We start from the raw sequence: 57,671 nt of genomic DNA, 5'->3' as shown, positions 1-57,671 counted from the left end.
TCCCGGAGGCGTGGGAGAACCACGACTCCATGGACCCGGCCCGGCGCGCCTTCTACGGCTTCCACTCCACGATGATGGAGCCCTGGGACGGCCCCGCCTGCGTCACCTTCACCGACGGCACCCAGGTCGGCGCGGTGCTCGACCGCAACGGCCTGCGCCCCGGCCGCTACTGGGTCACCGACGACGGCCTCGTCGTCCTCGGCTCCGAGGTCGGCGTCCTCGACATCGACCCGGCCAAGGTCGTCCGCAAGGGCCGGCTGCAGCCCGGCAAGATGTTCCTCGTCGACACCGCCGAGCACCGCATCATCGAGGACGACGAGATCAAGGCGGCCCTCGCCGCCGAGAAGCCGTACGCCGAGTGGCTGGAGGCCGGCGAGATCGAGCTGGGCGACCTGCCCGAGCGCGAGCACATCGTCCACACCCACGCCTCGGTCACCCGCCGCCAGCAGACCTTCGGCTACACCGAGGAGGAGCTGCGCGTCATCCTCGCCCCGATGGCCCGCACCGGCGCCGAGCCGATCGGCTCGATGGGTACGGACAGCCCGATCGCCGCTCTGTCCGAGCGCCCGCGGCTGCTCTTCGACTACTTCACCCAGCTGTTCGCGCAGGTCACCAACCCGCCGCTGGACGCGATCCGCGAGGAGCTGGTCACCTCCCTGCGCTCGTCGCTGGGCCCGGAGGGCAACCTGCTCGACCCGACGGCCGCCTCCTGCCGCTCGGTCACCCTGCCCTTCCCGGTGATCGACAACGACGAGCTGGCCAAGCTCATCCACATCAACGCCGACGGCGACATGCCCGGCTTCAAGGCCGCGACCCTCTCCGGCCTGTACCGGGTCTCCGGCGGCGGTGAGGCGCTCGCCGCGCGCATCGCGGAGATCTGCGCCGAGGCCGACGCGGCGATCGAGAACGGCGCCCGGCTGATCGTCCTGTCGGACCGCCACTCGGACGCCGAGCACGCGCCGATCCCGTCGCTGCTGCTCACCGCGGCCGTCCACCACCACCTCATCCGCACCAAGCAGCGCACCCACGTGGGCCTGCTGGTCGAGGCCGGTGACGTCCGCGAGGTCCACCACGTCGCCCTGCTCATCGGCTATGGCGCCGCCGCCGTCAACCCGTACCTGGCGATGGAGTCGGTCGAGGACCTGCTGCGCGCCGGCACCTTCCTGAACGGCCTGGAGCCGGAGAAGGCCATCAAGAACCTGATCTACGCCCTCGGCAAGGGCGTCCTGAAGGTCATGTCGAAGATGGGCATCTCCACCGTCGCCTCCTACCGCGGAGCCCAGGTCTTCGAGGCCGTCGGCCTGGACGAGGCCTTCGTCGAGAAGTACTTCAACGGCACCACGACCAAGATCGGCGGCGTCGGCATCGACGTCATCGCCAAGGAGGTCGCCGCCCGCCACGCCAAGGCCTACCCGGCCTCCGGCATCGCCCCGGCGCACCGCGCGCTGGAGATCGGCGGCGAGTACCAGTGGCGCCGCGAGGGCGAGCCCCACCTGTTCGACCCGGAGACGGTCTTCCGCCTGCAGCACTCCACCCGCTCGGGCCGGTACGACATCTTCAAGAAGTACACGTCCCGCGTGAACGAGCAGTCCGAGCGCCTGATGACCCTGCGCGGACTGTTCGGCTTCAAGTCCGGCCGGCAGCCGATCTCCATCGACGAGGTCGAGCCGGTGAGCGAGATCGTCAAGCGGTTCTCGACGGGCGCCATGTCGTACGGCTCCATCTCCAAGGAGGCGCACGAGACCCTCGCCATCGCCATGAACCAGCTGGGCGGCAAGTCCAACACCGGTGAGGGCGGCGAGGACCCGGAGCGCCTGTACGACCCGGCGCGCCGCTCGGCGATCAAGCAGGTCGCCTCCGGCCGCTTCGGTGTCACCTCCGAGTACCTGGTCAACGCGGACGACATCCAGATCAAGATGGCCCAGGGCGCCAAGCCCGGCGAGGGCGGCCAGCTCCCCGGCCACAAGGTCTACCCCTGGGTCGCGAAGACCCGGCACAGCACCCCCGGTGTCGGCCTGATCTCCCCGCCGCCGCACCACGACATCTACTCCATCGAGGACCTGGCCCAGCTGATCCACGACCTCAAGAACGCGAACCCGCAGGCGCGGGTTCACGTCAAGCTGGTCTCCGAGGTCGGCGTCGGCACGGTCGCCGCGGGTGTCTCCAAGGCGCACGCGGACGTGGTCCTGATCTCCGGTCACGACGGCGGTACGGGTGCCTCCCCGCTGACCTCCCTGAAGCACGCCGGCGGTCCCTGGGAGCTCGGTCTCGCCGAGACCCAGCAGACCCTCCTGCTCAACGGACTGCGCGACCGCATCGTCGTGCAGACCGACGGCCAGCTGAAGACCGGCCGCGACGTGGTCATCGCCGCGCTGCTCGGCGCCGAGGAGTTCGGTTTCGCGACCGCGCCGCTCGTCGTCTCCGGCTGCGTGATGATGCGCGTCTGCCACCTGGACACCTGCCCGGTGGGCATCGCCACCCAGAACCCGGTCCTGCGCGAGCGCTTCGCCGGCAAGGCCGAGTACGTGGTGAACTTCTTCCAGTTCATCGCCGAGGAGGTCCGCGAGCTGCTGGCCGAGCTGGGCTTCCGCTCCATCGAGGAGGCCGTCGGCCACGCCGAGGCGCTGGACGTCGAGCGCGCGGTGGACCACTGGAAGGCGCAGGGCCTGGACCTGGAGCCGCTGTTCCACGTGCCCGACCTGCCCGAGGGCGCGGTGCGCCACCGGCTGATCGAGCAGGACCACGGCCTGGAGAAGGCGCTGGACAACGAGCTGATCAAGCTCGCCGCCGACGCCCTGGCCGCGAACGACGCGACCGAGGCCCAGCCGGTGCGCGCCCAGGTCGCCATCCGCAACATCAACCGCACGGTCGGCACCATGCTCGGCCACGAGGTGACGAAGAAGTTCGGCGGTGCGGGCCTGCCCGACGACACCATCGACATCACCTTCACCGGCTCCGCCGGCCAGTCCTTCGGCGCGTTCCTGCCGCGCGGTGTCACGCTCCGCCTGGAGGGCGACGCCAACGACTACGTCGGCAAGGGCCTGTCCGGCGGCCGGGTGATCGTGCGTCCCGACCGGGCCGCCGACCACCTCGCCGAGTACTCGACCATCGCGGGCAACACCATCGCCTACGGCGCCACCGGCGGCGAGCTGTTCCTGCGCGGCCGTAGCGGTGAGCGGTTCTGCGTCCGCAACTCCGGCGCGCTGGTCGTCTCCGAGGGCGTGGGCGACCACGGCTGCGAGTACATGACCGGCGGCCGCGCGGTGGTCCTCGGCCCGACCGGCCGCAACTTCGCGGCGGGCATGTCCGGCGGCATCGCCTACGTCATCGACCTCGACCGCGACAACGTCAACGCCGGCAACGCCGGGTCGGTCGAGGCGCTCGACGAGTCGGACGAGCAGTGGCTGCACGACGTGGTGCGCCGCCACGCCGAGGAGACCGGCTCCACGGTCGCCGAGAAGCTGCTCGCCGACTGGGACCGCGCCGCGGCACGGTTCAGCAAGATCATCCCCAGCACGTACAAGGCAGTGCTCGCCGCCAAGGACGCCGCCGAGCGAGCCGGTCTGTCCGAGACCGAGATCACCGAGAAGATGATGGAGGCGGCGATCAATGGCTGACCCGAAGGGCTTCCTGAACCACGGCCGTGAGGTCGCCAAGACCCGCCCCGTCGGTGAGCGCGTCAAGGACTGGAACGAGGTCTACGTCCCCGGCTCCCTGCTGCCGATCATCAGCAAGCAGGCCAGCCGGTGCATGGACTGCGGCATCCCGTTCTGCCACAACGGCTGTCCGCTGGGGAACCTGATCCCCGAGTGGAACGACTACGCCTACCGCGAGGACTGGGCCGCCGCCCAGGAGCGCCTGCACGCGACCAACAACTTCCCGGAGTTCACCGGTCGCCTCTGCCCGGCCCCCTGCGAGTCGGCGTGCGTGCTCGGCATCAACCAGCCGCCGGTCACCATCAAGAACGTCGAGGTCTCGATCATCGACAAGGCGTGGGAGACCGGGGACGTCGCCCCGCAGATCCCCGAGCGCCTGTCCGGCAAGACGGTCGCGGTCATCGGCTCGGGCCCCTCGGGTCTCGCCGCCGCCCAGCAGCTGACCCGGGCCGGCCACACGGTCGCCGTCTACGAGCGCGCGGACCGCATCGGAGGCCTCCTGCGGTACGGCATCCCCGAGTTCAAGATGGAGAAGCGGCACATCAACCGCCGTATCGAGCAGATGCGCGCGGAGGGCACCCGCTTCCGCACCGGCGTCGAGATCGGCCGCGACATCAACGCCCGCGACCTGAAGAAGCGGTACGACGCGATCGTGATCGCCGCCGGCGCCACGACCGCCCGTGACCTGCCGGTGCCGGGCCGCGAGCTCAAGGGCATCTACCAGGCCATGGAGTACCTGCCCCTGGCGAACAAGGTCCAGGAGGGTGACTACGTCACCGCGCCGATCTCGGCCGAGGGCAAGCACGTCGTCGTCATCGGCGGCGGTGACACCGGCGCGGACTGCGTGGGCACCGCCCACCGTCAGGGCGCGGCCTCCGTCACCCAGCTGGAGATCATGCCCCGCCCGAACGACGAGCGGCACCCGACCAACCAGCCCTGGCCGACCTTCCCGATCCTGTACAAGGTCACCTCGGCCCACGAGGAGGGCGGCGAGCGGATCTACTCCGCCTCCACCACCCACTTCGAGGGCGACGAGGACGGCAACGTGCAGTGGCTGCACCTCGCCGAGGTGGAGTTCGTGGACGGCAAGCTGACCTCCAAGCCGGGCACCGAGCGCAAGATCCCGGCCCAGCTGGTCACCCTCGCCATGGGCTTCACCGGCACCGACCGGGAGAACGGCCTGGTGGAGCAGTTCGGCCTGGACCTCGACGAACGCGGTAACATCGCCCGCGACGCCGACTTCCAGACCAACGTGCCGGGTGTGTTCGTCGCCGGTGACGCCGGCCGCGGCCAGTCCCTCATCGTGTGGGCGATCGCGGAGGGCCGCTCGGCCGCCCGCGGTGTCGACCGGTTCCTGACCGGAGCCAGCGACCTGCCGGCCCCGATCCGCCCGACCGACCGCGCCCTGGCGGTCTGACGGCACCCCGAAGAACGTCCCGTACAACGGCGTACGGAACACTGACGGCGCCTGCCCAACTGTCCCCGACCGGACGCCGGGCAGGCGTCGTTGCATGTCCGGCTCCGGGCGCTACTCGTACCAGACGCCCGCGAGCGGCCCGCGCTCGGCGACGGCCCGCACCCCGGACGGCAGGACGGCCCTGCCCAGATCACCGCGGACGTGCTGGTAGAGCGTGGGCACGGGCAGTCCGGCGGTCTGGATCCAGCCCCGGCCGTGCACATGGCCGGCCGCGATCAGTTCCTCCGCCTGCCCCGCCGGAGCCAGGTCCCTGCGGTACAGCTGGCTGATCGTCCGGTCGTCGTCGGCGAAGGCGAAGCGTGCCGCGTAGGCGTACCGGTCGTCGTTCAGCCAGACGTACAGCACCACGGGCTTGTCCAGGACCGCACGGAACCACCTGGCCGACCGGTCGGCCAGCTCCTCCACCGTTCCGGTGGCCTCCAGCGCCCAGTTCGACGGGCGGTCGGTCAGGGCGAACAGCTGGTTGTGCAGACGGTCTCCGCGGACCCGGTCGCCGTAGAAGTGCACGCCGATGTCGACGAGGTGGCGCGGGGCCTGAGGGTCACCGAAGTTCAGGCAGGCGACCAGCGAGTCCCAGGCGTCCGGCCGCAGGAGCTCGCCGCCGACGTGGGGCTCGGCCCAACCGGCGGTCCGCTCGCGCAGGGCGGCCGCGAAGGCGCGCTCGTCGTCGGTGTACTCGAACTCCTCGACGTCTTCCGCCTCGATGACGAACCACGGATGCTCGGGCATGGCCGGAAGCGTACGGTCGGCTCCGCGGGCCGGACACCTGGTTTTTCCCGCGCCCGCTCAGGCCGTCAGCGATGTCACCTTCATCCAGGTGAGCACCAGCAGCAGCGCCAGGACGGCCACGCACACCCCCGCCTGGACCAGCGTGCGCCGGCCGTCGCGGGGCGCGTACGCGTAGGCCAGCGTCACCACTCCGCCCGCGAGCAGGCCGCCGAGGTGGGCCTGCCAGGAGGTCAGCCACGCGGAGATCACCAGCCATGCCAGCAGCCCGCCCATGTACTGGTTGACCGCCTGCATGTCGTGGCCGAGGCGACGGCCCATCACGTAGTACGCCGCCCCCAGGCCGAAGATCGCGCCGGACGCGCCGACCGTGAACTGGGTGGGAGCGAGCAGCAGCACCAGCACCGAGCCGCCCAGCGCCGACAGCAGATACAGCGCGAGACAGCGGACCCGGCCCAGCTGTGCCTCGACCACCCGGCCGACGTTCCACAGCGCCAACATGTTGAACAGGATGTGCGTGATGCCGAACGTGCCCTCGCCGGGCGTCAGATGCAGGAAGGCGCCGGTCAGCAGCCGGTACCACTCGCCGTGCGCGACGCCCTGAGGGAGGTAGCCCGCGGGCACCGTGCCGAGCATGGCGAAGCGGTCCTCGACCGACGGCCGGGCCAGCTCGGCCAGGTAGGCGAGCACGTTGAGCGCGATGAGGACGTACGTCACCAGCGGTACCGCGCTGATCCGGCCGCCGAACGCCGTGCGCGCCTGCCGGACCGACCGCGCGCCCTCCTTCACGCACTCCACGCACTGGTGGCCGACGGCCGCCTCGCGCATGCAGTCCGGGCAGATGTAGCGGTCGCAACGGGTGCAGCGGACGTGGGACTCCACCTTGGGATGACGAAAGCAGGTGGTGACGGCGGACTCGGCGGTCACGGCCGGCTCCTTGGAGGAAGGTCGGGACGGGGTGAGCCGGTGGGGACGGCGGCGAACAAAATAGCGAACTGGTGTGACCGGAGCGACAACAGGGGCCGGTGATCACATAAGCTTCCCGGAAATCCGAGGGGGGACCATGGCCGCGATCAGTCTCGGCAAGGTGGCGGAGACCGCGCCCGCGCTCGTCGGCGCCTACAGGTCGGCCGGGGTCTCGCTCGCCAAGCACGGCCTGGACGGCCTGCGCGCCGCCGTCTACCTGGTGATCGACCACTCCGGCTCGATGAAGCCGTACTACGCGGACGGCAGCGTGCAGGCGCTCGCCGACCGGGTGCTGGGCCTGTCCGCGCACCTGGACGACGACGGCCGGGTGCCGGTGGTGTTCTTCTCCACGGACGTCGACGCGGTCACCGGCATCGCCCTCGACGACCACGAGGGCAGCGTCGAGCGGATCGTGGCCGGGCTCGGTCACATGGGCAGGACCAGTTATCACCTGGCCATGGACGCCGTCATCGACCACTACCTGGACAGCGGCGCCACCGACCCCGCCCTGGTCGTCTTCCAGACCGACGGCGGCCCGGTCAGCAAGCCCGCCGCCGAGCGCTATCTGTGCAAGGCGGCGCGGCTCCCGCTGTTCTGGCAGTTCGTCGGCTTCGGCGACCCGGGCAGCCGGCAGTTCGAGTTCCTGCGGAAGCTGGACGAGCTGGCCGTGCCGGACAAGCGGATCGTGGACAACGCCGGGTTCTTCCACGCCGGCGAGGACCCGCGCCGCGTCTCGGACGCCGAGCTGTACGACCGGCTCGTCGGCGAGTTCCAGAAGTGGCTGGCCGCCGCGCGCGCCGCGGGCGTCGTACGGAGTCCCTAACAACCGTTTGAAACAATGGGGTCGTGCCGACCAAGAAGAAGCCCCAGGTGACCGTGGCGGCGGCCCGGCGCGGTGAACTCCTCGGCATCGCCGCCGAGGTCTTCGCCGAGCACGGCTACAACGCCACCACCGTCCGCAGGATCGCCGACCACGCCGGGATGCTCGCGGGCAGCCTGTACTACCACTTCGACTCCAAGGAGTCGATGCTCGAGGAGATCCTGCGGACCTTCCTCGACGAGCTGTGGGACGGCTACGACACCGTCCTCGCCTCCCGACTCGGGCCTCGCGAGACGCTTCAGGCGCTGGTCACCGAGTCCTTCCGGGAGATCGACCGGCACCGCGCGGCCGTCGCGATCTACCAGAAGGAGAGCAGGCAGCTCGTCGCCCAGGAGCGGTTCGCGTTCCTCGCCGAGTCGCAGGTGCGGTTCGAGAAGGCCTGGCTCGGCACGCTGGAACGCGGGGTCGCCGAGCATGTCTTCCGCGCCGACCTCGACGTCCGCCTCACCTACCGGTTCGTGCGCGACACCGTGTGGGTCGCCGCCTCCTGGTACCGGCCCGGCGGCGGGCACAGCCCCGAGGAGATCGCCCGCCAGTACCTGTCGATGGTGCTGGACGGGATCGCCGTACGCGACTAGAACCGCCTGCGTTCAGCCGGTCAGGCGGGCCGCGGCGGCGCGCTGGCGCTCGCTCATGACGGACAGGAAGCGGATGACGGTCCGCAGCTCGTCCGTGCTGAACTCCTCGCAGGCCTCGACGATGTCCCGCGCCCAGTCCTCGAAGAACCCCGCCAGCTCGGCGAGTTTCTCCTCGTTCAGTTCGACCAGCACCCGGCGCTTGTCGGTCGGGTGCTTGACCCTGCGGACGAAGTCCTTGGCCTCCAGCCGGTCGAGCAGTCCGGTGACGGAGGCGGGCGCGAGTCCGGTCAGCTCGGCGAGGTCCTTCGCGGTGAGCGGGCCGTGCCGCTGGAGGAGGTCGAGCGTCTTCTCCTCCGTGGCGTTCAGCCCCTGCTTGGCGGCGACGGCCGAGTGGAACATGACCGTGACCCCGCTGTGGACCCGGCCGACGTCCATGAGCTGCTGCAACGTCTCGGAGCGCGCCGTCTCGTCCGGTTTCTCCTCTGCCTGTGCCATATCCCCAGGCTAGCAAAAATTTCGTTCGGTCGAACTAACGACTTGCGGGCGCGGCGGTATCGGTGCAACTATTTCGTTAGGTCGAACGAAATAAATCTTCCGAGTAGCCGAGGAGACCGCCATGTCCGCAACGCTCGCCGAACCCGCCCCCACAACGGCGGAACCCCATCCGCGCCGCTGGGCGGCCGCCGTCGTGATGATGATCGCGGCGCTCATGGACCTGCTGGACGGCACGATCGTCAACGTGGCCGTGCCGTCGGTCAGCCGGGACCTGCACGCCTCGGCCAGCGACCTGCAGTGGCTCGTCTCCGCCTATCTGCTGGGCTTCGCCGCCGCCCTGATCGTCTCCGGCCACCTCGGGGACCGCATCGGCCGCCGCCCGCTCTTCCTCGCCGGCACCGCCGGCTTCGGGCTGGCCAGTCTGGCCTGCGGAATCGCCCAGTCGCCGGGACAGCTGATCGCCGCACGGGCGGTCCAGGGCGTCCTCGCCGCCGTGCTGGTGCCGCAGGTGATCGGCTCGTTCCGCACCCTCTTCCAGGGCAAGGAACGCGGCGCCGCCTTCGGGATGTACGGCGCCGTCGCCGGCTTCGCCTCCGCCGTCGGGCTGCTGCTCGGCGGGGTGCTCACCGACGCCGACCTGTTCGGCTGGGGCTGGCGCTCGGTGTTCCTGGTGAACGTGCCGGTGGCCGTGGCGACCTTCGTCGGCGGACTGCTGCTGGTGCCGGCCACGCGTGATCGGTCGGCGGGCCGGCCGGACGTCCTGGGCAGCCTGCTGCTCGCCGGCGGGCTGGTCGCCATCGTGCTGCCGCTGGTGCAGGGCCGGGAGAACGGCTGGCCGCTGTGGGGCTGGGTCTGCCTCGGGGCGGGTGTGGTGGCGGTCGTGGGGCTCGGCGTGTACGAGGCGCGGCGCCACCGGCCCGGCACCGTGCCGCTGCTGCCGGCCCGCGCCTTCCGGCTCCCCGCGTTCTCCCTGGGCGTGCTCGTCCAACTGCTGTTCTCCGTCGGCATGCAGGGCTTCTTCCTGGTCTTCGCGGTCTGGCTGCAGGCCGGTGAGCGGTACACGCCGATGCAGGCCGGGCTGGTGACGGTCGCCTTCTCGGCCGGCGGTCTCCTCACCGCACCCGCCGCGGACGGGCTCGCCGTACGGTACGGGCGGCTGGTCCTCGGTGCCGGGGCGCTGCTGATGGCGGGCGGCTTCGGCTGGGTCGGAGCGGTGGTCGACGGCGCGCCGGCCGCGCACACCGGGGCGTGGCCGATGGTGCCGGGGCTGCTGATCGCCGGGGCCGGGCTCGGGTTCCTGGTGGTGCCGCTGGTGAACGTGGTGCTGTCGGCGGTGCCGGGGGAGTTGGCCGGTGGGGCGTCCGGGATCTTCTCGACGGCTCAGCAGTTCGGGGGAGCGCTGGGGGCCGCCGTGGTCGGCACGGTGTTCTTCGGGCGGGTGTCCACGGGGATGACCGGGGCGTTGGGTGCTGCGATGCCGTGGGTGACCGGGGCGTTCGTGGTGTGCGCGGGGTTGTGCGCGGCGCTTCCCCGGCGGGCGGTGTCCGAGGACCTCGGCTGACACACCGGGCCACCTGGGGGCTCCGGCCCCCAGCGTGGTGCCGTGAACCTAGGTGTCGCACTCCAGCACCGTCCGGCACAGACCGCACCGCGCCCGTACCCGCCCCTTCACCGGGATCCGGATCCGCTGGTGGCAGGTAGGGCAGGGGAAGGACACACGGAGATGGCCGGAAGGGTCGGGGCTGAAGGCGTAGGGGCCGGCCGGCTGGACACCGGGCGCGTGCCGGCGGTCGTGGGCGTACCGCCGGCGCCCCGCCCAGCCGGCCCCGGTCAGCGGCGGCTGCTGCTCGTCCCGGCGGGCCAGGGCCATCCCCTTGCCGTACGCGTCGTAGGCCTGCGGGCTGGTGAACCACACCGAGGGGTCCTCGTGGAAGAGCAGCGCCCGCTTGGCCAGGACGTACCCGAACTCCTCCGGGGTGAGGTAGCCGAGCTTCTGCGAGGAGACCGCGTCCTCCCGGAAGGCGTCCAGCAGCAGCCAGCCCGCGCCCAGATACGTCGTCACCGTGTCCGTGAGGATTTCGTTCTCCGCCGTGGTGGGGAAGGAGAGGTCCAGGCGGTGGAGGTACACGTGCGCCACCTCGTGGGCGAGTGCCGCGCCGATGTCCCGGCGGTGGGCGCGGAAACGGTCGTTCAGCTCCACGAAGTACTCGGGTCCCGCCGCCAGTTCGACGTTCGCCGCGTGGGTCATCTCCCGGAAGCCGACGATCAGCCGCGCGTCCGGCAGCCGGAAGTGCCGCACGATTTCGCGGGCCACCCGCTGCGCGCCCAGATGCAGGTCGTCGGTGTCGCAGAAGGCCACGTCGGCCGGGGCCAGGCTGGTCGAAAACGTCTGGACGGTGGTCCAGGACAACCGCTTGTACAGCGCCGTGACGGCGGCCCGCACCGTCTCCAGGTGCGGACTACCGTGCTGGACCGGTCCGCCGTTCGCCACGTCCGCACCCCCAAAGACGCCGGAACTCCTCTCCACTGTAGGCGCGGCGGGCGGCCGGTCACACGGGAAGGAGACGGGGCGCGGGGCGGTCCGGGGTGGTTTCCTGCAGCTCCAGCACCCACACCTCGTTCTCGCCCTCCCGCAGCACCGGGCCGGGCACGTACAGGGACCGCTGGGGGCCCACCGACCAGTAGCGGCCCAGGTTGAAGCCGTTGATCCAGACGAACCCGCGCGTCCAGCCGGGCAGCTCCAGCCGGGCGTCCCCGGCCCCGTGCAGCGCGACAGTGCCCCGGTACAGCCCGGAAGCGCCCTCCTGAGGCAGCGCGCCGAACCGCACCGCGTCCACGCCGTCGTCGAACGCGCACAGATCCAGCCCACGCGCGCGTACCCCGTGCAGATACTGCCGCTCGTGCAGGATGCCGCCGGTGATCCCCTTGGCCTCGCCGAACCGCGGACCGTAGTTCACCCGCCCGAGGGACTCCACCCACACCTCCACGCGCGCGGGGCCCGCGACGGGCTCCTTCAGCCGCGGCTCCTCCTCGGTGAGCACCCCGGCCCGCTCCCCGTCGACGTACACCACAGCGAGGTCCCGCAGCCCGCGCAGGGTCAGCGGGTACGGCCGCCGGGGGCCGGGCACGTCCACCTCGTAGCGCACCAGACCCCGGGTGACGTGCAGTTCCTCGAAGGCGGGCGGCAGGGGGGCGACTCTCTCCTCGCCGCCCAGCGACTCCAGGACGTCTCCCAAGGGCGCCCGGACGTCCAGCGTCACCTCCGCCGGGCGGCCCAACGGGTCGGGCACCGGCGGCAGTTCGGGCAGCGGCCCCGAGTGGTACGCGGCCAGCACCTCGCGGAAGCGCCAGAACTTCTCGGTCGGGCGACCGTACTCGTCCACCGGGGCGTCGTAGTCGTAGGACGTCACGTCCGGCTCCAGCGGGCCCTCGTGCAGCTCGCCGCCGCCCCGGTTGGCACCCGCCCAGCCGCCGAAACTCGTGCCGCCGTGCGCCATGTAGAGGTTCACCGACGCCCCGCACTCCAGGATCTCCCGCAGCGCGCCGGCGGCCTCTGCCGGGTCCCGTACGACGTGCTCGCCGGCCCAGTGGTCGAACCAGCCGCACCAGAACTCCATGCACATCAGCGGGCCGTCGGGGCGGTGGCGGCGCAGCGTCTCGAAGGCCACGCGCGCGTGGGAGCCGAAATTCACCGTGGCGAGCACCCCGGGCAGCGAACCGCCGGTCAGCATGTGGTCCTCGGGGCCGTCCGAGGTGAACAGCGGGACCGTCACCCCCTCGGCGCGCAGCAGAGCGGCCAGGTGCTCCAGATGGCCGGTGTCGCTGCCGTAGCTGCCGTACTCGTTCTCCACCTGCACCAGGATCACCGGGCCGCCGCGGTCGATCTGCCGGGGCACGACCTCGTGCATCAGGCGGTGGAACCAGCGCTCCACATGGGACAGGTACCGCTCGTCACGCGTGCGCACGCGCGTGCCCGGCTCGCCCGTCACCCAGGGCGGCAGCCCGCCGTTCTCCCACTCGGCACAGATGTAGGGGCCCGGCCGGACGATCGCCCACAGACCGGCCTCACGGGCCGCGTCCAGGAACCGGCCGAGCGCCTGCACGTCCCGGTGTCCGCCCGGGACCGGCCGGTGCAGGTTCCAGGGCACGTACGTCTCCACGCAGTTCAGGCCCATCGCCCGCAGCATCGCCAGCCGGTGCCGCCAGTGCCCCTCGTGCACCCGGAAGTAGTGCAGCGCCCCGGACAGCAGCCGTACCGGCCGCCCGTCCAGCAGGAAGTCCGATTCCCCCACCGTGAACTCGCTCATGCGCCCCAGCCTCACCCCTTCCGGCGGTCCACACCATGGACGAAGATCGTCGCTGCTTGGACAAAACGTGGGGACGGAAGTCCGCCGTGCAGCACGCCCGGGAGGAGCGCCGATGTACCAGACCTGGATGCGGTTCTTCAGCCCCGGCCCCGCCCACCACCGCCTCGGCCTGGTCTGCCTCGGCGTCGGCCTCCAGTACGGCGCCCTGCCCACGGTCGGCCCGCGCACCCTCGACCACCACGTGGCCGTCGTGATCAGCGCGGGCCGAGGCTGGTACCGGGGCGCCGACGGCCGCCGTACGACCGTCACCGCGCCCGCGCTGCTCTGGCTCACCCCCGGCGTGCCCCACCACTACGCGCCCGATCCCGGCACCGGCTGGGACGAGGGCTTCGTGGACTTCGCCGGGCCCGCCACGGCGACGTACACCGAGCTCGGCTACATCGAACCCGAGCGGCCCGTCGTCCCGCTCTCCGAGGCCTCCGGGCCCCGCGCCGTCGTCGCCCGCATCGCCCGCGCCGCCCGCCGCGGCAACCCGCTGCTGGAGGTCGAGACGGGCGCCGCCGTGCACGAGCTCCTCGTCGCGCTGCGCCGGGCCCGCGCCGACCTCGCGCCGGACGGCGACCAAGTGCTCCAGGCGCTCGCACGGGACGCCTGCACGCCGATGAGCGTCGCCGACCACGCGCGCGTGCACGGCATGACCCCCGCCGAGTTGCGCGGCGCCGTACGCCGGGCCGCCGGCTGCAGCCCCAAGGACTACCTGCTCGGGATCCGCCTCGGCCGCGCCAAGGAACTCCTCGCGGCCACCGAGCTGCCCGTCGCCGCCGTCGCCCGCCGCGTCGGGTACGACGACCCCGCCTACTTCTCCCGGCTGTTCACCCGCCGGGTGGGCCTCGCCCCGGTCCGCTTCCGCGCCCAGCAGGGCCGCAGCGTGCCCGGCGGCTGGAGCGACCGCGTACCGGAGCCGGACGATCCGCCGATGATCCACTCTCCGGACAGCCCGGAGGACGGGCCCGCAGAACCCATAGGGTGACGTGCATGACCACCAGCAACACCGGAAGCGGTGCCGTGGACCCCGAGGTCCGTCAGGAACTGGAGCGCCTGCGCGACAGCATCGACAACATCGACGCGGCCGTCGTCCACCTGCTCGCCGAGCGGTTCAAGGCCACCCAACAGGTGGGCCGGCTCAAGGCGGTGCACCAGCTGCCGCCCGCCGACCCGACGCGCGAGGCCCGCCAGATCGCGCGGCTGCGCCGCCTCGCCGAGAACGCCAAACTCGACCCGGCCTTCGCCGAGAAGTTCCTGAACTTCATCATCGCCGAGGTCATCCGGCACCACGAGCGCATCGCCGAGGACACCGCCAACGGACAAGAGACGGACGACTGAACGCGGTGAACCCGGCCGGTGCCGGCCGCTGCCTGGCCGACAGCGGCGACGGAGCCGACGGGGGTGGTCGGGCGCGGCGGGGGCGGCGGGGGTCGGGATGGGCAGGCGCCGGTGGTGGGGGCGGGGAGCGGGGTCGCAGTAGGCGGCGTCTTGGGTGGGCGCGGATGGTCGAGGGCCGGAGCGGGGCGGGCGCCCTGGGTGGGCCCCGAAGGTCGGGGGCCGGACTTGCACGGGCGTCGTGCGCGGGTGCGGAGGGTCGGGGGCCGGACCCGAGGACGGCCGCCGGTGGCGGGCTCGGGCGGTGGAGGATCGTACGGGAAGGCCGGTCGGGAGTGGCCGTGGGTCGTCCGGGCGGACGGGCACGGTCGAGAGTGGGCGGGGACCCTGCACGGGAACCGCTGCCCTCGACATCGACGGGCGGCGGCCCTCCGAGCTCGTCGGACGCGAAGGGCCGGGAGGGGGTCACGCGGCCGTGGGTGGCCGGGAGCGGGTCACACCGTCCAGGAGCTGTCGGTAGCGGCCGAGAGTGGGCTGGAGCGGACATTCGCCCAGGAGCTACCCGGAGCTACCCGGAGCTGCCCGGAGCGGCCAGGAACGAGCCCGGAGTGGGCGGGAGTGGTCCGTAGCGCGCAGAAACAAGCCCGGTCCGGCCGAGTGCAGTCGATGGAGGGACGGACGGAGGCAGCCGGACCACGGGCAGGGGGCGGGGCAGCGAGTCGGACATATTTCGTGAAGCCGTCCACCCCCTGTGCGCTGTCAGTGCGATCAGGCAGCATGGCCTGCATGTCCGTACTCACGCGCGACGAAGCGCAGCTCCGAGCACAGTTCCTCGACGTCCACCGCTACACGGTCGAACTGGACCTCACGACCGGGGACGAGACCTTCGACTCCCGCACCGTGATCCGGTTCACCGTGCGGTCCGCCGGGGACACGTTCGTGGAGCTGAAGCCCGCCGAGTTGCGCGCCGTCACGCTCGACGGGGAGCCCCTGGACCCCGAGTCGCTGGACGACGGCCGGCTGCCGCTGAAGAACCTCTCCGCCGGGGAGCACGAGCTGCGCGTGGACGCCGCCATGCGCTACTCCCGCACCGGCGAGGGCATGCACCGCTTCACCGACCCGAGCGACGGTGAGACGTACGTCTACACGCAGATGTTCATGGACGACGTCCAGCGCGTCTTCGCCGCCTTCGACCAGCCCGACCTGAAGGCCGTCTTCGAGGTGTCCGTCCGGGCACCGGAGGGCTGGACCGTGCTCGCCAACGGCATCACCGAGCGGCGCGCGGACGGCGTCTGGCAGGCCGCACCCACCCCGCTGATCTCCACCTACCTGGTGGCCGTAGCCGCCGGCCCCTGGCACTCGGTGCGCACCGAGCACCGCGGACTGCCCTTCGGCATCCACTGCCGCCGCTCCCTCGCCCCCCACCTGGAGGCCGACGCCGAGGAGATCCTCGACGTCACGCGCGCGTGCTTCGACCGCTACCACGAGAAGTTCGCGGAGCCGTACCCCTTCGACTCCTACGACCAGGCGTTCGTCCCCGAGTTCAACGCCGGCGCCATGGAGAACCCGGGCCTGGTCACCTTCCGCGACGACTTCGTCTACCGCTCCGCCGTCACCGACGCCGAGCGGGAGACCCGCGCCATGGTCATCGCGCACGAGATGGCCCACATGTGGTTCGGCGACCTCGTCACCCTCAAGTGGTGGGACGACATCTGGCTGAACGAGTCCTTCGCCGAGTACATGGGTTACCAGACCACCGCCGAGGCCACCCGCTTCACCGGCACCTGGACCGAGTTCGGTGTCACCCGCAAGGCCTGGGGCTACGACGCCGACCAGCGGCCCACCACCCACCCCGTCGCCCCCGAGAAGGTCGACGACACGGCCTCCGCACTGCTCAACTTCGACGGCATCTCCTACGCCAAGGGCGCCTCCGCCCTGCGCCAACTGGCCGCCTGGCTCGGCGAGAAGGACTTCCTCGCCGGCATCAACACCCACTTCGCCCGCCACAGGTTCGGCAACGCCACCCTCGCCGACTTCATCGACTCCCTCGCCTCCGCCACCGACCGCGACGTGCCCGCCTGGGCCGACAGCTGGCTGCGCACCACCGGCGTGGACACCCTCACCCCCCGCGTCACCTCCGCCGACGGCACCTGCACCCTGACCGTCGACCGCGCGGGCAGCCGCCCGCACCGCCTCACCGTCGGCCTGTACGACCACGACGTCGCCGACGAAGGCCGGCTGGTGCTGCGCGAGCGCCTCGACCTCGACGTCCCGCAGAGCACCCCGCAGCCCATCGGCAAGCGCCCCGCGCTGCTCGTGCCCAACGACGGCGACCTCACCTACGCCAAGGTCCGCTTCGACGCCGAGTCCTTCGAGACGGTCCGCGCCGGCCTGTCGCGACTCCCCGACCCGCTCACCCGCGCGGTCGTCTGGAACGCCCTGAGGGACGCCGTGCGCGACGGTGAACTCGCGCCCGCCGCCTACCTGGAGACGGCCCGCGCCCACCTCCCGCGCGAGACGGACCTCGCCCTGGTCCAGGGCGTCCTCGCCTTCGCCTCCGGCCAGATCGCCGACCAGTACCTGACGCCCGAGGACCGGCCGGCCGCCCTGTCGGCCCTCACCGCCCTCTGCCGCGACCTGCTGCGACGCACCGAGGACGGCGACCACCCCGGCCTGCGCCTGATCGCCGTGCGGCACCTGATCGGCGTGGCCGCCCACCCGGACACCATCGCCGCCTGGCTCGCCGACGGCACGGTCCCCGGCGGACCGGAACTCGACCCCGAGCTGCGCTGGCGCATCCTCGGCCGGCTCGCCGTCCTCGGCGCCACCGACGAGGCCGCCATCGCCGCCGAGCTGGAGCGCGACCCGAGCGCCACCGGCCAGGAGGGCGCCGCCCGCTGCCGCGCCGCCCTGCCCGACCCGGAGGCCAAGCGGACGGCCTGGGAGGCGATGTTCGCCGGCGACGACCTGTCCAACTACCTCTTCACGGCCACGGCCCAGGGCTTCTGGCAGCCCGAACAGGCCGATCTGACACGGGAGTACGTGCCGCGCTTCTACCAGGACGCCGTCGCCGTCGGAGCCCGGCGCGGACCCGCCATAGCGGTCGCCGCCGGCCGCTGGGCCTTCCCGGCCCATGCCGTCGACACCGAGAACCTGCGGCTCGGCGAGGCGTGTCTGCGCGACGCCGACCCCACCCCGGCGCTGCGCCGCACCCTCGCCGACCGCCTCGACGACCTGGCCCGCGCCCTGCGGGTGCGCGGCGGGCAGGAGGAGCCGGTGACACAGGGAGCACGGGCGGAGTAGGTCCGTCGGCCTAGGGCGCGGCTGGTCCCTGCCGACGATGCGGCGGCCCGGACGGTCTTCCTAGGGTCGAGCTGTCAGGAACGATCAGCCGAGCCTTGGGAGGCACCCCCCATGATCGTAGTGACCGGCGCGACCGGCAATGTCGGCCGCGCCCTCGTGGACCGGCTCCTCGCGGCGGGCCGGCCCGTGCGGGCGCTCACCCGCGACCCGCAGCGGGCCGCCCTGCCCGAGGGCGCCGAGGTGGTCCGGTTCCAACCGGACGACCCGGCCGCCCTGTTCGATGGTGCGACGGCTCTGTACCTCTACGCCCAGGCCGGCTCGCCCGCACTGCTGGAGGCGGCCCGCGCCCACGGGGTGCGGCACGTCGTGCTGCTCTCCAGCGGCATCATCCAGGAGGGCGCCGACGAGACCCACCCCATCCACGTCATGCACGCCACCGTGGAACAGCAGATCCGCGACAGCGGGCTCGACTGGACCTTCCTGCGCCCGAACGCCTTCGCCACCAACGCCCTGCAGTGGGCGCCGCAGATCCGCGCCGGGAACACCGTCCGCGGGGTCTTCGCGAACGGGCTGTCCGCGCCGATCCACGAGGACGACATCGCGGCCGTCGCCGAGCGCGTCCTGCTGGACGGCGGACACGAGGGCGTGGCGCACCGGCTGACCGGCCCCGAGGCGACCACCAACGCCGAGCAGGTCGCGGCGGTCGGCGCGGCCGTCGGCAGGGAGCTGACGTTCGTGGAGACCGACCCCCGCGAGGCGGGCCCGGAGCTGTTCCCGCACGTCCCGCCGCACATGCTGGAACGGCTGCTGCGCACCTTCGAGGAGACGGTCGGCGTGCCGCCGGAGATCACCGACACCGTGCAGAAGGTCACCGGCACCCCGGCCCGCACCTTCGCCCGGTGGGCGCGGGACCACGCGGACGACTTCGGCGGAAAGGCCTGAGCGCTCCGCTTCCGCCGTACCCACTTTCGGGTTCCGATCGTTGGGCTTTCGGGACACACGGGGCTCTTCCCGTACAAGGTGGAAGCCCAAGGGTCCGTAAAAGACGGCATCCAGGGGTCGTTCCGCGAGTGGAGGGTCAGCCGATGAGCGGTGAGGAACCTCTGTGCACGCCGCCCCTCGCCTCGGGCCCCAACGGCCCCGCCGCCCTGCGCCCCCTGCTCGGCACCGTCCTCGACGCGCTCGCGGCCGGTGCGTGGGCGCGCGGGGGGCCGTTGCCCGGCGGGGGACCGGAGGCCGTCGCCGCGCGCGTCGCCGACGTGCTCGGCGACGCGCTTCCCGACCAGGGCGACCCTGACGCCCTGCGCGCCCTCGTGCACGCCCTGGCCGAGGGCGCCGCCGACCCCGCCGACCCGCTGTGCGCGGCCCATCTGCACTGTCCGCCGCTCGCCGTGGCCACCGCCGCCGACCTCGCCGTGAGCGTCCTCAACCCCTCCCTGGACTCCTGGGACCAGGCCCCGGCGGCCTCCGCCCTGGAGGCCGCTGTCACCCGCGCCCTGGCCCGCGCCGCCGGTCTCGCCGACGCCCTCGTCACCACCGGCGGCACCGAGTCCAACCAGCTCGCCCTGCTCCTCGCCCGCGAGGCGTACGGCGGCAGCGTGCGGCTGGTGTGCGGGGCCAACGCCCACCACTCGCTGCCGCGCGCCGCCTGGCTGCTCGGCCTGCCCGACCCGGTCGTCGTCCCGGCGGCGGGCGGCACCCTCGACCTCGCCGCCCTCGACGAGGCCCTCACCACGCTCTCCGGCCCGCTGCTGGTCGCCGCCACCGCCGGCACCACCGACGCCGGTCTCATCGACCCGCTGCCCGAGATCGCCGGCCTGTGCGCCGCGTACGGCGCCCGCCTGCACATCGACGCCGCCTACGGCGGAGGCCTCCTCTTCAGCGACCGGCACCGCGACAGGCTCGCCGGAATCCAGGCCGCCCACACCGTCACCCTCGACCTGCACAAGCTCGGCTGGCAGCCGGTCGCCGCCGGCCTCCTCGCCGTCGCCCGCCCCGGCGAACTCGCCGTGCTCCACCAGCGCGCCGACTACCTGAACGCCGGCGACGACACCGAGGCGGGGATCCCCGACCTGCTCGACCGCTCCCTGCGCACCACCCGCCGCCCCGACGTCCTCAAGATCGCGGTCACCCTGAAGACGCTCGGCCGCACCGGACTGGGCGCCCTGGTCGACCAGGTCTGCGCCCGGGCGGCCGAGTTCGCGGCGCTCGTCCGGGACCACCCCGGCTTCGAGCTGTACGACCAGCCCGCGATCAGCACCGTCCTGTTCCGGCCCACGGACGCCACCGACGACGCCGTGGCCGCCGTACGCCGCAGACTGCTGCACGAGGGCCGGGCCGTCCTCGGGCGCGCCCGGCTCGACGGCAGCCTCTGGCTCAAGGCCACCCTCCTCAACCCCCACACCCGGCCGGACCAGCTGGCCCAGCTCCTGAAACTCGCAGAAGAAGGCACCCCCGCATGACCAACCCCCCACGCCACGAGCCCACCTCCCCCCGCGACCTGGTCGGCATCGGCATCGGCCCCTGCAACCTCTCCCTGGCCGCCCTCGCCCATCCGCTCGCCGAACTCGACGCCGTCTTCTACGAACAGCGCCCCGGCTTCGACTGGCACCCCGGCCTGCTCATCGAGGGCGCGACCATCCAAGTGCCGTTCCTGGCGGACCTGGTGACCCTCGCCGACCCCACCAGCCCCTGGAGCTTCCTGAACTACCTCAGGACCCGCGAACGGCTCTTCCCCTTCTACTTCGCCGAGCGCTTCCACATCCAGCGCGCCGAGTACGACGCCTACTGCCGCTGGGTCGCCCAGAGCCTGCCCGGGCTGCGCTTCCGCCACCAGGTCGACGCGGTCCGCTGGAACCCCGAACGGGACGTGTTCGAGGTCGACTTCACCCAGCTCGACGCCGAGGGCGAGGCCGAGGCGCTGGGCCGTACCTACACCCGCAACGTCGTCCTGGGCGTCGGCACCGAGCCCCATGTACCCGATCCGCTCCAGCCCCTGGTGGACGCCCCGGGCGTGCCGGTCGTGCACGCAGCCGACTACCTGGAGCACCGTTCCGGCATCCTCGCCGCCGAGCACGTCACCGTCGTCGGCTCCGGACAGTCCGGTGCCGAGGTCTTCCTCGACCTGCTGCGCCACCGCCCCGCCGGGCGGGAGAAGCTGCACTGGATCGGCCGCAGCGAGGCGTTCGCGCCGATGGAGTACTCCAAGCTGGGCCTGGAGCACTTCACCCCCGACTACACCCGCTACTTCCACGCCCTCGCCGAGCCCGTACGGGACCGGCTGGTCGCCGCGCAGTGGCAGCTGCACAAGGGCATCGACGCCGGCACCCTCGCCGCCATCCACGACGAGCTGTACCGGCGCACCCTGCACGGCGGCTGGCCCGACGCCGTCCTCACCCCGGGCGTCCGGGTCCGCACCGCCGGCCGGATCGCCACCACCAAGGTTGAGCTGCACCTGGAAAACCTCCAGCAGGACAGCCGCTCCCGGCTGACGACCGACGCGGTCGTCCTCGCCACCGGCTACCGCGACCGCCCGCTCGGCCGCGTCCTCGCCGGACTCGACCCCTATCTGCGCCGCGACAGCGGCGAACGCCTGCGCATCGACGAGGAGTTCCGGCTCGTCCTCGACCCGTCCGTGACCGGCTCGGTGTACGTCCAGAACGCCGAGCTGCACACCCATGGCGTGGGGGCACCCGACCTCGGGCTCGCCGCCTGGCGCAGCGCCACCATCCTCAACTCGCTCACCGGCAAGGAGTCGTACCCGCAGCCCTCACGAACCGCTTTCACCACATTCGGACTTGAGGCATCCCTGCACCACGGGCACCGCATGCCGCAGGCCCGCCAGGCACGGCACCTCACGCCACTGGTCGACGGCACATGATCCCGAAGGGGAATTCGCTCATCGGAGCGAGTGACCGCACAATTCAACACTTGTCAATAACCCTTTACGCAAAGGTTGTTGAGTGGTCATGTGGGGCCGATTCTCTACCCGCGGGTAAGGCCTAGGCTCGACATATGCGCCGAGCAAAGATCGTCTGTACTCTGGGGCCCGCCACCGACTCGTACGACCAGATCAAGGCACTGGTCGACGCCGGAATGGACGTGGCCCGGTTCAATCTCAGCCACGGCACCCACGCCGAACACGAGGAGCGCTACCGGCGAGTGCGCAAGGCGGCCGACGAAACGGGCCGCAGCGTCGGAATTCTCGCCGACCTTCAAGGCCCGAAGATCCGGCTCGCCCGTTTCGGGGAAGGACCGGTACTCCTTGAACGCGGCGACACGTTCACCATCACCGTCGAGGAGGGCGTCGAGGGCGACCGCCACCGGTGCGGCACCACCTACGCCGGACTCGCCGCCGACGTCACCCCCGGTGAGCGCGTCCTCGTCGACGACGGCAAGGTCTGCCTGGAGGTCACCGCCGTCGACGGCCCGCGCGTCCGCACCCGCGTGGTCGAGGGCGGCGTGATCTCCGACCACAAGGGCCTCAACCTCCCCGGCGTCGCCGTCTCCGTCCCCGCCCTCTCCGGGAAGGACGAGGAGGACCTGCGCTGGGCGCTGCGCACCGGCTTCGACGTCATCGCGCTCTCCTTCGTCCGCAGCGGCGACGACGCCAGGGGCGTGCACCGGATCATGGCCGAGGAGGGCCGCCGCCTCCCGCTGATCGCCAAGGTCGAGAAGCCGCAGGCCGTGGCGAACCTCGACGACATCGTGGCCGCCTTCGACGGGATCATGGTCGCGCGCGGCGACCTGGGCGTGGAGATGCCCCTGGAGCAGGTGCCGATCGTGCAGAAGCGCGCGATCAAGCTCGCCAAGCGCAACGCCAAGCCGGTCATCGTCGCCACCCAGATGCTCGACTCGATGGTCGACAACGCCCGGCCGACCCGCGCCGAGGCCTCCGACGTGGCCAACGCGGTCCTCGACGGCACGGACGCGGTGATGCTCTCCGGCGAGACCAGCGTCGGCAAGTATCCGGTCGAGACCGTGCGCACCATGGCGAAGATCGTCGCGGCGGCCGAGGAGGACATGCTGGCCAAGGGCCTGCCGCCGCTGACCGAGCGCAACAAGCCGCGCACCCAGGGCGGAGCGGTCGCCCGTGCGGCGGCGGAGATGGGCGACTTCCTGGGCGCCAGGTTCCTGGTGGCGTTCACCCAGTCGGGAGACACCGCCCGCCGCCTGTCCCGCTACCGCTCCCCGATCCCTCTCCTGGCCTTCACCCCCGAGCCGGCCACCCGCTCCCAGCTGAGCCTCACCTGGGGAGCCGAGACCTTCCTCGGCCCGCACGTCGACTCCACCGACGCCATGGTCGACCAGGTGGACGAGCTGCTGCTGAAGTACGGCCGCTGCGAGAAGGGCGACATCGTGGTGATCACGGCCGGCTCCCCGCCCGGGGTCTCCGGCTCGACCAACATGGTCCGCGTCCACCACATCGGCGAGGACGACAGCCCGAAGGCATGAGACGGCGGCCCGAAGGCATGGGACGGCGGCCCGAAGGCATGGGAAGAGGGCGCTGAAGACACCGGAACAGAGCGCTGAAGGTGTGAAAAAGGGCCCCTCACCTGAGGGGCCTTTCAGGGACGCTGACCTTGGAATCCAAGGAAAAGTGCCCCGGGTCGGACTCGAACCGACACTGTACGGGTTTTGAATCCGTTGCCTGCTGCCAATTGGGCTACCGGGGCTCGCAGAATCCAAGGTTTCCCCCGACCCTCCGCGCGTCCACCATACCGTAGCTAGGTAGGCTCTTGTCAGCAGTACCCCTGCCTGGAACGAGGAGCCCCCGTGACCGCCGAGTCGCCCCAGCCCGTAGACGCGCCCGACGACGACAAGTCGCACGTGCCTCCGCTGACGACCCGTGTCGTCATCGCCGAGGACGAGGCCCTGATCCGGCTCGACCTGAAAGAGATGCTGGAGGAGGAGGGGTACACCGTCGTCGGCGAGGCCGGGGACGGCGAGCAGGCCGTCGAGCTGGCCCGCGAGCACCGGCCGGACCTGGTGATCATGGACGTGAAGATGCCCAAGCTGGACGGCATCTCCGCGGCCGAGAAGATCGCCGAGGAGTCCATCGCGCCGGTGCTGATGCTCACCGCCTTCTCGCAGCGCGACCTCGTCGAGCGCGCCCGGGACGCCGGTGCCATGGCGTACCTGGTCAAGCCGTTCAGCAAGAGCGATGTGGTCCCGGCCATCGAGATGGCCGTCTCCCGCTTCACCGAGCTGAAGCAGCTGGAGCAGGAGGTCGCCGACCTCTCCCAGCGCCTGGAGACCCGCAAGCTGGTCGACCGCGCGAAGTCCGTCCTCCAGACCGAGTACGGCCTGACCGAGCCGGCCGCGTTCCGGTGGATCCAGAAGACCTCCATGGACCGCCGTATGTCGATGCAGCAGGTCGCCGAGGCGGTCATCGCGGACAACGAGGAGAAGAAGGCCGCGAAGAAGAGCTGACCCCTGTGACAAAGGCCCGCGCCCCGGAGAAGGGGGCGCGGGCCCTGTCGTCGAACGGGTCAGTCCTCGCCCAGGTACGCCTTGCGGACCGACTCGTCGTGCAGCAGGTCCTGACCCGTGCCCGACAGGACGATGTTGCCGACCTCCATGACGTGGCCCTGGTCGGCGAGCGAGAGCGCCGCCTGGGCGTTCTGCTCGACCAGCAGGATCGTCGTGCCCTGGGACTTCAGCTCGGCGATCGTCGACATGATCTTCTGCATCATGATCGGCGACAGGCCCATCGACGGCTCGTCCAGCATCAGCAGCTTCGGCCGGGACATCAGCGCCCTGCCCATCGCCAGCATCTGCTGCTCACCGCCGGAGAGGGTGCCCGCGGCCTGCTTGCGCCGCTCGCCCAGGATGGGGAACAGGTCGTAGGCGCGCTGGATGTCCTTCTCGATGCCCTCCTTGTCCTTGCGGAGGAAGGCGCCGAGCTGGAGGTTCTCGGCGATGGTCAGGCGCGGGAAGATGTGCCGGCCCTCGGGGGAGTGGGCGAGGCCGAGCGCGACGATCTTGTGCGCCGGCACGCCCGTGAGCGGCTTGCCGTCGAAGGCGATCCTTCCCGACGTGGGCTTGAGCAGGCCCGACAGGGTGCGCAGCGTGGTCGTCTTGCCGGCGCCGTTGGTGCCGATGAGGGTGACGACCTGGCCGGCCTCGACACTGAACGAGATGCCCTTGACGGCCTCGATCTTGCCGTAGGCGACCCTGAGGTCCTCGACCTCCAGCAGTGCGGTCACTGGGCCTCTCCCTTGGTGGTGCCGGTGCTCTCCGCGTCGGCCGACTCCGCCTCCGAGTCGGCTTCGGCTGTCTCGTCCGCCGCGGCTTCGGCCTCGTCCGCCGCGGCTTCGGCGGCCTCGACCTCCGCGACCTCCGCCGCCCCCGGGTCGCCCTCGAAGGGCTCACCCAGATAGGCGGCGACGACACGCTCGTCGGCCTGTACGACGTCGGAGGTGCCCTCGACGAGCTTCTCGCCCTGCACGAGCACGGCGACCCGGTCGCACAGGTTGAAGATGAAGCGCATGTCGTGCTCGATGACGAGGACGGCGATGCCCTTGTCCCGGATGGCGAAGACCAGTTCCTCGGTGGACCGGGTCTCCTGCGGGTTCATGCCGGCCGTCGGCTCGTCGAGCAGCAGCAGGCCCGGCTCGCTCGCCAGTGCCCGCGCGATCTCCAGCTTGCGCTGCTCGCCGTAGGGCAGGTTGCGCGCGAGGTGCTCGCGCTTGGCGGCGAGGCCGACGAACTCCAGGAGTTCCATGGCCTTCGCCTCGGACTCCTTCTCGGCCTTGCGGAACCCGGGGCCGCGCAGCAGCGCCGACCACAGGCCCTCCTTGGTCCGCGTGTGGCGGCCCACGAGGACGTTCTCCAGGACGGTCATGTTGGCGAACAGCCGGATGTTCTGGAAGGTACGGGCGATGCCCGCCTGCGTCACCAGGTGCGGCTTGGGCGGCAGCACCTTGCCCTGGTAGGCGACCGTGCCCTCGGTGGGGACGTACAGGCCGGTGAGGCAGTTGAAGAAGGTGGTCTTGCCGGCGCCGTTCGGGCCGATGAGGCCGACGATCTCGCCGCTGTTGACCGTGAAGTCGACGGACCGGACGGCGGTCAGGCCGCCGAATCGCATCGTGACGTCACGGGCTTCGAGTACAGGTGTCGTCATGGTTCCTTACGCCCCTGCCTTGCTGGCGGCCGGTTCGTCGGTCAGCGTCTTCTGCGCCGGTACGTCGAGCTGGCCGGTCTCGTGGAACTCCAGCTGGCGGCGGCGGTTGGCGATGATGCCCTCCGGCCGGAAGCGCATCAGCAGGATCAGCGCGAGGCCGAAGGCGAACAGCTCGTAGTTCTGCAGGAACTGGAGCTTCTCCGGGACCAGGTAGAGCACGCTCGCGCCGAGCAGCGGGCCGCTGACGGTGCCCATGCCGCCGAGGACGACGGCGGCCAGGAGGAAGGCCGAGTTGGGCGGGGCGGCGCCGGCGAACTGGTACGGCTGCGGGTTGACGCTGTAGTTGACGTGCGCCATCACGGTGCCGGCGAGGCCGGCGAGGGAGGCGCCGAGCGCGAAGGCGATGAGCTTGACCCGGAAGCCGTTGATGCCCATGGCGGTGGCGGCGGTCTCGTCCTCGCGGATGGCGATCCACGAGCGGCCGATGCGGGAGTCGGCGGCGCGGGTGAAGACGAGGACGACGATCGCCGTGATGAGGAGCATCAGGAAGAGGTAGTTGGCGAAGCGGCCGAGCGTGAATCCGCCGACGTCGTGGGCGTCTCCCAGGTTGAACCCGAAGATCTTGATGTCGGGGATCTGGGTGATGCCGTTCGGGCCGCGGGTGACGTTCGGTCCGGAGTCGCCGTCCAGGCTGTTGACGGTGATGCGGAAGATCTCTCCGAAGCCGAGCGTGACGATGGCCAGGTAGTCGCCGCGCAGGCGCAGCGTGGGGCCGCCGATCAGGACGCCGAAGACCAGCGAGGCGGCCATGCCGGTGAGGGCGGCGGCCCAGAAGGGGAAGTGGACGCCGTAGGGGGAGTACTCGGAGCCGGAGACCAGCGCGGCGGCGTAGGCGCCGACGCCGAGGAAGGCGACGTAACCGAGGTCGAGCAGACCGGTGAGGCCGACGACGATGTTCAGGCCGAGGGCGACGGTGGCGAAGATGAGGATGTTCACGCCGATGTTGGCGTTGTGGTCGTCGCTCTGGGTGAAGGGGAAGATCACGGCGGCGACGAAGGCCAGGGTGGTGGCGAAGCCCTTGTGCCGGGCGGACATCGTCGCGAACCGGTCGAGGAGGCCGGCGTGGACCAGGCCCCAGGCGCCGAAGACGAGGACGAGCAGGAACCCGATGAAGGTCTCGCTGTCGTCGTCGTTGATGCCGATGCCGTAGGTGAAGACCACCAGGGCGAGAGCGGTGGCGACGGTGACGGCGGCACGCTCGGCCAGCGGCGAGAGCGCGCCGGGACGGGGCTGGTCGGGCTTGGTGAGGTAGCCGCGCAGGCCCGTACCGGGGTTCGGGTGGGGCAGCGCGAGGGCGCCGACGACGGACAGCGCGGAGGCCGCCATCGCCACGAAGGCGCCGGGGTCCAGGTTCACCAGGCCGCCGAGGTCGACGGCGATGGCGATGCCGGTGAACCAGCAGACGGCGAACGCCGAGAGCGTGATCAGCAGGACCGGGGAGGTGGCCCTGCCCGGGTTCAGCCAGTTCAGCCCTCGTACGTTCCACAGGGTGAGCCCGTACAGCAGGGTGAGGGCGCCGGCCACGAGGGCGATGACCTGCAGGCCCGCCGGGTAGCCGTAGATCGTCAGGTCACCGGGGAAGTCGGGGGTCCAGGTCCAGCTGAGGAACGTGCTGGCGATGGTGCCGATCGCGCCGAGCGCGATGAGCGGGCGGGCCGCGGCCGGCGGGAGCGGGACGGGCCCGCGCCCGGCCGGTTCCGGGGACTGGGCGGTGGTCTCGGTGGTGGTGTCGGTCATGCTGCTCACGCCCTGTCCGCGACGCGTTCGCCGAGCAGGCCCTGTGGCCTGAAGAGGAGTACGAGAATGAGGAGGACGAAGGCCCACACGGGAGCCCAGCTGCCGCCGCCGAGCTGGTGCATGCCGGGAATGTCGGCGATGTAGGCGGTGGCCATGGCCTCGGCCAGACCCAGGACGAGGCCGCCGAGCATGGCGCCGTAGATGTTGCCGATGCCGCCGAGGACGGCCGCGGTGAACGCCTTCAGACCGGCGAGGAAGCCCATGTCGTAGGAGACCGAGCCGTACTTGAGGCCGTAGGAGACACCGGCGACGGCCGCGAAGAAGCCGCCGATGGCGAAGGCGATGACGATGATGCGGTTGGTGTCGATGCCCATCAGCTGGGCGGTGTCCGGGTCCTGGGCGGTGGCCTGCATGGCGCGGCCGGTGCGGGAGAGCCGGACGAAGAAGGCGAGGACCGCCATGCACACCGGGGCGGCGATGATCAGGAAGACGTCACCGCTCTGCACGGTCACGGAGCCGATGTGCAGCGGGCCGAACGGCAACTGCGGGAAGACGCGGGCGGACTTGGCGTCGCCGTCGACGTGGTACCAGTTGAAGACCGCCTGCTGCAGCGCGAGCGACAGGCCGATCGCGGTGATCAGCGGGGCGAGGCGTGGCGCGCCGCGCAGTGGACGGTAGGCGAAACGCTCGGCGCCGACGGCGATGAGCACGGCGACCAGTGCACCGCCGATCAGCATCGCCGGCAGGGCTATCCACATGGATATGCCGTCCGGCAGGACGAGGTAGACCGTGAGGGCGCCGAAGCCTCCGGTCATGAAGATCTCGCCGTGGGCGAAGTTGATGAGCTGGACGATGCCGTACACCATCGTGTATCCGATGGCGATCAGCCCGTACATCGAGCCGAGGAACAGCCCGTTGGCCAGCTGCTGCGGCAGGGTGTTCACCGCATGGCCTCCATGTGGTGGGGAGAGTCAAGGGGGCGGTAGAAGGCGGGCCGCGCGGTGACGGTGGTCTGCGCCGCGCGGCCCTGGTGAGGCGATGTGTTTCGGTGGCTTACTTCGGGCTGGCCGTTCCGCTCTTGACGGACTTCCACTCACCGTTCTTGACCTGGTAGACGGTCAGCTGCTTGTTCGTGGTGTCGCCGTACTGGTCGAACGAGATCTTGCCGGAGATGCCGTCGAAGGAGGTCTTCTGGACGGCGTCGACGATCTGGGCGCGGGCGTCGGACGGAAGCTTGCCGTCCTTCACGACCTGGCCGACGGCCTTGATGATTGCGGTGGCGGCGTCGTAGGCGTAGGAGCCGTAGGTGCCGTAGTCACCGGGGTACTTCTTGGCCTTGTAGGTGTCGACGAAGGTCTTGGCGGCGGGCAGGGTGTCGACCGGGACGCCGATGGAGGTGACCAGGTCGCCCTCGGCGGCCTTGCCGGCGGTCTTGATGTAGGTCGGGGTGAACATGCCGTCACCGCCGAACAGCGGGATCTTGGCGCCGGCGTCCTTGAGCTGCTTGGTCAGCACCTCGGACTCGTCGTACTGGCCGCCGTAGTAGAGCAGGTCGGCACCCGAGTTCTTGATCTTGGTGACCAGGGTGGAGAAGTCACGGTCGCCGGTGTTGACGTGGTCGGTGCCGATGACCTTGCCGCCCTGCTTGGTGAACTGCTCCGTGAAGATCTTGGAGAGGCCCGCGCCGTAGGTCTGCTTGTCGTCGACGACGAACGCCTTCTTCGCGTGGATGCCGTTGTAGGCGTAGTCCGCCGCGTAGGCGCCCTGCAGCTCGTCGGTGGTGGCGGTGCGGAAGTAGGTCTTGAACGGGCGGGACTTGTTGGTCTGCCAGTTCTTGCCCTGGGTGAGCTCGGGGTTGGTGTTGGACGGGGAGATCTCCACCAGGTTGGCGGTGGCGAAGACCTGCTGCATCTGCGTGGCCACACCGGAGTTGAGCGGGCCGACGACGCCGAGCACGGTCTTGTCGGAGACGAGCTGGGTGGCGTTCTGCTGGCCGGTGGCGGGGATCGCCTTGTCGTCCAGCGGTTTGATCTTGAAGGTGACGCCCGGGACCGTCTTGTTCTTGTTGGCGTCGTCGACGGCGATCTGGGCGCCGTACTGAATACCCAGACCGGTCGCGGAGTTCTGGCCGGTCAGCGGAGCATCGACGCCGATCGTGACGGTCACGTTGCCACTGTCGCCGCCCTTGCTGTCGTTGTTCCGGGAGCCGCAAGCGGTGAGAGTCAGAGCTCCGGTGGTCAGCACGGAGGTAAGAATCACCAGAGAACGCTGTCGCACTATCGATCCTTTCCGCAGGCACGTTCCGCCCCTTGAGGGTGCGAAGCTGCCGCGCCGGTACCGAACTCCCTATGGAGCGGTGACTGGCGGTGACTCTAAGCGTGTGTGAGGAACGTGGAGGAGTGCTTGACCAAGGCTGTGACGCTCTTGTTATGACACGAGGTAATGCAGAGCGGTACTGCGTGGGGGGAAAGCAGGAATTCAGCCCGATTCACCCTGTCCGCATTCTGAGAACCTGCAGGCCTTGCCATAATCGGTTCAGGCGTCTCGGGGGTTTTGGTGATTACCTCACGCCGTTGCTGCAGGCGACTTCCGTGGTCCCGGATGATGTTGCGCATCCAGGGCCGCGGTGATGAAAATATGAATGCCTATTGCATGCATATTACGCAGGGTTACGCGCAGGAAAAGGAAGTTGAGGGGCTGGAGGGCGAGGCTTCGGAGCTTCTTCGCGTCCCATGCCGGGAGCGGCCGGGAGCGGCCGGGAGCGGCCGGGAGCGGCCGGGGGTGGCCGGGGGTGGCCGGGGCGTGCCGTGTGACGGGCGGTCGGGCGCGGTGCGTGCGCCATGGGCGGTGTGTGCCCGTTGGCCCGTCAATTCAGCGGCGGCACCGGTCGGTTGTCATTCCGCACTCGAGGTTCGCGCCCGGCGAAGGGGCCGCCGCAAGGAGCAGCCCCTTCGCGGTCGCTGTCAGGCGCCGGTGCCCTGGACGCGCCTGGCGTCGGCCTCGTTCACGTCCCGCAGCAGACAGGTCAGCCGGGCGCTGCACACCCGGCGGCCCTGCTCGTCGCTGATCACGATCTCGTACGTCGCCGTCGAACGGCCCCGGTGCATCGGGGTGGCCACACCGGTCACCAGGCCCGAGCGGACCGCGCGGTGGTGGGTGCAGTTCAGGTCCACGCCGACCGCGATCTTCGAGCTGCCGCCGTGCAGCATGGAGCCGATCGAGCCGAGCGTCTCCGCCAGAACGGCGGAGGCGCCTCCGTGCAGCAGGCCGTACGGCTGGGTGTTGCCCTCCACCGGCATGGTCCCGACGACCTTCTCCGCCGAGGCCTCCAGGATCTGCACCCCCATGCGGGTGCCGAGGTGTCCGGCCGAGAAGAGGGCGGGCAGGTCGACACCGAGCGCCGCGTACTCGTCGATGACTTCCTGCGGGAATTTCACCTGCTGCTGCTCGCCCATGGGCCCGGCTCCTTCGTCGTACACCTGAATGTGGTGGCTGAGCAAACGCTCAGTCGGTCGCCGATTGTTCCAGACGGCCCTCTGTCTGCCCGGTGTGACCTTCGAGACGTACGACCACGGACTTGCTGGCCGGGGTGTTGCTGGTGTCGGCGGTCGCGTCGAGCGGGACCAGGACGTTCGTCTCCGGGTAGTACGCCGCCGCGCATCCCCGGGTCGTCGGGTAGAGCACGACCCGGAAGCCGGGTGCCCGCCGCTCCACGCCGTCCTTCCACTCGCTCACCAGGTCGACGTACGACCCCTCGGCGAACCCGAGCGCCCGCGCGTCCCCGGGATTCACGAGCACCACCCGGCGGCCGCCCGTGATGCCCCGGTAGCGGTCGTCCAGGCCGTAGATCGTGGTGTTGTACTGGTCGTGCGAGCGCAGGGTCTGCAACAGCAGCCGGCCCTCGGGCAGTTCGGGGTACTCCACGGGCGCCGCCGTGAAGTTCGCCTTGCCGGTGGCGGTCGGGAAGCGGCGCTCGTCGCGCGGGGCGTGCGGCAGCGTGAAGCCGCCGGGGCGGGCCACGCGCGCGTTGAAGTCCTCGAAACCGGGGACCACACGCGCGATGCGGTCACGGATCGTCGCGTAGTCCTTCTCGAACTCCTCCCACGGCACGACGCTGTCCGCGCCGAGCACGCGGCGGGCCAGGCCGCAGATGATCGCGGGCTCCGACCTCAGCCGCGGGCTCGCCGGTGCCAGCCGCCCGCGCGAGGCGTGCACCATGCCCATCGAGTCCTCGACGGTCACGAACTGCTCGCCGCTCGCCTGCAGATCCCGCTCGGTGCGGCCCAGCGTGGGCAGGATCAGCGCCCGCGCGCCCGTGACGACGTGCGAGCGGTTGAGCTTGGTCGACACGTGCACCGTCAGCCGCGCCCGCCGCATCGCGGCCTCGGTGACCTCGGTGTCGGGGGAGGCGGAGACGAAGTTGCCGCCCATGGCGAAGAAGACCTTCGCCTCGCCGTCGCGCAGCGCGCGGATGGCCCGTACGACGTCGAAGCCGTGCTCGCGCGGTGGCGCGAACCCGAACTCCTTTTCCAGCGCGTCGAGGAAGGCCGGAGCGGGCCGTTCGAAGATGCCCATGGTGCGGTCGCCCTGGACGTTGCTGTGCCCGCGCACCGGGCACACGCCCGCGCCGGGCCGGCCGATGTTGCCGCGCAGCAGCAGGAAGTTGACGACCTCGCGGATGGTCGGGACGGCGTGCTTGTGCTGGGTGAGGCCCATGGCCCAGCAGACGATGGTGCGCTTCGAGGCGAGCGCCATGCCGAGGGCCTGCTCGATCTCCGCGCGCGTGAGGCCCGTCGCCCTCAGGGTCTCGTCCCAGTCGGCGGCGCGGGCGGCCTCGGCGAACTCCTCGAATCCGTGGGTGTGTTCGCGGACGAACTCCTCGTCGACCGCGCCCTCCGTCTCCAGGACGAGTTTGTTGAGCAGCCGGAAGAGGGCCTGGTCGCCGCCGATGCGGATCTGCAGGAACAGGTCGGTGAGGGCGGCGCCCTTCAGCAGGCCCTGCGGCGTCTGCGGGTTCTTGAACCGCTCCAGGCCGGCCTCGGGCAGCGGATTGACGCTGATGATCCTCGCGCCGTTCGCCTTGGCCTTCTCCAGCGCGGAGAGCATGCGCGGATGGTTCGTCCCCGGGTTCTGCCCCGCGACGATGATCAGGTCCGCCTTGTGGAGGTCCTCCAGCAGGACGCTGCCCTTGCCGATGCCGATGGTCTCGCTGAGCGCCGAACCGGACGACTCGTGGCACATGTTCGAGCAGTCCGGCAGGTTGTTCGTGCCCAGCTCGCGCGCGAACAGCTGGTACAGGAACGCGGCCTCGTTGCTGGTGCGGCCCGAGGTGTAGAAGACCGCCTCGTCGGGGGAGGAGAGGGCGGTGATCTCCTCGGCGACGATGTCGAAGGCGCGGTCCCAGCCGACCGGTTCGTAGTGCGTGCCGCCTTCGGCGAGATACATGGGGTGCGTGAGCCGCCCCTGCTGCCCCAGCCAGTACCCGCTCCTCGTCGCCAGGTCGGCCACGGAGTGCGCGGCGAAGAACTCCGGGGTGACCCGGCGCAGGGTGGCCTCCTCGGCCACTGCCTTCGCGCCGTTCTCGCAGAACTCCGCCTTGTGCCGGTGGTCCGGCTCCGGCCAGGCGCAGCCCGGGCAGTCGAACCCGTCCTTCTGGTTCACCCGCAGCAACGTCAGCGCCGTGCGCCGCACGCCCATCTGCTGCTGGGCGATCCGCAGGGTGTGCCCGATGGCGGGCAGCCCCGCCGCGGCGTGCTTCGGCTCCGTGACCTGCGGCGCGTCCTGAACCGGATCACCCTTGGGCGGCTTCGTCGCCATCGCACGCTCCCCTTCGACTGCGTGTGAGAAGTACGGTGCCGATCCTCCCACGGGGCACCGACAACGACACCGCCCCCTTCTCCCGCCCGCCCTCCTGCCGCGAGCGCGACCACTCCCGGGCCGGCGGCAACACGCCGAGTGACGGGCCGGCAACCCTCGGCAGCCCGCCGGCGCACGCGGCCCGGAGTGTCAGTGGGGCGTGGCAGGATCGGGGGCGTGGCAGAGACAGCATCGAAGAAGACCGACAAGATCCCCGGCGGCACCCGTCCCCGGCTGATGCTCATGGACGGGCACTCGCTGGCCTACCGCGCGTTCTTCGCGCTGCCCGCGGAGAACTTCACGACCGCGACCGGCCAGCCGACGAACGCGATCTACGGCTTCGCGTCGATGCTGGCCAACACCCTGCGTGACGAGGCGCCCACGCACTTCGCGGTGGCCTTCGACGTCTCGCGCAAGACCTGGCGCTCCGAGCGGTTCACCGAGTACAAGGCGAACCGCTCCAAGACCCCGGACGAGTTCAAGGGGCAGGTCGAGCTGATCGGCGAGCTCCTCGACGCGATGCACGCCCCCCGCTTCGCCGTGGAGGGGTTCGAGGCGGACGACGTCATCGCCACCCTCGCCACCCAGGCCGAGGCCGAGGGCTTCGAGGTGCTGATCGTCACCGGCGACCGCGACTCCTTCCAGCTGGTGACCGACCACATCACCGTGCTCTACCCGACCAAGGGCGTCTCGGAGCTGACCCGGTTCACCCCGGAGAAGGTTTTCGAGAAGTACGGATTGACACCCGCCCAGTACCCGGACTTCGCGGCCCTGCGCGGCGACCCGTCCGACAACCTCCCCGGCATCCCCGGCGTCGGCGAGAAGACTGCGGCGAAGTGGATCAACCAGTTCGGCTCGTTCGCCGAGCTGGTCGAGCGCGTCGACGAGGTCAAGGGCAAGGCCGGGCAGAACCTCCGCGATCACCTGGAGTCGGTCAAGCTCAACCGCGTCCTCACCGAGCTGGAGCGCCAGGTCGAGCTGCCCAGGGCGGTCGCCGACCTGGAGCGGGCCGCGTACGACCGCAAGGCCGTCACGATGGTCCTGGACACCCTGGAGATCCGCAACCCGTCCCTGCGCGAGCGTCTCTTCGCCGTCGACCCCGGCGCCGAGGAGGCCGAGACCACGCCGATCACCACCGACGGCGTGGAGCTGGACGGCAAGATCCTGCGCACCGGCGAGCTGGCCCCCTGGCTCGCCGAGCACGGCGCCGAGACCCTGGGCATCGCCACCGTCGACACCTGGGCGCTGGGCACCGGCTCGGTCGCCGAGGTCGCCCTGGCCGCCGCCGGGGGAGCGGCCGCCTGGTTCGACCCGGCCGAGCTGGACGAGGCCGACGAGAACGCGTTCGCGGCCTGGCTGGCCGACGCCGGCCGCCCCAAGGTGTTCCACAGCGCCAAGGGCGCCATGCGCGTCTTCGCCGAGCACGGCTGGTCCGTCGAGGGCGTGTCCATGGACACCGCGCTCGCCGCCTACCTCGTCAAGCCCGGCCGCCGCTCCTTCGACCTGGACGCCCTCTCCCTGGAGTACCTGCACCGCGAGCTGGCGCCCGCCGCCGCGGCCGACGGCCAGCTGGCCTTCGGCGCCGACGAGGGCGCCGAGGCCGAGGCCCTGATGATCCAGGCCCGCGCGGTCCTCGACCTCGGCACGGCCTTCGCGACCCGCCTCGAGGAGGTCGGCGCGGCCGACCTGCTGCGCGACATGGAGCTGCCCACCTCCGCCCTGCTCGCCCGCATGGAGCGCCACGGCATCGCGGCCGACCGCGCGCACCTCGAGGCGATGGAGCAGACCTTCGCGGGCGCCGTGCAGCAGGCCGTGAAGGAGGCGCACGCGGCCGCCGGCCACGAGTTCAACCTGGGCTCGCCCAAGCAGCTCCAGGAGGTCGTCTTCGGCGAGCTGGCCCTGCCGAAGACGAAGAAGACCAAGACCGGCTACACCACGGACGCCGACGCCCTGGCCTGGCTCGCCACCCAGACCGACAACGAACTGCCGGTGATCATGCTCCGCCACCGCGAGCAGGCGAAGCTGCGGGTCACGGTCGAGGGCCTGATCAAGACCGTCGCGGGCGACGGCCGTATCCACACCACCTTCAACCAGACGGTGGCCGCGACCGGGCGCCTGTCCTCCACGGACCCGAACCTGCAGAACATCCCGGTCCGCACCGACGAGGGCCGCGCGATCCGCCGCGGCTTCGTGGTCGGCGAGGGCTTCGAGTCGCTGATGACCGCCGACTACAGTCAGATCGAGCTGCGGGTGATGGCCCACCTCTCCGAGGACGAGGGCCTGATCCGGGCGTTCACCTCCGGCGAGGACCTGCACACCACGGCCGCGTCCCAGGTGTTCGGCGTCGAGCCCGCCGCGGTGGACGCGGAGATGCGCCGCAAGATCAAGGCGATGTCGTACGGCCTGGCCTACGGCCTGTCCGCCTTCGGCCTGTCCCAGCAGCTGAACATCGAGGCGGCGGAGGCCCGCGCCCTGATGGACGCCTACTTCGAGCGCTTCGGCGGAGTCCGCGACTACCTTCGCCGCGCGGTCGACGAGGCACGTGCGACCGGCTACACGGCGACGCTCTTCGGCCGCCGCCGCTACCTGCCGGACCTCAACAGCGACAACCGCCAGCGCCGCGAGGCGGCCGAGCGCATGGCCCTCAACGCGCCCATCCAGGGCACCGCCGCCGACATCGTCAAGATCGCCATGCTCAAGGTGGACGGTGCCCTGCGGGCGGCGGACCTGAAGTCGCGCATGCTCCTGCAGGTCCACGACGAAATCGTCCTGGAGATCGCCCCCGGCGAGCGGTCGGCCGCCGAGCAGATCGTCCGCCGGGAAATGTCCACCGCCGTCCACCTCCGGGCCCCCCTCGACGTCTCCGTCGGCGTCGGCCCGGACTGGGAGTCGGCAGCGCACTAGCCTGCGGCGCTCGGGCGGAGGGGGGTGTTGCAACCGGCCTCGGCTGCAACACCCCCTCCGCTGCACGGCAGGGCCCAACCACCGACACCGGCCCCCACGTCCCCGCCGGCGCCTCCTTGCCCACCGCAACGGCACCCCGCCCTCGCGGTGCTCTCCGGCAGCACCGCAGCACCACGCCGGGTCCGACTCGCCCCCTGAATCCCCGGCCTCCCACATCCCGCCGCCAGGGCACCTCGCCCTCGCGGTGCTCTCCGGCGGTGCCGAACCCACCGTGACCCACGCCTGGGTCCGACCTGCCCCCTGAATTCGCGGGCCCCTCACATCCCGCCGCAGCGGTGCCTCGCCTCCACGGCGCCTTCCGGCGGTGCCGAACCCACCGCAGCACCACGCCGGGTCCGACCCGCCCCCTGAATTCGCGGGCCCCTCACATCGCGCCGCAGCGGCGCCCCGCCCCCGTGGTGCTCTCCGGCGGTGCCGAGCCCACCGCAGCATCACGTCCGGGTCCGCCCCGCACCCCGAAAACTCGCGCCCCGGTCCACCCCTCCAGTACAAGAGCCCGGCGCGCACGCCAGCAATTCGGCCGAACCCCCGGAGGGACCCGTCACTCACGTGGCCCCCGCCAAAACGCCCCCCACCCCCCACAGCCGCAAAACTGCGGGCATGGGTATACGCATGCTTCACCGCCGGACGCCCGAGGCATACATCCGGGCCTGGGCGGACACCGCCTCGGCGCAGGCCATGCCCGCCTCGCCGGTCCCGGCCCTCGCGGCCGACGCAAGCACCGCCCGCATCCCCGCCGACCTGACCGCGACCGTCCGCAGGGCCGCCACGCACCTCCGGCACAGACTCGCCGGCCTGACCGCCCCCGTCGACCGCGCCCCCGACTGGCGCCAGTGGGCCGACCTCGCCCGCGGCTACCTCGCCCTCGCGCTCACCGCGATCCCGAGACCGCGCCCCCGGCGCACCCTCACCGTCTTCGTCGCGTCCCTCACCGACCGACCGGCCGCCCCCGGCCCGCACCGACCACCCCACCGGGACCGGCGGGACCAGCGGGAGCAGCGGGATCAGCGAGACCGCCAGGACCGTCGGGGACCGGGCCCCGACGCCACACCCTGACCCCGACGGCGTACAGCACCACCCCCACCACCAGCCCGGCGCCCACCCCGAAGCACAGGGTCGGCACCAGTTCCCACGGCCGCTCCGGTGCCCCCGTGAGCGCCCGCCAACGCGCCGCCCGCTGCACCGCCCCGGCCGCCGCGCAGCCGCCGAGCACCGCGCCGGCCCACCACCGGTCTCGTACCGACAGCACGGGCACCCCCGCCGGCGCCCCGCCCGGCGCACGCCGCAGCGCCCGCGCGGCGAACACCGCGATCACGACCGCGCCCACCACGGACGAGCCGTACTGCAGCCACGAGAACACCGGCATGCCCGCCACCCGGTCCCGCCCGATGGCCGGAACCAGCCGGGTCCCCCACCGTCCTTGATGCGTGAACGCGTCCCACACCACATGGGTCAGTGCACCCAGCACCGCGGAGACGTACCACCGCACCACCGTGACCACGCGGGCACGCGCGCGTGGCGCACGGCCGCGCAGCAGCACGGCCGCCCGTCCCTGCCGGCCCCGGGGCAGCAGCGCGAGCAACGGCTCGCGGACGAGCAGCCACAGTCCCACCAGCGCCCACGAGATGAGCACGTCGACAGTGAAGACCCCGGCGAACGCGTGCGTGACGGCGCCGAATTCCATGCCGCCCGGCAGGGCATTCGCTGCATAGAAGGGCATGTCGGGCGAGAAGGAGCCTGCGACGAGCACCGCCGGCACCAGCGGGCCGCGGCCGGTCCCGTCCCGGCGGACCGCGGGCAGCACGGCCGCCGCATGGCTGAGTGTGAACGGCAACGGAGCCCCCGGGAACGGTCGTCGGTCATGGCGCCGAGCCGGTGATCGCGTTTGTCCAGTATCTGCCGATCAGGCCCGCTCTGTACACGGGGCCGCCTTTCGAGCGTCCTGCGTGACAACCGGAGTTGGCCAACGGGTGAAAAACGGACGTGAACCGGTCCCGACACGAAGCAAGTTGTCGTAGGGTCGCCTGCGGCGCGACCCGCCGGGCGCGTGGTCGAACACGCGTCGCACAGATGGAAGGATGTCACAGGGGCAACCGGAACACCGGGTCAACCGTCACAGCAGGGTGAGGCAGACAGCCGGAGACGGACGCACGACGTCCACAGGAGGGGTTCACTCGATGGCGGCGCATTTCGGAAGGCGGCTGCGCAAGGGGGCGGCGACCACCGCCGTGGCCGCGGCAGCGGTCGCGGCTCTGTCCGCGTCCCAGGCTCCGGGAATGCCCGGCGAGGACCACGGCACACAGGCGACGGCCGGCGCCTCCGCCCCCGTGCCCCCCGCGACCTCCGACGGCAACGCCACCGGCAACTCGCCGTACTACACGGACCTGCCGCCCCTCAACAGCCCCAACCCCAGCCCCTCGCCGAGCGCCACCGGCACCCCTGTCGCCCAGGGTGACGCCGAGGCCGGCATCCCGGCGACGGTCCTCGACGCCTACAAGAAGGCCGAGGCCGAACTGCGTGCCGCCAAGCCCGGCTGCAACCTGCCCTGGCAGCTGCTCGCCGCGATCGGCAAGGTCGAGTCGGGGCAGGCCCGTGGCGGCCGGGTCGACGCGTACGGCACCACGATCGGCCGGATCCTGGGCCCGGCGCTCGACGGCCACGGCTTCGCCCTCATCAAGGACACCGACCACGGCGTCTACGACGGCAACACCGAGTACGACCAGGCCGTCGGCCCCATGCAGTTCATCCCGTCGACCTGGGCCTGGGCCGGCCGCGACGGCAACGGCGACGGCAAGAAGGATCCCAACAACGTCTACGACGCCGCCCTCGCCGCGGGCCACTACCTGTGCCGCAACGGCTGGGACCTCTCGCGCGAGGACGGCCTGCACAGCGCGATCCTCAGCTACAACAACTCGCAGGACTACCTGAACACGGTCCTGTCGTGGCTGGAGTACTACCGCAAGGGCACCCACTCCGTGCCCGACGGCACCGGCAGCGTGCCCACCCGCCGCAGCGACGACGGAACCCCGCGCGCCAAGTCCCCGAAGCACTCGAAGGTGCCGAAGACCAAGCCGGACCCGAAGCCGGACCCCAAGCCCAGCACGCCCGGCGGCGGGCACGGGAGCCCCACTCCGGCGCCGCCGAAGCCGCCCGTTCCGCCGAAGCCCCCGCAGACCCCCACCGACACCGTGGACCACCTGCAGGACGCGGGCACCGCCAAGCTCACCGCGATGGCCGGCCACGGCTTCACCGAGCAGATCGGCACCCGCGCCGAGACCAAGGCCGGCAAGGCCGTCGCCAAGGTCAGGATCCGGTTCACCATCACCGGGGACACCGACGCCACCTTCGCCGGCGGCGAGACCGTGGCCACGGTCGCCACCGACGCCAAGGGCGTCGCCCTCGCCCCGGCGCTCCAGGCGGGCGAGAAGACCGGCGACTTCAAGGTCATGGCCACCGTCGTGGGGCGCACGGTCGCGGGCCTCGGCTACACGGCCACCGTCACCGAGCGCGCCGCCGACACCCTGGCGCGCACCAGCGACACCCCGCTGACCTGCACCCCGGGCGGCGAGTTCGCCGACCAGGTCCAGGTGAAGGCGACGTACAAGGGCGCCGTCGCGGACAAGGTCGCGGCCACCGCCACCCTGATCAAGTCCGACACCGACGCCACCGAGAACGACAAGGGCCCGTACTTCAAGGACGCCGACGGCAAGCCCGTACGCACCCTCACCGGCCTCCGGACGGACGCCAAGGGACTGCTGACCCTGCCGAAGCTGTACGCGGACGACACCACCGGCACCTTCCTGCTCCGCATCACCACCACCGGCGGTGCGACGCTCACCGTCGAGCTGAAGGTCGCCGCCGCGGACTCCTCGGCGAGCCCGTCCCCGTCCCCGAGCCCGTCCGCCTCCTGACACCCGCGACCGGCAGGGCGCCCTCTCCGCACCGGCGGGGAGGGCGCCCTCGTTCGTCCGTGCACCGCTGTTCTCATCTCACCCGCCCGTTGCTACGGTGCCGAACCTGACGTGCCATCAGAAAGCCGTCAGGACACGACCGTCCGCCGGGAGGCCCGTATGCGCGCCCTGATCGCCGCCGCGACAGGTCTCGCCCTCGCGTTCGCCCTGGTCCTGGCGATGACCGCCATGGGCACGCCGACGGGCCGGACATCCCCCAAGCCGCTGCTGACGACGGTGCCCTCGCACCCGTAGCCGCGCCCGTCCGGGAGGGAGGCCTTCCATGCGCCGCAAGGCAAGCCTGGTCCTGCTCGCCTGCGCCGTCCTCTGCGCGGCGCTCGCCCCGCTGCTGCGCTGGTACGCCTTCCCGCGCCTGGCGAGGATCCCCGCGAACCAGTACCAGGACATGGTTCTCGAGGCCAGGGGCGCCACCCTCCTCGACTACGGCACGATGCGCGCGAAGAAGGTCTCCGGGGTCACCATCGTGCAGACGCTCAAGGGCGACGTGGACGCCGCGAAGAGGATCGAGAGGACGGCGGGCCGGCCGGTCGTGGTCTGGGACAGCCTCTCCTACGTCCAGGGCCCCGACGGCAAGATGGTCTCCAAGGTCCCCGAGCGCTACATCTTCGACGCCCACAGCCAGGACCCCGTGCACGCCACCGGCGAGATGGTCGACGGCGACCCCGTCACCCGCCAGGGCATCGAGTTCAAGTGGCCCTTCCTGACACAGAAACGCGACTACGAGTACTTCGACGCCCAGACCCGCACCACCAACCCCATCCACTACAAGGGCACCCGGACCTTCCGCGGCCTGAAGGTCTACTACTTCGAGCAGGCCATCCCCTGGACCAAGGTCCCCATGCCGAAGACCATGCCCATCCAGGGCATCACGCCCGAATCGGTCGCCAACACGGGAACGACCCGCTGGTACAGCACGGTCCGCAGATTCTGGGTCGAACCCGTCACCGGCGCGCCCGTCTACGGCGAGGAGCTCCACAAGGAGGAACTACGCGGCGGCACCCTGCTCGGCGGCCGGGACCGGGTCACTGCCTTCGCCGGGGACGTGAAGATGCGCGAGGACTACATCGAGCACACGGTCGCCCTGGTCAAGCACAACCGCACGCTGGTGCTGATGCTCACCTCGTACGTCCCCTGGGGTTCCCTGACCGCGGGAGCCCTGCTCCTCGCTCTCTCCCTCTGCCTGGAGGCCCGGGCCCGCCGACCTCAGGATCCGGCACCCACGGAACCGGCCGAACCCGAACCGGTCAGCGCCTGAGCCGCGCGTTGGTGTGCCGGGTGGGCTCGGCGGCCGCCGGGTCCTCGGGCCACGGATGCTTCGGATACCGCCCGCGCAGCTCCGCCCGTACGCCCTGATAGCCGCCCTTCCAGAAGGAGGCGAGGTCGGCCGTGACGGCGGCGGGCCGCCCGGCGGGGGAGAGCAGATGCACGAGCAGCGGCACGCCCGCGACGGCCGGCGTCTCGCGCAGCCCGAACATCTCCTGCAGCTTGACCGCGAGCACCGGCCGCTCCGGATCCCGATAGTCGATCCGTATTCTGGACCCACTCGGTACGGTGACCCGCTCCGGGGCCAGCTCGTCCAGCCGCGCGGCTTCGCCGCTCGCCCACGGCAGCAGCCGTGGGAGCGCCTGCCCGGCGTCGATCCGGCCGAGATCGGCCCGCCGCCGGGCCCGGCTCAGCTCCGGCTCCAGCCAGTCCTCCACGCACGCGTGCAGCGCCTCGTCGGACACGTCCGGCCACGGCTCACCGAGATGCACCCGCAGGAAGGCCAGCCGCTGCCGCAGCGCCTCCGCCTCCGGCGACCAGCGCAACACCCCGAGCCCTTCCTGCCGGAGCCCTTCGAGCAGGGCCGCGCGTACGAGCGCCGGGTCGGCGTCCCTCAGAGGCCGTACGGCCAGCTCGACGGCGCCGAGCCGTTCGACATGCCGGGCCACGACATCCCCGCCGGCCCAGCGCACCTCGTCCCCCTCGCCGAGCAGCGCCCCGGCGGCGGCCCGCGCCACGTCCTCGCTCACGGCGGCCCCGAGCAGCACGCGCGCGTGCCCCGTACCGGAGGGCCGATCGGCGACGGCGACGACGATCCAGGGCGCACCCCGCAACGCCGACGCATCACTCAACTCGGCCCGCGTGCCGGAGACCATCAGATACGACCCACCGTCGAGCCTCGCGACCCGCTCGGGAAAGGCGAGCGCGGCGACAAGCCCGGCGAGCCGGTCGTCACCGGTGCCCGGCCCGACCCGGACGGCGCCTTCTGGCCGACGGCGACCGGCGGGCGGATGGGAAAACTCCTGTGAGACGGCCCGCAGCCGCCGCACCTCCGCAGCCCACCGCGCAGCGTAGGCGTCGCCACCACGCCGGGCACGTCGCAATGCACCCGCGAGATCATCCCCGTAGTCCCGCGGCACCTCTTCGGAAAGCAGAGCGACAACCTCGGCGCCCCCACCAGACGTGTCCAGCAGCGCCCGCCCCAACCGGGGGTGCACCCCCAGCCGAGCCAGCCGCTGGCCGACCGACGTGGCCCGACCGGCGGAGTCCACCGCCCCCACCGCCGTCAACGCGGAGCGCGCCGCCGCCATGGCCCCACCCGGCGGAGGATCGAGCAACGCCAGCCCGGAGGCGTCCGGATCGCCCCAGCAAGCCGCCTGCAAGGCGAACGCGGTCAGGTCGGCCACCTTGATCTCCGGTGCCGGAAACGCCGGCAGACGCCCGTCCTCGGCCTCGGACCAGCACCGGTACACCGCCCCCGGCGCCTCCCGTCCGGCCCGCCCCGCCCGCTGCCGCCCGGCCGCCCGGGACGCGCGGACCGTCGTCAGCCCGCTCAGCCCGCGCGCGTGGTCCACCCGGGGCTCCCGCGCGAGCCCGGAGTCCACCACCACGCGCACCCCGGGCACCGTCAGCGAGGACTCCGCCACCGAGGTGGCCAGCACCACCCGGCGCCGCCCTGCGGCAGACAGCACCGCCTCCTGCACGGCGGCCGGCGCCCTCCCGTGCACCTGGAGCACGTCGACGTCGCCCACACCGCCCAGTTGGCCCGCCACGCGCGCGATCTCGCCCACACCGGGCAGGAAGCACAGCACGTCCCCGTCCCGCTCGGCCAGCGCCCGCCGCACCACCGACGCCACATGGGTCAGCAGCGCCGGATCGACCCGCATCCCGTGCGGCGGCCGCACCGGACGCGCCGGAGGCGCCCACACCACCTCCACCGGGTGCGCGACGCCCTCCGCCTCCACCACGGGCGCCCCGCCCAGCAGCCGCGCCCAGCCCTCGGCGTCGGTCGTCGCCGACGCGGCCACCAGCCGCAGCTCCGGCCGCAGCGCCTGCCGTACGTCCCACAGGAACGCGGCCGCCGTGTCGGCGTCCAGATGCCGCTCGTGGCACTCGTCGAGGACGACGGCGTCGACGCCCGGCAGTTCCTGGTCCCGTTGCAGCCGCTGCAGCAGCACCCCGGTCGTCACGATCTCCACGCGCGTGTGCCGGCCCACGGCCCGCTCACCGCGCACCGTGAAGCCGATGCTCTCGCCGGGCTTCTCGCCCAGCAGCCACGCCATGCGCCGGGCCGCCGCCCGCGCCGCGATCCGGCGCGGCTCGGCCACCACGACCCGCCGCGCGGGCCCGCCCCCGACCAGCCCCGCCAGCACGAGCGGCACCAGCGTCGTCTTGCCGGTGCCGGGCGGCGCCACGAGCACGGCGGTGCCGCCGTCCTCCAGGGCCTCGGTCAGGGCGGGCAGGGCCGAGCGCACGGGCAGCGCGTCCAGGGCGTCGTAACGGATCACGCCCCTAGTGTCGTACGAAGGCGAAACCGGCCCTCACGCGCGCGTGCACGGGAGAAAACGTCCCCACACGCGCGTGCACCCGACGATCAGCAGGGGTCAGTCCCGCTCGCACACGAAGATCGCCGTCCCCGGGATCAGATGGCCCCGCAGCGGGGACCAGCCGCCCCACTCCGCTGTGTTCCAGGCCGGCCACTCCGGCTCCAGCAGGTCCACCAGGCGGAAGCCGGACGCCACGATGTCCCGGACGCGGTCGCCGAGCGTCCTGTGGTGCTCGACGTAGACCGCGCGGCCCTCCTCGTCCTGTTCCACGTACGGCGTACGGTCGAAGTAGGAGGACGCCACCGACAGGCCCTCGGGGCCCGGCTCGTCAGGGAACGCCCAGCGGATCGGATGGGTCACCGAGAAGACGAACCGGCCCCCCGGCCGCAGCACCCGGTGCACCTCGCGCAGCACCAGCCGCGGGTCGGCGACGAACGGCAGCGCCCCGTAGGCGGAGCAGGCCACGTCGAAGGAGCCGTCGGCGAAGGGCAGCGCACCGGCGTCCGCGCAGACCAGCGGAAACGATCCACCGATCCGCAGGGCGTGCTGGAGCTGGCGGTGCGAGAGGTCCAGCGCCACCGGCCGGGCGCCCTGGGCGGCCAGCCAGCGTGCGCACTGCGCCGCGCCCGCGCCTATCTCCAGGACGTCCTTGCCCTTCAGCTCCTCCGGCGGGCCGAGCAGCTCGGCCTCCACCTCGTCCAGGCCCTCCGGCCCCCACACGAAGCGGTCGTCGCCGAGGAACGTGCCGTGCTCGACCTGGTACTCGTCCGCGTTGCGGTCCCACCAGCCCCGGTTGGCCCGTGAGCTCTCCGCGACCCCGGCGTCACGGCGTGTCGCCTCCGGCTCGAAGGTCTCGGTTCCCTCGGGCTCGTACGCTTCCGGCTCTTGGATGATCGGCTCCCTCGTCGTACTCTTCCGTCCAGCCCGCCGGGCGCGCGTCGCGGAAGGGTCCCCGAAGGCCTGCGTGGCCTCTTGGGACGTTTCTTGTGCCGGGTATGCGGCGATCCGCCCCGGGTGTGCGCCTTCGCGCATTGACCATGTCCGGCTGCCCCCGTATGCTACAAGTTGCGCTGCGGGCCTGCGCACCTCAGACGTAGCAGGCTGCGCTCGCATCTGTTGTATGTCCCCTCGGTTGTCGAGGCGCCACCGGGCACCCGGTGTCCTTAAGGTGGCGCTTCCTTGGCTGTCCGGCTTCTGCAGAGCGAAACGGGCTCCCGGCGTAAGCAGTACCTACGACTTCAATGTCCGTACCGGAGCCCTTTCCCACATGACGAGCAGCACCGAGACCACCGCCACCACCCCGCAGGTAGCGGTCAACGACATCGGTAACGAGGAAGCCTTCCTCGCCGCGATCGACGAGACGATCAAGTACTTCAACGACGGCGACATCGTCGACGGCGTCATCGTGAAGGTCGACCGGGACGAGGTCCTGCTCGACATCGGTTACAAGACCGAAGGTGTCATCCCGAGCCGCGAGCTCTCGATCAAGCACGACGTCGACCCGAACGAGGTCGTGGCCGTCGGCGACGAGATCGAGGCCCTGGTCCTCCAGAAGGAGGACAAGGAAGGCCGCCTGATCCTCTCGAAGAAGCGCGCCCAGTACGAGCGTGCCTGGGGCACCATCGAGAAGATCAAGGAAGAGGACGGCATCGTCACCGGTACCGTCATCGAGGTCGTCAAGGGTGGCCTCATCCTCGACATCGGCCTCCGTGGCTTCCTCCCGGCCTCCCTGGTCGAGATGCGCCGCGTCCGCGACCTTCAGCCGTACGTCGGCAAGGAGCTCGAGGCCAAGATCATCGAGCTGGACAAGAACCGCAACAACGTGGTCCTGTCCCGCCGCGCCTGGCTCGAGCAGACCCAGTCCGAGGTCCGCCAGACGTTCCTCACGACCCTCCAGAAGGGTCAGGTCCGCTCCGGCGTCGTCTCCTCGATCGTCAACTTCGGTGCCTTCGTGGACCTGGGTGGCGTCGACGGTCTGGTCCACGTTTCCGAGCTGTCCTGGAAGCACATCGACCACCCGTCCGAGGTCGTCGAGGTCGGCCAGGAGGTCACCGTCGAGGTTCTCGACGTCGACATGGACCGCGAGCGCGTCTCCCTGTCGCTGAAGGCGACCCAGGAAGACCCGTGGCAGCAGTTCGCCCGCACCCACCAGATCGGCCAGGTCGTGCCCGGCAAGGTCACGAAGCTGGTGCCGTTCGGTGCGTTCGTCCGCGTGGACGAGGGCATCGAGGGTCTGGTCCACATCTCCGAGCTGGCCGAGCGCCACGTGGAGATCCCGGAGCAGGTCGTCCAGGTCAACGACGAGATCTTCGTCAAGGTCATCGACATCGACCTCGAGCGCCGTCGCATCAGCCTCTCGCTGAAGCAGGCCAACGAGTCCTTCGGTGCCGACCCGTCCGCGGTCGAGTTCGACCCGACCCTGTACGGCATGGCCGCGTCCTACGACGACCAGGGCAACTACATCTACCCCGAGGGCTTCGACCCGGAGACCAACGACTGGCTGCCGGGCTACGAGAAGCAGCGCGAGGAGTGGGAGCGCCAGTACGCCGAGGCGCAGACCCGCTTCGAGCAGCACCAGCAGCAGGTCATCAAGTCCCGCGAGGCCGACGCCGCTGCCGCGGCCGAGGGTGGCGAGGCTGCGGCTCCGGCCGCGACCGGCGGTTCGTACTCCTCCGAGGGCGCCGACACCTCCGGTGCGCTGGCCTCGGACGAGGCGCTGGCCGCGCTGCGCGAGAAGCTGGCCGGCGGCCAGAGCTGAACGCCGGTAGCTGGGCTTAGCCGATAGCTGGTCCTGAGGGGCCGCACCTTTCGAGGTGCGGCCCCTCAGGCGTTTTTGCGGCGAACCAGCTGACGGGGCGTCAAGGGCTCCGGACGGGCACCCCTGATCAGTGGCCGGTTGCGGGAATGCCCGCGTTCCAGGGCACGTTGTCCATGAGGAACACGAGGAGGAGCGGTCACAGTGCTTGATCCGCAGGGTTTGTACGCATGGGAGCTGAAGGGCCTCGCCGTGGTCGACATGGCGCTCGCCCAGGAGTCGGCCGGCCTGGTCATGCTCTACCACTTCGACGGATACATCGACGCAGGCGAGACCGGGGACCAGATCGTCGACCGGCTGCTCGACTCGCTGCCCCACCAGCTCGTCGCCCGTTTCGACCACGACCGGCTCGTGGACTACCGGGCCCGCCGGCCCCTGCTGACCTTCAAGCGGGACCGCTGGACCGACTACGAGGTCCCGGCCATCGAGGTCCGCCTCGTCCAGGACACCACCGGCGCCCCCTTCCTGCTGCTCACCGGACCCGAGCCGGACGTGGAGTGGGAGCGGTTCGCGGCGGCCGTGCGGCAGATCGTGGAGCGGCTCGGCGTCCGCCTCTCCGTGAACTTCCACGGCATCCCCATGGGCGTCCCGCACACCCGCCCGGTCGGTCTCACCCCCCACGGCAACCGCAACGACCTCGTCCCGGGCCACCGCAGCCCCTTCGACGAGGCCGAGGTGCCCGGCAGCGCCGAGGCGCTGGTGGAGTACCGCCTGATGGAGGCCGGGCACGACGTCCTGGGCGTCGCCGCGCACGTCCCGCACTACATCGCCCGCTCCGCGTACCCGGACGCCGCCCTGACCGTCCTGGAGGCCATCACGGCCGCCACCGGGCTGGTCCTCCCGGGCATCGCGCACTCGCTGCGCACGGACGCGTACCGCACCCAGACGGAGATCGACCGCCAGATCCAGGAGGGCGACGAGGAACTCACCGCGCTCGTCCAGGGCCTGGAGCACCAGTACGACGCCGCAGCGGGCGCCGAGACCCGGGGCAACATGCTCGCCGAGCCCGTGGACATCCCGTCGGCCGACGAGATCGGGCGCGAGTTCGAACGCTTCCTGGCGGAGCGGGAAGGCGACAACTGACCGTCGCCGGGCCCGCTGTCAGTGGCAGGGCCTAAGCTTCCGGACATGCTGAAGGTGGGCCTGACCGGTGGGATCGGCGCCGGCAAGAGCGAGGTGTCACGGCTGCTCGTGGAGCACGGGGCCGTGCTGATCGACGCGGACCGCATCGCGCGCGAGGTCGTGGCGCCGGGCACCCCCGGCCTCGCCGCCGTGGTCGAGGCCTTCGGCGAGGACGTCCTCACCGCGGACGGCAGCCTGGACCGGCCCAGACTCGGCTCGATCGTCTTCTCCGACCCGGAGAGGCTCGCCGTCCTCAACTCGATCGTGCACCCCCTGGTGGGCGCCCGCTCCCGCGAGCTGGAGGAGGCCGCGCACGCCGACGCCGTGGTGATCCACGACGTACCCCTCCTCACCGAGAACGGCCTGGCGCCGCTGTACGACCTCGTGATCGTCGTCGACGCGAGCCCCGAGACCCAGCTCGACCGGCTGGTCCGGCTGCGCGGGATGACCGAGGAGGACGCACGCGCGCGTATGGCCGCGCAGGCGACCCGCGAGCAGCGCAGACGGATTGCGGACATCGTGATCGACAACGACGTGCCGCTGGAGGCGCTGCACAAGCGTGTCGCCGAGGTGTGGGAGGAGCTCGTACGGCGGGCTCGCGAGGGTACCGGGAAGTAGCGCAGGAATAGCGGCCCTGTCCCGGTGCGTTGAAAGGGCGGAGCGAGGGAAGGACTTAGCCGTGCCCGAGACCAGCGGTTCCACCGGACGTACTCCGGAGACGCATGTCATCGACTTCCGTGCAGCCGAGCATCTGCTCAACTCACGGGACCCGCGGGGTGCGGTGAAGCTGCTCGACCCAGTCATCGCCGCGCACCCGGAGAACACCGCGGCCCGGCTGCTCCGCGCGCGTGCGTTCTTCGCCGCGGCGCAACTGCGGCCCGCCGAGCTGGAGTTCACGATCGTACTGGAGCGCGAGCCGGACAACGCGTTCGCGCACTTCGCACTGGCCCGCACTTACGAACGCCAAGGCCGCCCCGACCAGGCCAAACGCCATTTCCGTCTCGCGGCCGCTCTGGACCCGAACCCGCAGTACGTGCGGGCGGCACACTTCGACGACTGACCCTCGACGACTGACCTTCGACGACTGACCATCGTGGGCCGAGCGACGGCGCCGATCCTGCCGCGCCGGGCCGGTCAAGAGTGGCGGTGCCTCGGTGGGCCCGGATACGGCGGTTCGTTGTCCGGCGGTTGGTACGGCGGCACGTCACGGCCCGGCTGGTAGTGCGGGCCCTGCCGGATGTGCCTGAGGATCATGGCCATGTCGGCGGTGACCACCAGCCACAGCACCCCGCAGGCCGCCGCCCAGCCGGGGCGCCCGACGAGCGCGAACGCCACCGTGCCGAAGACCGCCCAGACCAGTCCCCACACGCACAGCCAGAACCGCGCCCGCAGAGCACTGCGCGCGGTCACCGGCTCACTGCCCGTACGCATCGGACCACCACTCCTGACTGCAACGTACTCTTCGGGGACGACGTTCATCAACGGCGCTCGTCCGTCGCGCGTCGAGTCGCTCGTCGAAGGGGGATCCATTGCTGCCGGACGCCGACGACCTGCCCGAACTGCTCCTCGACCTGGCCGTGCCGCACGAGGACATCAACGATCTGGTGGCCGGTCGGCGCCGGGTGACCGGTGATCCGGGAGCGCTCAGACTCCTGCAGGAGTGCGTCGAGGAACTGTTCCGCGATCCGGAGGAGACCGGCCGCACACCCCAACTCCCCGAACTCCTCGACGCGGCGCCGAACGAGCTGAACGGCCTCTTCGCCGTGTACGTCTTCGTCGCCGCCGCCCCGCACACCCTTGCCCGGCACCGGGAACGCGGCATCCCGCCCGAGATATCCCGCCGTACCCTGTCCGACCTGGGCCGTCAGATGGCCGTGCACCGCAGACGGCACGGTACGACCGGTGTGCAGGCGCGGCGCTGGCTCGTCCGCCACTTCCGCGGTGAGCTGTACCAGCTGGGCCGACTGCAGTTCGAGCGGGCGCGGCTCGGGCAGTCCACGGCCCCCGTGCTCGCGGCGGCAGGGCTCGACGCGCTTCCCGGCACGGACTGCCTGAGCCTGCACATCCCCGACTTCCACGGTCCGCTGAGCCCGTCCGCCTGCGACCGCTCCCTGGCCCGGGCCCGTGAGTTCTTCGCCGTGCACTTCCCCGAGGAGCGGCCGGTGGCCGCACTGTGCCACTCCTGGCTGCTCGACCCGCAGTTGAGGCGGTACCTGCCGGCCGACTCCAACATCATCCGTTTCCAGGAACGGTTCCGCACCGTCCGCGAGGAGACCGAGCCGTCCGACACCGAACCCGTCCAGTTCGTCTTCGGCGACCCCGGCCTGCCGGTCGCGGAGCTGCCCGCCCGCACGTCCGTGGAGCGGGCCGTGGGGGACCATCTGCGGGCGGGCGGTCACTGGTACATCGGGCACGGCTGGTTTCCGTTCCCTGCCGAACAGCGGACCAACTCGAACGAGTGAACCGTGGTGGGACGGGAACGGCGGTGCGAGGGCAGGCCGTTGTTCGGGCATGACGGTCGAAATGCGTGAGGGATACGAGGGCACGGGACCCGGCTCGATCACCCCGGACGGCTGCGCGGTCGAGCTCTACGAGCGGCTGCCGGTCGGCGACGAGCCCGACATCATCGCCGCTGCGGTACCACCCGGGGCGCACATCCTGGAACTGGGCAGCGGAGTGGGACGGATGACCCACCCCCTGCTCGAGTGTGGCTTCACGGTCACGGCGGTGGACGAGTCCGCCGACATGCTGAGCCGGGTCCGCGGGGCGCGCACGATATGCGGGCCCATCGAGCAACTCGACCTGGGTGACGAGAAGTTCGACGTGGTGTTGCTCGCGTCGTTCCTCGTGCACGCCGGTGACGAGGAGGTCCGCAGAGGCATGCTGCGCACCTGCGCCCGGCACGTGGCGAAAGGCGGCTGCGTGCTCATCCAGCGGGAGGGCGAGGACTACCACACGAACGTGCCCAGGGAACGGGTCGACCCGAGCGGCTTCACCGTGCGGATCGTCTCCGCGGAGCCGGTCGGCAACGGAGCGAACTCGGTCCACGTCGAGTACGACTTCCCGGACGCACACTGGACCCAGACGTTCCTGGCCCGGCCGTTGAGCAAGGAGCAGTTCGAGTCGGCACTGGAGGAAGCGGGGCTGGAGGTGGAGACGTATCTGACACCGGACCGGACATGGGTGCGGGCGGTACTGAAGCGATAGCGGGCACTCGGTCGCACAGGGCGGCAGGAGAGCGATGAGTTTCCGGACCCTGTCGGGTCTACCTCGGTGAAAGCAATCGGCACCGCTTCCCCAGGAGACCCTCATGTCCGAGACCACCGCTCCCGCCGCACGCACCGCTTCCGCGGCTTCCGCCGGCTCCCTCAGCGGCCGGAGGCGCGCGGCCCGCGTCGCCCTGCGGACCGTGCAGGTGCTGCTCGCGTTGTTCTACGGCATCGCGAGCGCGCTGCCCAAGCTCATCGCGCACCCCTCGGCCGTAGAGTCCTTCGACAGGATCGGCTGGGGCAGCGGGGCCATGTACACCATCGGCGCGCTCGAACTCGCCGGAGCCGTCGCGCTGTTGATCCCCGTGCTGCAGTCCGTGGCGGCGGTCGCGCTCAGCGCCCTGATGGTGGGCGCGTTCATCGTCCAGCTCACGGTCTTCGACGGGGAGAACGCGGCGACCCCGCTGATCCTCATGGTGCCGCTCCTCCTGATCGCCTGGGCGCGACGCGGGCACAACGGGGAACTGCTGCGGTTGGTGCGGCGGCGGTGACCCGGGTGCACGGCGCCGACGCAGCCGGCCGGACGAGGGGGCCCGGCCGACGGCACCGGCCTGTGCATGCTCGTACATCGGCGTGCATGCCTGTACATGGGTCTGCGCGCCGGGTGGTAGCGCCGTAGCGCCTTGGTGTCACCGTCCCCGGGGACGCCCACCGCTCCCGCTGGACCCGGATCCACCACGCCTGCCGGACCCGGATCCGCCAGACCCACCGGCTGCGCCGGATCGACCTCGCCCACCGGACCCGCTGCGGAGGCCCGAACCGGATCCACCCCGGCCCCCGGACCCGCCCCGGCCTCCGGACCCGCCCCGGCCGCTGGATCCACCGGGCCCGCCGAGTCCGGCGAAGCCGCCGGGGCCTCCGGCGCCGCCGAAGGCGTCGACGCCGCCCGGGATGCCGCCCGGGCCCGCGGGGCCGCGGAGGCGTTCCATTTCGCGGCGGTCGCGCTTGGTGGGGCGGCCGGTACCGCGGTCGCGGAGGCCGGCGGGGGCGACGGCCTCGCGGGGCGGGGGCGGAGGGGAGTTGTCGATGTAGCACTGGGCGGCCACGGGGGCGCCGACCCGCTTGCGGATCAGCCGCTTGACGATCACGATCCGTTCCCGGCCCTCGTGCCGCAGGCGCACCTCGTCGCCGACGCGCACGGAGTAGGCGGGTTTCACCCGCTCGCCGTTCACATGGACGTGGCCGCCCCGGCAGGCGGTGGCGCCCAGGGAGCGCGTCTTGATCAGTCGCACGGCCCAGATCCAGCTGTCGATGCGGACCGTCTCCCCCTTGCCCGGCCCCGCGGCCTCGGCGGCGGCCACCGCGGCGGCGACCTTCGGATCGACGGGCTGCCCGCCGGAGGCACCGGAGCTGTGGGTGTCCTGGGCGTGCTGAGTGTCCTGAGCGTCCTGGTCGGGGACGGGTCCGTCCGGTCCGCCGGGCCCACGGTTCACGTTCTCGTCCGCATCCTCGGAAGCCATGCTCCCGACCTTAACTCTCCGGGCGGGGTGAGCCGGAGGCGATTTTTTTCCGGGGTGTGCTGGGGTGCCGGTGCGGGGTACGGGCGGAGGCACCCGCCTGGCTCGGTGAGCGCCGCGTTCACGAGAGCCGGTTCAGGCATACGGTGGCCGTATGGACGACAGCAGCGCCCTCGCTCAGCTCGACCGGCGGGTCGCGGACTGCCGGGCCTGTCCTCGGCTGGTCGAGTGGCGTGAGGAGGTGGCCCGCACGAAGCGGGCCGCGTTCGCCGACTGGACGTACTGGGGGCGGCCGGTGCCCGGCTTCGGCCCCGTCGATGCACGGCTGGTGATCATCGGGCTGGCGCCCGCCGCGCACGGCGGCAACCGCACCGGGCGGATGTTCACCGGCGATCGCTCCGGAGACGTGCTCTACCAGGCGTTGTACGACGAGGGGCTCGCCTCGCAGCCCACGTCCGTCAGCGCCGACGACGGGTTGGAGCTGTACGGCGTCCGTGTCACCGCACCCGTGCACTGCGCCCCGCCCGCCAACAAGCCGACCCCCGGCGAGCGGGACACCTGCCGCCCCTGGCTGGTTCAGGAGCTGAGGCTGCTGCGCCCGACGCTGAGGGCCGCGGTCGTGCTCGGCGCCTTCGGCTGGCAGGCCGCGCTGCCCGCGTTCAGCGAGGCGGGCTGGACCGTGCCCCGGCCCCGCCCGGCCTTCGCCCACGGCACCCGGGTCGCGCTCGACGGCCTGGACCTCTTCGGCTGCTTCCACGTCAGCCAGCGCAACACCTTCACCGGCCGGCTCACCACGGAGATGCTCCGCGAGGTACTGCGCACGGCGGCGCAGTCGGCCGGACTCCGGTAACCGGCCTTCCAGCACCGGACCTGGGTCCGGTCGTGGACATCACCGGGGCCGCCGCCCACCTCGCCTGCCTCCTCGGCCGCCGCTACGGCGTGGTCACCATCCTCGAGCGTTCCTGCGGCCGTAGGTGGGACCGGCCGGGCTCACGGCCGCCAGACGTACCGCACGTCCGGCTCCCGCTCCTCGTTGCCGCTGCCGTCGGTGAACTCGGCCGCGGCGAAACCATGGCGTTCGTAGAAGCGGTGGGCGGGCTTGTTGACCTGGAAGGTCCACAGGGTCAGCCCAACCGGGCTGCGCTCCTTGGCCAGCGCCACGAACCGGTCACCGATACCGCGCCCCCGCCACTCCGGGGCCAGATACAGCTGCGACAGCAACTCCCCGTCCAGCACCATCAGCCCGACGACCCCGTCGGCGGCCTCCGCCACCCAGGTCTCCCGCAACGGCACCACGACATCCCGGATGTACTCGCGCACCTCGTCGTCGGTGTGCGGCCGCACGACGGTGGGCAGGGCGGCATCGAAGGACCGCAGATATACGTCCGCGGCGGCACGGGCGTCCGCCGCCACGGCCCGGCGCAGCACGACCTCGTCCGACATCACCGGTTCCCCTCCTGCTCCGGCACCACGGCCGTGGCCGTGATCTCCACCAACTGCCCGGTGTAGCCGAGGCAGGCGACCCCGAGCAGCGTGGACGAGTGCGGACCCGTGCTCAGCCCGGAGGCCTCCACGACCTCCCACACCGCGGACAGCACCGAGGGCTCGCTGCTCACCACGTACACGTCCGTCGCGACCACATGCGCCAAGTCGCTGCCGACAGCAGCCAGTTGCTCCCGGAGGTTGGCGATCACCTGCTCGGCCTGCTGCACCGGATCACCCGGGCCGACGATCTCGCCCTCGGCGTCGAGAGGCACGGCCCCGGCGAGGAAGGCCAGCTTCGTCCCGGCCTCGACGACGGAGGCGTGGGCATAGGCGGGTGGCGGGAAGAGGGCCGGTACGGTCACGCGCTGGATCACGAGAGCTGCTCCTACGGCGGCTGGGGACAACCTCACGATGATCGGTTCTCCCCGGCTCTGAGCGCATCCGATTATCGGCGCGAGCGGACACCGAGGGCGGTCGCGTCGGCGTAAGGGCTCTCCACCCGCCAACCGTCCTTGCGCCTCACGCGCTCGAACACCCCGACCTTGCGGGTCGGCACCTTCGGCTCTGCGATGTCGCAGGACCGGTGCGGGCCGACCTCGCGGCGCTGCGCGGACCGTTGCTGCGGATCGCGGAGGGTGTCGCGGAAATCCCGGGAGCGGACTCCGGGACGGCTGAGGCAGGCTGAGGGCATGTCCCGGTCCTCCGAAGCCGAATTCCTCGCCCGCACGACCGAGCGCCTCGCCGCCCTGCCCACGGTGGAGGCGGTCGCCCTCGGCGGCTCCCGCGCCCAGGGCACACACCGCCCCGACAGTGACTGGGACATGGCGATCTACTACCGCGGCCCCTTCGACCCCGACGACCTGCGCGCCGTCGGCTGGGAGGGCGAGGTGTCCGAGGTCGGCGGGTGGGGCGGCGGGGTCTTCAACGGCGGGGCCTGGCTGACCGTCGAGGGACGCCGGGTCGACGTCCACTACCGGGACCTGGACGTGGTCGAGCACGAGATGGCGGAGGCGGAGGCCGGACGGTTCCGGGTGGAGCCGCTGCTCTTCCACCTCGCCGGCATCCCCACCTACCTGATCGTGGCCGAACTGGCCGTCAACCAGGTGCTCCGGGGCACCCTGCCCCGACCGGCGGGCTACCCGGCCAAGCTGCGCGTCACCGCCGCCGAGCGCTGGCACGGCACCGCCCGCGCCACCCTCGCCTACGCGAAGGCCAACCACGCCCCCCACAGCCGCCTCACGGAGACCGCCGGCTCCATCGCGACGGCCGCCACCCAGGCCGCACACGCGGTGCTCGCGGCACGCGGCGAGTGGGTGACGAATGAGAAGCGGCTGCTGGAGCGGGCGGGGTTGCGGCGGATCGACTCGGTGGTGGGCGGGTTGCGGGCCACACCGGAGGCCCTGGTCGCCGCCGTGACCGAGGCCGAGGAGATCGTCGTCGGCGCATTGCGTTCGTACGGATCGCGTTCGTGAGGATCGCGTTCGTGCGGATTCGTTCAAGTGGATTGCGTTCATAAAGAAACCGGCCGCCCGGGCATCGTTCACGTGCCTGAAACGTGATCGCCCGGCCAGCACCGGGAACGCCCCTTACCGTGTAGCACAGCCCACCCGGCCACCGCCGTCCGAAGGCAACGCACTTTCCGCCCGCGTACGACAGGAGCCCCGTGTCCCGGCCCGCCGCACCCCTCTGGCTGACCCATGCCCTGCGCGCCCAGCGCGGCCCCGTTCCCTGGAGCGCGGTGACCCGGGGCGCGCTTGCCGCCGGTCCGCTGCTGCTCGCCGGAGTCGGCACGGGACACACTGCCCCCGGCGTCCTCGCCGCCATCGCCGCGATGCTCGCCGGCATCAACGACCGCCCCGGCAGCCGGCGCGCCTCCGTCAGGCGGCTCGGGGTGCCCGCGCTGGCCGGGGCGCTCGGGCTGCTCGCGGGTACGTACGCGGGGCAGGGGCTGGCCGCCGTACCGCTGACCCTGGCGTTCACCCTGCTCGGGCTGGTCGCCGGTGGCATCAGCGCGGTCGGGCCCGTCGCCTCCGCCGCCGGAACGCAACTGCTCGTCGGCGCCGCGATCGGCGCCGGGATGCCGGCGGCCGAGAGCGGCTGGCAGCGGGCGCTCGCGTTCCTCGCCGGGGCCGGCTGGCTGATGGTGCTGCGGCTCGCCCTGCCCACGCCCGGCTCGCTCGCCGGGGACTTCCGGTTCGACGGGGAGCGGGCGGCGGTCGCCGGGGTGTACGACGCCGTCGCCGCGCTGCTCGACGCCGTGGGCGGTGAACGGGCCACCGCCCGGCGGGCCGCTCTCACCGCCGCCCTCGACCATGCCCAGGACGCCCTCGCCGGACCGCGGTTGCGCCGGTACGCCAGTTCCGCCGCCGAGCGGCGGCTGCACGCGCAGTTCGCGGCCGCGCTGCCCCTCGCCGAGGCCGCCACCGCCCTGTTCTGGGCCGGGGAGCCGGTTCCGGCGCGGGCCGCGCAAGGACCCCGGCGGCTCGCCGCCGCCGTCCGTGACAACGCCGGCACCGGCCCGCTGCCCGCCCCCCACCGTTGCGCCCCCGCCCTGCGCGCCCTCGACGACGCCCTGCTGCGCGCCGCCGAGGCCTTCGACCGGGCCGAGGACGCACAGCAGCGGCCGCCCGCCCGGCGCCGGGACGTGCGACACGCCGTCCGTGCCGCGTTCGGCACCGGCGGACGCGAGTACGGGCTGCGGGTCGCCCTCTGCTTCGGGGCCAGCGCCGCCATCGCCCAGGCGCTGCACCACACCCGATGGTACGGCAACCACCAGCACTGGTACTGGCTGCCCGCCACCGCCGTCTTCCTCGTCAAGCCCGACCTCGGGCCGCTCGCCTCCCGCGTGCTGTGCCGGGCCGCCGGAACCGTACTGGGCGCCCTGGTGTTCGCCGGGCTCGCCGAGTTGCTGCCCCGGCCCGCCGGGCTGATCGCGCTGGTCGCTCTCTGCGGGGCGCTCGTGCCGGTCGCCACTCGGCACTTCGCCGCGCTGACCGCCGTCGTCACCGTCCTCGTCCTCGCCCTGGTCATGGCCGGCGGCGAGCCGCAGGCCTCCGTCAGCCGGATCGGCGAGACCCTGCTGGCCTGCGCGCTCGTGCTGGTCGTCGGCCATCTGCCGATGCCGGGGGAGCGCGGCGGTGGCGTGCGCGCCCGCCTCGCGGCGGCCGGTAGCGCCGCGCACGCCTATCTGGTGCACGTCCTCGGCGAGTCCGGCGACCGCGCCGAGCGGTGGG

The 57,671-nt window shown here is 71.7% G+C and carries 47 protein-coding genes, 1 tRNA gene and 1 pseudogene (2 of these 49 running past the window's edge); 28 read left to right on the top strand and 21 right to left on the bottom strand.

Features of this window, described 5'->3' with window-relative positions:
• Together gltB and LMU33_RS23910 are read left to right on the top strand one after the other, a co-directional pair.
• Positions 1 to 3,617, top strand: the 3' portion of a protein-coding gene (gene gltB / locus LMU33_RS23915; protein WP_228622626.1) for a glutamate synthase large subunit. It extends 976 nt beyond the left edge of the window; the window shows 3,617 of its 4,593 coding nt (coding positions 977-4,593); its start codon lies off the left edge, out of view; it ends in the stop codon at positions 3,615 to 3,617.
• Positions 3,610 to 5,073: a glutamate synthase subunit beta gene (locus tag LMU33_RS23910; protein WP_228622624.1), complete on the top strand. Its 1,464-nt coding sequence runs from the start codon at positions 3,610 to 3,612 to the stop codon at positions 5,071 to 5,073. The genes gltB and LMU33_RS23910 overlap by 8 nt, the downstream gene beginning before the upstream one ends.
• A 111-nt stretch (positions 5,074 to 5,184) precedes the next feature.
• Here the strand turns inward: LMU33_RS23910 and LMU33_RS23905 are convergent, their stop codons facing one another.
• Together LMU33_RS23905 and LMU33_RS23900 are read right to left on the bottom strand one after the other, a co-directional pair.
• Positions 5,185 to 5,862 (bottom strand): hypothetical protein, encoded by a 678-nt coding sequence (locus LMU33_RS23905; protein WP_228622622.1) that lies wholly within the window; start codon positions 5,860 to 5,862, stop codon positions 5,185 to 5,187.
• A gap of 57 nt (positions 5,863 to 5,919) precedes the next feature.
• Complete coding sequence (locus LMU33_RS23900; protein ID WP_228622620.1) at positions 5,920 to 6,786, bottom strand: rhomboid family intramembrane serine protease; 867 nt, start codon at positions 6,784 to 6,786, stop codon at positions 5,920 to 5,922.
• Positions 6,787 to 6,922: 136 nt separating this feature from the next.
• On the opposite strand from LMU33_RS23900, the gene LMU33_RS23895 reads away from it, so the two are divergent.
• Together LMU33_RS23895 and LMU33_RS23890 are read left to right on the top strand one after the other, a co-directional pair.
• Positions 6,923 to 7,648: a VWA domain-containing protein gene (locus LMU33_RS23895; RefSeq protein ID WP_228622618.1), complete on the top strand. Its 726-nt coding sequence runs from the start codon at positions 6,923 to 6,925 to the stop codon at positions 7,646 to 7,648.
• 23 nt (positions 7,649 to 7,671) lie between these two features.
• Positions 7,672 to 8,283, top strand: coding sequence for a TetR/AcrR family transcriptional regulator (locus LMU33_RS23890; RefSeq protein WP_228622616.1), 612 nt, complete (start codon positions 7,672 to 7,674; stop codon positions 8,281 to 8,283).
• Positions 8,284 to 8,295: 12 nt separating this feature from the next.
• Here LMU33_RS23890 and LMU33_RS23885 read toward each other — a convergent pair whose 3' ends face one another.
• On the bottom strand, positions 8,296 to 8,778 hold the full coding sequence (locus LMU33_RS23885) for a MarR family winged helix-turn-helix transcriptional regulator (RefSeq protein ID WP_228622614.1): 483 nt from the start codon (positions 8,776 to 8,778) through the stop codon (positions 8,296 to 8,298).
• A 121-nt stretch (positions 8,779 to 8,899) separates the two neighbouring features.
• Between LMU33_RS23885 and LMU33_RS23880 the strand changes: the two genes are divergently transcribed.
• The gene (locus LMU33_RS23880) at positions 8,900 to 10,339 is read left to right on the top strand and encodes an MFS transporter (RefSeq protein ID WP_228622612.1); all 1,440 of its coding nucleotides are present in this window, start codon (positions 8,900 to 8,902) and stop codon (positions 10,337 to 10,339) included.
• Positions 10,340 to 10,387: 48 nt separating this feature from the next.
• Here LMU33_RS23880 and LMU33_RS23875 read toward each other — a convergent pair whose 3' ends face one another.
• Positions 10,388 to 11,269 carry a hypothetical protein gene (locus tag LMU33_RS23875; protein WP_228622610.1) on the bottom strand — a complete coding sequence of 294 codons (882 nt, stop codon included), beginning with the start codon at positions 11,267 to 11,269 and terminating at the stop codon, positions 10,388 to 10,390.
• Positions 11,270 to 11,327: 58 nt separating this feature from the next.
• Positions 11,328 to 13,085, bottom strand: a complete 1,758-nt coding sequence (locus tag LMU33_RS23870) for a glycoside hydrolase family 35 protein (protein ID WP_228622608.1) — start codon at positions 13,083 to 13,085, stop codon at positions 11,328 to 11,330.
• 112 nt (positions 13,086 to 13,197) lie between these two features.
• On the opposite strand from LMU33_RS23870, the gene LMU33_RS23865 reads away from it, so the two are divergent.
• The 7 genes from LMU33_RS23865 (at position 13,198) to pyk (ending at position 23,222) form a co-directional block, all read left to right on the top strand.
• On the top strand, positions 13,198 to 14,115 hold the full coding sequence (locus tag LMU33_RS23865; protein WP_228622606.1) for a helix-turn-helix domain-containing protein: 918 nt from the start codon (positions 13,198 to 13,200) through the stop codon (positions 14,113 to 14,115).
• Positions 14,116 to 14,120: 5 nt separating this feature from the next.
• Complete coding sequence (locus tag LMU33_RS23860) at positions 14,121 to 14,468, top strand: chorismate mutase (RefSeq protein ID WP_228622604.1); 348 nt, start codon at positions 14,121 to 14,123, stop codon at positions 14,466 to 14,468.
• A gap of 783 nt (positions 14,469 to 15,251) precedes the next feature.
• A complete protein-coding gene (pepN, locus tag LMU33_RS23855; RefSeq protein WP_228622602.1) occupies positions 15,252 to 17,768 on the top strand; it encodes an aminopeptidase N in 2,517 nt (838 codons plus the stop codon).
• Between the two features lie 111 nt (positions 17,769 to 17,879).
• A complete protein-coding gene (locus tag LMU33_RS23850; RefSeq protein WP_228622600.1) occupies positions 17,880 to 18,710 on the top strand; it encodes an NAD(P)H-binding protein in 831 nt (276 codons plus the stop codon).
• 143 nt (positions 18,711 to 18,853) lie between these two features.
• Positions 18,854 to 20,230: a pyridoxal phosphate-dependent decarboxylase family protein gene (locus tag LMU33_RS23845; protein WP_228622598.1), complete on the top strand. Its 1,377-nt coding sequence runs from the start codon at positions 18,854 to 18,856 to the stop codon at positions 20,228 to 20,230.
• Positions 20,227 to 21,648 (top strand): lysine N(6)-hydroxylase/L-ornithine N(5)-oxygenase family protein, encoded by a 1,422-nt coding sequence (locus tag LMU33_RS23840; RefSeq protein WP_228622597.1) that lies wholly within the window; start codon positions 20,227 to 20,229, stop codon positions 21,646 to 21,648. Before LMU33_RS23845 ends, LMU33_RS23840 begins: the two co-directional genes overlap by 4 nt.
• 134 nt (positions 21,649 to 21,782) lie before the next feature.
• Complete coding sequence (pyk, locus tag LMU33_RS23835) at positions 21,783 to 23,222, top strand: pyruvate kinase (RefSeq protein ID WP_228622595.1); 1,440 nt, start codon at positions 21,783 to 21,785, stop codon at positions 23,220 to 23,222.
• A 146-nt stretch (positions 23,223 to 23,368) separates the two neighbouring features.
• Here pyk and LMU33_RS23830 read toward each other — a convergent pair.
• A tRNA-Leu gene (locus LMU33_RS23830) sits at positions 23,369 to 23,443 on the bottom strand.
• Positions 23,444 to 23,543: 100 nt separating this feature from the next.
• On the opposite strand from LMU33_RS23830, the gene LMU33_RS23825 reads away from it, so the two are divergent.
• A complete protein-coding gene (locus tag LMU33_RS23825; RefSeq protein ID WP_228622593.1) occupies positions 23,544 to 24,200 on the top strand; it encodes an ANTAR domain-containing response regulator in 657 nt (218 codons plus the stop codon).
• A gap of 59 nt (positions 24,201 to 24,259) precedes the next feature.
• On the opposite strand, the gene LMU33_RS23820 is transcribed toward LMU33_RS23825, so the two are convergent.
• The 7 genes from LMU33_RS23820 to LMU33_RS23790 all read right to left on the bottom strand — a co-directional run bounded on the left by LMU33_RS23820 (position 24,260) and on the right by LMU33_RS23790 (position 33,507).
• Positions 24,260 to 24,976 carry an ABC transporter ATP-binding protein gene (locus LMU33_RS23820; protein ID WP_228622591.1) on the bottom strand — a complete coding sequence of 239 codons (717 nt, stop codon included), beginning with the start codon at positions 24,974 to 24,976 and terminating at the stop codon, positions 24,260 to 24,262.
• Positions 24,973 to 25,893 carry an ABC transporter ATP-binding protein gene (locus tag LMU33_RS23815; RefSeq protein ID WP_228622590.1) on the bottom strand — a complete coding sequence of 307 codons (921 nt, stop codon included), beginning with the start codon at positions 25,891 to 25,893 and terminating at the stop codon, positions 24,973 to 24,975. Before LMU33_RS23815 ends, LMU33_RS23820 begins: the two co-directional genes overlap by 4 nt.
• 6 nt (positions 25,894 to 25,899) lie before the next feature.
• A complete protein-coding gene (locus LMU33_RS23810) occupies positions 25,900 to 27,690 on the bottom strand; it encodes a branched-chain amino acid ABC transporter permease (RefSeq protein WP_228622774.1) in 1,791 nt (596 codons plus the stop codon).
• A gap of 5 nt (positions 27,691 to 27,695) precedes the next feature.
• Positions 27,696 to 28,634, bottom strand: a complete 939-nt coding sequence (locus tag LMU33_RS23805; protein WP_228622589.1) for a branched-chain amino acid ABC transporter permease — start codon at positions 28,632 to 28,634, stop codon at positions 27,696 to 27,698.
• Between the two features lie 109 nt (positions 28,635 to 28,743).
• Complete coding sequence (locus LMU33_RS23800; protein ID WP_228622773.1) at positions 28,744 to 29,952, bottom strand: branched-chain amino acid ABC transporter substrate-binding protein; 1,209 nt, start codon at positions 29,950 to 29,952, stop codon at positions 28,744 to 28,746.
• Positions 29,953 to 30,653: 701 nt separating this feature from the next.
• Positions 30,654 to 31,145, bottom strand: a complete 492-nt coding sequence (locus LMU33_RS23795) for a hotdog fold thioesterase (protein WP_228622587.1) — start codon at positions 31,143 to 31,145, stop codon at positions 30,654 to 30,656.
• Positions 31,146 to 31,194: 49 nt separating this feature from the next.
• On the bottom strand, positions 31,195 to 33,507 hold the full coding sequence (locus tag LMU33_RS23790; protein ID WP_228622585.1) for an FdhF/YdeP family oxidoreductase: 2,313 nt from the start codon (positions 33,505 to 33,507) through the stop codon (positions 31,195 to 31,197).
• Between the two features lie 216 nt (positions 33,508 to 33,723).
• Between LMU33_RS23790 and polA the strand changes: the two genes are divergently transcribed.
• Positions 33,724 to 36,450, top strand: a complete 2,727-nt coding sequence (polA, locus tag LMU33_RS23785; RefSeq protein WP_228622583.1) for a DNA polymerase I — start codon at positions 33,724 to 33,726, stop codon at positions 36,448 to 36,450.
• Between the two features lie 988 nt (positions 36,451 to 37,438).
• Here polA and LMU33_RS23780 read toward each other — a convergent pair.
• On the bottom strand, positions 37,439 to 38,344 hold the full coding sequence (locus LMU33_RS23780; RefSeq protein ID WP_228622581.1) for a DUF4184 family protein: 906 nt from the start codon (positions 38,342 to 38,344) through the stop codon (positions 37,439 to 37,441).
• Between the two features lie 343 nt (positions 38,345 to 38,687).
• On the opposite strand from LMU33_RS23780, the gene LMU33_RS23775 reads away from it, so the two are divergent.
• The 3 genes from LMU33_RS23775 to pgfA all read left to right on the top strand — a co-directional run bounded on the left by LMU33_RS23775 (position 38,688) and on the right by pgfA (position 41,736).
• Positions 38,688 to 40,421 (top strand): lytic transglycosylase domain-containing protein, encoded by a 1,734-nt coding sequence (locus LMU33_RS23775; protein ID WP_228622580.1) that lies wholly within the window; start codon positions 38,688 to 38,690, stop codon positions 40,419 to 40,421.
• A 159-nt stretch (positions 40,422 to 40,580) separates the two neighbouring features.
• Entirely contained in the window at positions 40,581 to 40,715 is a 135-nt protein-coding gene (locus tag LMU33_RS23770) for an SPW_0924 family protein (protein ID WP_228622578.1), read from the top strand.
• Positions 40,716 to 40,743: 28 nt separating this feature from the next.
• Positions 40,744 to 41,736: a cell envelope lipid trafficking protein PgfA gene (pgfA, locus tag LMU33_RS23765; RefSeq protein WP_228622577.1), complete on the top strand. Its 993-nt coding sequence runs from the start codon at positions 40,744 to 40,746 to the stop codon at positions 41,734 to 41,736.
• Here pgfA and hrpB read toward each other — a convergent pair.
• Positions 41,726 to 44,251, bottom strand: a complete 2,526-nt coding sequence (gene hrpB, locus LMU33_RS23760) for an ATP-dependent helicase HrpB (protein ID WP_228622576.1) — start codon at positions 44,249 to 44,251, stop codon at positions 41,726 to 41,728. The genes pgfA and hrpB overlap by 11 nt on opposite strands.
• A 96-nt stretch (positions 44,252 to 44,347) precedes the next feature.
• A complete protein-coding gene (locus tag LMU33_RS23755) occupies positions 44,348 to 45,322 on the bottom strand; it encodes a class I SAM-dependent methyltransferase (protein WP_228622574.1) in 975 nt (324 codons plus the stop codon).
• A gap of 235 nt (positions 45,323 to 45,557) precedes the next feature.
• On the opposite strand from LMU33_RS23755, the gene rpsA reads away from it, so the two are divergent.
• The 4 genes from rpsA (at position 45,558) to LMU33_RS23735 (ending at position 49,287) form a co-directional block, all read left to right on the top strand.
• Positions 45,558 to 47,048, top strand: a complete 1,491-nt coding sequence (gene rpsA, locus LMU33_RS23750; protein WP_228622572.1) for a 30S ribosomal protein S1 — start codon at positions 45,558 to 45,560, stop codon at positions 47,046 to 47,048.
• 201 nt (positions 47,049 to 47,249) lie between these two features.
• A complete protein-coding gene (locus LMU33_RS23745) occupies positions 47,250 to 48,188 on the top strand; it encodes a PAC2 family protein (RefSeq protein WP_228622571.1) in 939 nt (312 codons plus the stop codon).
• A 45-nt stretch (positions 48,189 to 48,233) separates the two neighbouring features.
• Positions 48,234 to 48,845, top strand: coding sequence for a dephospho-CoA kinase (gene coaE, locus LMU33_RS23740; RefSeq protein WP_228622569.1), 612 nt, complete (start codon positions 48,234 to 48,236; stop codon positions 48,843 to 48,845).
• A gap of 61 nt (positions 48,846 to 48,906) precedes the next feature.
• Complete coding sequence (locus LMU33_RS23735; RefSeq protein WP_228622568.1) at positions 48,907 to 49,287, top strand: tetratricopeptide repeat protein; 381 nt, start codon at positions 48,907 to 48,909, stop codon at positions 49,285 to 49,287.
• Between the two features lie 74 nt (positions 49,288 to 49,361).
• On the opposite strand, the gene LMU33_RS23730 is transcribed toward LMU33_RS23735, so the two are convergent.
• A complete protein-coding gene (locus tag LMU33_RS23730; protein ID WP_228622566.1) occupies positions 49,362 to 49,658 on the bottom strand; it encodes a DUF6343 family protein in 297 nt (98 codons plus the stop codon).
• Positions 49,659 to 49,756: 98 nt separating this feature from the next.
• Here LMU33_RS23730 and LMU33_RS23725 point away from each other — a divergent pair, with 98 nt between their 5' ends.
• The 3 genes from LMU33_RS23725 (at position 49,757) to LMU33_RS23715 (ending at position 51,987) form a co-directional block, all read left to right on the top strand.
• Complete coding sequence (locus tag LMU33_RS23725; protein WP_228622564.1) at positions 49,757 to 50,689, top strand: acyltransferase domain-containing protein; 933 nt, start codon at positions 49,757 to 49,759, stop codon at positions 50,687 to 50,689.
• A 49-nt stretch (positions 50,690 to 50,738) separates the two neighbouring features.
• Entirely contained in the window at positions 50,739 to 51,434 is a 696-nt protein-coding gene (locus LMU33_RS23720) for a class I SAM-dependent methyltransferase (protein WP_228622562.1), read from the top strand.
• A gap of 103 nt (positions 51,435 to 51,537) precedes the next feature.
• On the top strand, positions 51,538 to 51,987 hold the full coding sequence (locus LMU33_RS23715) for a DoxX family protein (protein WP_228622561.1): 450 nt from the start codon (positions 51,538 to 51,540) through the stop codon (positions 51,985 to 51,987).
• A gap of 138 nt (positions 51,988 to 52,125) precedes the next feature.
• Here LMU33_RS23715 and LMU33_RS23710 read toward each other — a convergent pair whose 3' ends face one another.
• Positions 52,126 to 52,956 carry an RNA-binding S4 domain-containing protein gene (locus tag LMU33_RS23710; RefSeq protein ID WP_228622559.1) on the bottom strand — a complete coding sequence of 277 codons (831 nt, stop codon included), beginning with the start codon at positions 52,954 to 52,956 and terminating at the stop codon, positions 52,126 to 52,128.
• Between the two features lie 151 nt (positions 52,957 to 53,107).
• On the opposite strand from LMU33_RS23710, the gene LMU33_RS23705 reads away from it, so the two are divergent.
• Positions 53,108 to 53,803, top strand: a complete 696-nt coding sequence (locus tag LMU33_RS23705) for a uracil-DNA glycosylase (protein WP_228622558.1) — start codon at positions 53,108 to 53,110, stop codon at positions 53,801 to 53,803.
• A gap of 26 nt (positions 53,804 to 53,829) precedes the next feature.
• A pseudogene (locus tag LMU33_RS23700) lies at positions 53,830 to 53,925 on the top strand (aspartate/glutamate racemase family protein); the annotation flags it as partial.
• Between the two features lie 18 nt (positions 53,926 to 53,943).
• On the opposite strand, the gene LMU33_RS23695 reads toward LMU33_RS23700, so the two are convergent.
• The 3 genes from LMU33_RS23695 to LMU33_RS23685 form a co-directional block, all read right to left on the bottom strand.
• Positions 53,944 to 54,396, bottom strand: a complete 453-nt coding sequence (locus LMU33_RS23695) for a GNAT family N-acetyltransferase (protein WP_228622556.1) — start codon at positions 54,394 to 54,396, stop codon at positions 53,944 to 53,946.
• Positions 54,396 to 54,812, bottom strand: a complete 417-nt coding sequence (locus LMU33_RS23690) for a RidA family protein (protein ID WP_228622555.1) — start codon at positions 54,810 to 54,812, stop codon at positions 54,396 to 54,398. Before LMU33_RS23690 ends, LMU33_RS23695 begins: the two co-directional genes overlap by 1 nt.
• Before the next feature lie 71 nt (positions 54,813 to 54,883).
• Entirely contained in the window at positions 54,884 to 55,129 is a 246-nt protein-coding gene (locus LMU33_RS23685) for a hypothetical protein (RefSeq protein WP_228622554.1), read from the bottom strand.
• On the opposite strand from LMU33_RS23685, the gene LMU33_RS23680 reads away from it, so the two are divergent.
• Entirely contained in the window at positions 55,128 to 55,910 is a 783-nt protein-coding gene (locus LMU33_RS23680) for a nucleotidyltransferase family protein (protein WP_228622553.1), read from the top strand. The two genes, LMU33_RS23685 and LMU33_RS23680, sit on opposite strands and share 2 nt — an antisense overlap.
• A gap of 191 nt (positions 55,911 to 56,101) precedes the next feature.
• Positions 56,102 to 57,671, top strand: the 5' portion of a protein-coding gene (locus LMU33_RS23675) for an FUSC family protein (protein ID WP_228622551.1). The gene runs 272 nt beyond the window's last position; the window shows 1,570 of its 1,842 coding nt (coding positions 1-1,570); the start codon lies at positions 56,102 to 56,104; its stop codon lies beyond the right edge, outside the window.

It is taken from the genome of Streptomyces barringtoniae (assembly GCF_020819595.1).
GTDB classification, from domain to species: Bacteria; Actinomycetota; Actinomycetes; order Streptomycetales; family Streptomycetaceae; genus Streptomyces; species Streptomyces barringtoniae.
Note: the sequence above shows the minus strand (reverse complement) of the source record. Positions and strands in the feature narration are given on the sequence as shown.

Coding starts and splice junctions, on each gene's coding strand:
- LMU33_RS23910 (WP_228622624.1), top strand. CDS start 3,610: ATGGCTGACCCGAAGGGCTTCCTGAACCACGGCCGTGAGGTCGCCAAG.
- LMU33_RS23905 (WP_228622622.1), bottom strand. CDS start 5,862: ATGCCCGAGCATCCGTGGTTCGTCATCGAGGCGGAAGACGTCGAGGAG.
- LMU33_RS23895 (WP_228622618.1), top strand. CDS start 6,923: ATGGCCGCGATCAGTCTCGGCAAGGTGGCGGAGACCGCGCCCGCGCTC.
- LMU33_RS23885 (WP_228622614.1), bottom strand. CDS start 8,778: ATGGCACAGGCAGAGGAGAAACCGGACGAGACGGCGCGCTCCGAGACG.
- LMU33_RS23880 (WP_228622612.1), top strand. CDS start 8,900: ATGTCCGCAACGCTCGCCGAACCCGCCCCCACAACGGCGGAACCCCAT.
- LMU33_RS23870 (WP_228622608.1), bottom strand. CDS start 13,085: ATGAGCGAGTTCACGGTGGGGGAATCGGACTTCCTGCTGGACGGGCGG.
- LMU33_RS23865 (WP_228622606.1), top strand. CDS start 13,198: ATGTACCAGACCTGGATGCGGTTCTTCAGCCCCGGCCCCGCCCACCAC.
- LMU33_RS23860 (WP_228622604.1), top strand. CDS start 14,121: ATGACCACCAGCAACACCGGAAGCGGTGCCGTGGACCCCGAGGTCCGT.
- pepN (WP_228622602.1), top strand. CDS start 15,252: ATGTCCGTACTCACGCGCGACGAAGCGCAGCTCCGAGCACAGTTCCTC.
- LMU33_RS23850 (WP_228622600.1), top strand. CDS start 17,880: ATGATCGTAGTGACCGGCGCGACCGGCAATGTCGGCCGCGCCCTCGTG.
- LMU33_RS23845 (WP_228622598.1), top strand. CDS start 18,854: ATGAGCGGTGAGGAACCTCTGTGCACGCCGCCCCTCGCCTCGGGCCCC.
- LMU33_RS23840 (WP_228622597.1), top strand. CDS start 20,227: ATGACCAACCCCCCACGCCACGAGCCCACCTCCCCCCGCGACCTGGTC.
- pyk (WP_228622595.1), top strand. CDS start 21,783: ATGCGCCGAGCAAAGATCGTCTGTACTCTGGGGCCCGCCACCGACTCG.
- LMU33_RS23815 (WP_228622590.1), bottom strand. CDS start 25,893: ATGACGACACCTGTACTCGAAGCCCGTGACGTCACGATGCGATTCGGC.
- LMU33_RS23810 (WP_228622774.1), bottom strand. CDS start 27,690: ATGACCGACACCACCACCGAGACCACCGCCCAGTCCCCGGAACCGGCC.
- LMU33_RS23795 (WP_228622587.1), bottom strand. CDS start 31,145: ATGGGCGAGCAGCAGCAGGTGAAATTCCCGCAGGAAGTCATCGACGAG.
- LMU33_RS23790 (WP_228622585.1), bottom strand. CDS start 33,507: ATGGCGACGAAGCCGCCCAAGGGTGATCCGGTTCAGGACGCGCCGCAG.
- LMU33_RS23775 (WP_228622580.1), top strand. CDS start 38,688: ATGGCGGCGCATTTCGGAAGGCGGCTGCGCAAGGGGGCGGCGACCACC.
- LMU33_RS23770 (WP_228622578.1), top strand. CDS start 40,581: ATGCGCGCCCTGATCGCCGCCGCGACAGGTCTCGCCCTCGCGTTCGCC.
- pgfA (WP_228622577.1), top strand. CDS start 40,744: ATGCGCCGCAAGGCAAGCCTGGTCCTGCTCGCCTGCGCCGTCCTCTGC.
- LMU33_RS23755 (WP_228622574.1), bottom strand. CDS start 45,322: ATGCGCGAAGGCGCACACCCGGGGCGGATCGCCGCATACCCGGCACAA.
- rpsA (WP_228622572.1), top strand. CDS start 45,558: ATGACGAGCAGCACCGAGACCACCGCCACCACCCCGCAGGTAGCGGTC.
- coaE (WP_228622569.1), top strand. CDS start 48,234: ATGCTGAAGGTGGGCCTGACCGGTGGGATCGGCGCCGGCAAGAGCGAG.
- LMU33_RS23730 (WP_228622566.1), bottom strand. CDS start 49,658: ATGCGTACGGGCAGTGAGCCGGTGACCGCGCGCAGTGCTCTGCGGGCG.
- LMU33_RS23720 (WP_228622562.1), top strand. CDS start 50,739: ATGACGGTCGAAATGCGTGAGGGATACGAGGGCACGGGACCCGGCTCG.
- LMU33_RS23715 (WP_228622561.1), top strand. CDS start 51,538: ATGTCCGAGACCACCGCTCCCGCCGCACGCACCGCTTCCGCGGCTTCC.
- LMU33_RS23710 (WP_228622559.1), bottom strand. CDS start 52,956: ATGGCTTCCGAGGATGCGGACGAGAACGTGAACCGTGGGCCCGGCGGA.
- LMU33_RS23705 (WP_228622558.1), top strand. CDS start 53,108: ATGGACGACAGCAGCGCCCTCGCTCAGCTCGACCGGCGGGTCGCGGAC.
- LMU33_RS23695 (WP_228622556.1), bottom strand. CDS start 54,396: ATGTCGGACGAGGTCGTGCTGCGCCGGGCCGTGGCGGCGGACGCCCGT.
- LMU33_RS23680 (WP_228622553.1), top strand. CDS start 55,128: ATGTCCCGGTCCTCCGAAGCCGAATTCCTCGCCCGCACGACCGAGCGC.
- LMU33_RS23685 (WP_228622554.1), bottom strand. CDS start 55,129: ATGCCCTCAGCCTGCCTCAGCCGTCCCGGAGTCCGCTCCCGGGATTTC.